The organism is Streptomyces swartbergensis (genome assembly GCF_002148965.1).
GTDB classification, from domain to species: domain Bacteria; phylum Actinomycetota; class Actinomycetes; order Streptomycetales; family Streptomycetaceae; genus Streptomyces; species Streptomyces swartbergensis.
In genome coordinates, this window is sequence record NZ_NGFN01000004.1 from 1 (window position 1) to 56,001 (window position 56,001).

Here is a 56,001-nt window from a genome sequence, read left to right on the forward strand (position 1 = left end):
GGCCAGGTGGGGGTAACGGGGCCGGGCTCGGGCACCGTACGTCCCGGCTCGGGAGTCAGAAGCGGCCAGGATGTTCGGTCAACCAGCCCTTCGCGGCCGTCAGCAGGGCCTGGTCAGCCGGTGGGGCCTCGTCGGGGTGGCGTTCGGACCACCTGGCGACGTAGGGGCAGAGCGGGGCGACGGCACAGTGCTCACGGCCGGCGATGCCGTAGAGCTCTCGTGCCAGCGCACCCGCGATGCCCTGGCCCTCGTGGGCCGGTTCGACGATCGTGTGCACGGGCACGAGCGCGCGTTCGGGGCTGTCGAGGACGAAGTACTCGATGCGGCCGACGACTTCACCGCCGGACACCGCCTCCAGGCGGCCCGCCGCCCGGTCGTCACGGATCTCCAGGTCCCTCATGGACACGCTCCTGTCCCCTGTACGCCGGTCAGGCCCGGACGGCCTGCGGGCTGCGCTGCTGGTCCGAACCCGGTACCGGCTCGGACGGGTCGGCGCCGAGGTCCACGATCCGGTTGTCGCGGTCCACGTGCACGACCCGGGGGGTGAGTGCCCGCGCCTCGGCGTCCGTCACCTGGGCGTAGCTGATGATGATCACCAGATCGCCGGGGTGGACGAGATGGGCGGCGGCCCCGTTGATCCCGACGACACCGGATCCGCGCTCGCCCTCGATGACGTAGGTCTCCAGCCGGGCGCCGTTGGTGATGTCCACGATGTGCACCAGCTCGCCGGGCAGCAGGTCGGCGGCGTCCAGCAGGTCGGCGTCGATGGTCACCGATCCCACGTAGTGCAGGTCGGCCTGGGTGACGGTGGCGCGATGGATCTTGGACTTGAACATGGTGCGCAGCATTTTGAACTCCTAGAGGACGGCTCCCTGCCAGATTTGTGCAGGTCAAGGGCGTTCTTCACTGTACACGGGCACGCTTCGGACTCGAAGATTGTGAGGAACATCGCTTCACTCTGGCGCGAAGGCTCCCTGCCTGCGTTTCCGTGCGAACCAGGCCGCCGCGAAGCGGTCGGCCAGGAGCTCCATCCCGGTCCAATGCTGACTGGATGCCGACTTACCTGATGGGTCACCAGGTAAGTCGAGGGATCGACGGTGTTCCGTTCCTTGTAGAGCTCGGTGTAGTGGCTGACGGGCCTGCCGCCCCTGTTGCCCTCAGTTGCACCTGCGTCACACGTAACGGTCTACCGGAACCCACCCTGCAGCAGGAGCAAAATCGCAGATTGATCACAACTGGATACGCACCCCAACTGGGGTGGCATTTTCCCTCTTCGCTACGCCCAAGGCGCATGACGAAGTCTCGGATGACGACGGTTGCGGGCGCCCGGTCGGCCAGGGACTTCCAGCCGATCGGAGCGGATCACGACGGCACAACCGGTCATCCGCGGCCAGGCGAGGTGGTAGGAGCTCCTCTCTCACTCGGTGCGCAACAGAAAAACGGGGCTTCGAAGTTGAGCGGTGCGCCGGTTTGGCTTGCTGACGCGGCCCTCCATGTTGGGCCGGGCGTCTTGGCCCTGGAAGCAAGGCGCCCTGGCTGACGGAACCCGGCGGGTCCACCTGGCACGGCCGATGAGAGGGCCCTGGCGTGCCCGGCCTGCGGGGTGTTCGCCACCCGGTGAAGGACTCGGCGGTGACCCGGCCCCGCGATCTGGCGAGAGCGGGCTGGAGTTCCGCTGGTGCAAGCACCGCCGGTGGTGCCGGGAGCCGGAGCCGCCTATCGACACAGCCACGCGCCGCTTCAGGACGGTGGCGCGCAGTATGGAGAACACTCCCCCTGGAATGAGACAGCAACGTCCCGTAAAGGAAATCCAGACTCTGAATCTGGGGCACCGACTGCTAAGGTGAGCTCATGTCCAGTGCTCCTCGGGAAACGGGAGCCCGCGCACGCACGCGTCGGGCGATCCTCAGCGCTGTGGCCAATGTGCTGTCCCGCCGGCGTGGTGCCACGCCGGCCGAGATAGCGGCGGGCGTCGGACGCAGTACTCTCCAGCGGTATTTCCTGGACCGGGAGGAGCTCGTCTCGGCGGTCGTCGAGGACTCGCTGCAGCGGCTCGAGCACTCATCGAAGGAGGCGCGGACCGACGAGGGCCCGCCGGTGGACGCGCTGCGCCGGCTGGTGACCGCCATGCTCGATGTCGGCGACCACGTGCTGTTCCTGTACGGCGACCCGCGCATCACAGATGCCCCCGCCACGCCGGACAGCCCTGATCCGGCGGCTGAGGAGATCGGCCGACTGATCAGACACGGCCAGACCGCCCGGACGTTGGACCCCGAAGTGAGCAGCGACTGGATCGAGCAGGTGCTGTGGGCCACGTGTCCTCCGGCTGCGTGGCCGTCAACAGGGGGAACTGCCACGTCACGGCACCTCCGCATGGGTCATGAGCACGCTGGAGAACGGCATCGGGGCATGCGGCATCTGACGGACGTGATGAGACGAAAGGTGATCCATGACCATTCTGGTGACCGGCGCTACCGGCAACGTCGGGCGCAATGTCGTCCGGCAACTCGCAGAGCGGGGCCACGACGTGCGGGCCCTGACCCGCAGGGCGAGGCCCGGGGCGGCCCCCGAGGGAGTCCGGGTCCAGGAGGGCGATCTCACGCATCCGAAGACGCTCAAGGACGCCCTGGAGGGAGTCGACGCACTTTTCCTCTTCCCGGTGGCGGCGACCGCCGAGGAGGTGGTCGGTATGGCGAAGTCGGCAGGTGTGCGGCGCATCGTGGTGCTCTCCTCCGGTGCGGTCACCGCCGGCTACGACACCGACTTCCACCTGCCGGTGGAGCGGGCGGTCGAGGCGTCGGGGCTGGAGTGGACGCATGTGCGCCCCGGTGAGTTCGCCATGAACAAGCTGGCTCTCTGGGGGCCACCGATCCGCGCCGAGCGCGTGGTGCGTGAGCCCGCCCCGGATGCCGGCTGGTTCCCGGTGCACGAGCAGGACATCGCCGACGTGGCCGTCCTCGCTCTGACCGAAGAGGGCCATGCCGGGCAGGCGTACACCCTCAATGGTCCCGAACTCCTCACCCACCGGCGGCAGGTGGAGCTCATCGCCGATGCGATGGGCGAGGAGATCCGGTTAGAAGTGGTCACGCCTCAGCAGGCCCGCGAGATCTATCTCGCGCAAGGCGGCTTCGCGGCGGAGAACGTGGACTTCCTCCTCGGGTTCGAGGATTACGGCGGCAACGAATCGGACCCTTCGGCGGAGGCGGAGGCTGAGGCGTTCGACCTGTCGTCCCTGGGCCCCATGCCGACGGCCGAAGCCGTCACCGGAAGGCCGGCGCGTACCTTCGCCCAGTGGGCACGGGACCATGCCGACGAGTTCCGCGCCTGACGAACGTCCCGCCCGCCGCCGGTGAACCGCCGGCGGCGGACCACCCAGTCCGGGACAAGCCCCGGGGGACCGGCCGTATCTCAGCGCGGTGGCGCCTGCGCCAGGGACGATGCGCCGGCGCCCGGACGGGGGAGGCGGATCTCCTACACCATCGGCGGGCGGCCCCGGCGGACGGATCGGCCGCAGCGTCTTCAAGTTCCACCGGGTCTCGAACGAATGACCAACGGCCGCGCCCAGAGTGCCCGGAACGCCCCGGACTCAAGGGGAGGCGCCGTCGAGTCGCCAGACCGAGAGTGCATCCGCACCGACCACCTCGATCCGGCCACACACGGACGCGGCATCGCACGGGCCCACGGCCCCTCGCTCAGCCTGTCGGCCGTCACGCACCCGCGGGGGGGGCGGGCAGCCCCGACGCGCCGAGTGCGCCGGCGCGCCACCAGGCGTCGAGTCCCTGTCGAGACCGCGAATCTAGCGTCGAGCCATGACTGACGCGACAGGTCACAGCCCGCAATCCCACCCCACCGGTAGCGGCCCCATGCCACGCACTGTGATCGTCACAGGCGGCGGTACGGGCATCGGCCGGGCCACCGCCCGCGCTTTCAGCACACAGGGCTGGAAGGTGCTGGTCGTCGGCCGTACCGAAGCCACACTCGCGCAGACCGCCGGAGGTTACGAGGGCGTGCGCGTCCTCACGGCGGACGTGACATCGGCCGAAGGGCCCGCCCTGGTCGTCGACACCGCCCTGCGGGAGTTCGGCAGGATCGACGCCCTGGTCAACAACGCTGCGGTCGCGGGAATGGAGGCCTTGGAGGACATCGACCGCGAAGCGGTGGAACGCCAGTTCGGCACCCATCTGGCAGCGCCCCTGTTTCTGGTGCAGCGAGCCCTCGGAGCCCTGGAGAAGTCACACGGTGTCGTGATCAACGTGGGGACCGCCGCGACTCTGGGATTGAGTGCCGCTCCGACCGGTGCCCTGTACGGAGCGAGCAAGGCGGCCCTCGACCACCTGACACGGACCTGGGCCGTCGAACTGGCACCACGCGGCATCCGCGTCGTCGGGGTGGCACCGGGTGTGATCGACACCGGCATCGGAATCCGCATGGGCATGTCCGCGGAGACCTACCGGCACTTCCTCACCGACATGGGGGCGCGTATCCCGGCAGGGCGTGTCGGACGTCCCGAGGACATCGCCTGGTGGATCACCCAGCTCGCCCGTCCCGAGGCCGGATACACCACCGGAATGGTGCTCCCGGTGGACGGCGGACTGTCGCTCGTCTGACGTCGTCACCCCGCCTCACCGGCCACGCGAAGGCCGCCATATCGCTCCCGCAGCAGAAGGAGAAACGCCGTGCAGGACATCGAGCCCCGCGCCACCGCGGGAGCTCCCGCCGAGAGTGAACCGGCGGCCATGGAACGGCTCGCGGCACGCTATCGCCGGGACGGGTTCGTCCACGTGCCAGGCGTACTGGACGCCGAGGAGACCGCTCAGTACCTGGCCGAAGCCCGTCGGCTCCTCGTCGACGACCAACCGGCCCGGTGGGGATCCGGTGACGAGACCGTCATGAACTACATCCCGGACGCCCAGCTCAGAAGTGAACCGATGCGTCGCCTCGCCACCCATCCGCGGATCGCCGATATCGCCGAGCGGCTGGCCGGCACCCCGCTGCGGCTGTTCAAACTGGAGGTGTTGCACAAGGAGAGGGAAGGCTCGGCCCCCACCGACCCGCACCACGACGTGTTCGCCTTTCCCTTCTCCACAGCCGGCACGGCACTGACGGCGTGGGTGGCCCTGGTCGACGTTCCCGTGGAACGCGGATGCATGACTTTCGTCCCGGGATCGCACTTGCTGCCGCCGCCGGACACCGGCGCCGACCCCTGGGCGAGCGCCTTCACCCGGCCCGGGGAGATGTGGATGCCGCGGATCACGGTGCCGCTACGGGCAGGTGACTGTACTTTCCACCACGCCCGCACCGTCCACAGCGCCGGAGCGAACACAACGCAGACGCCCCGGTTCTCGACGTCCGCCGTCTACATGGACGCCACGGCGTCCTACCTGCCGACCGGCATGCCCTTCCTGGACGACCTGCCCGAAGCCGGGGCGGAGACCTTGCGGGAGGGCGCCCCCCTCGCGGGCGACCGATTCCCGCTGCTGCGCTGAGGCGGCTGCTGATCACCGCCTCGTTCCTCCGAAGCAAGGAGACCGACTTGACCGACTTGACGGCCCATCAGACAGGCTCGGCGACTCCGGGGCGGGGGTCTCCCTCCGTTCCCGCGCTGTCGCCGGAGGCCTCCGAGCTCCTCGCCGAGATCGGCGGCTATCTGACGGAGGACCCGCCCGCCCTCAGCCTTCCGCCCCGCGCGTTCGCCTCTGACGAACTGTACGAACTGGAGCGGCACAAGGTGTTCGGCAGGTCGTGGGTGCTCATCGCCCACACCGACCAGCTCTCCACACCCGGCGACTACGTGTCCCTCACCATCGCGGATGAGCTCGTGCTTGTCACCCGCGGCAAGGACGGCGGGCTGCACGCGATGTCGCCGATCTGCCGGCACCGCATGATGCCGGTCGTCGACACGGGCGCCGGTCACACCGACCGCTTCACCTGCCCGTACCACCTGTGGCGTTACGGACTGGACGGCAAGCTGATCGGCGCCACCTACATGCGGCGCAACGAGGCGTTCGACCCCGCGGCCTGCCGGCTGCCGGCGTTCGCCGTCGAGGAGTGGCACGGCTTCGTCTTCGTCAATCTGGACGACACCGTGGAGGCGCTCGCCCCACACCTCTCCCGCATCGAGAACGACCTGGTCAACTACCGGCTGGACGAGATGGTCCTGGTCGGGGAGTGGGTCGAGGAGTGGCACTGCAACTGGAAGATCGCGGTGGAGAACGCACACGAGAACTACCATGTGATGGGCTTCCACCCGGAGACGCTGGAACCATCGACGCCGGGCCGCTCCGACACCGATCTGCGCGACGACACCCCCTGGGCGCTGCGCTTCCGCATCCGCCTCACCGAGCCGCAGCAGCCCACCGTCCTCCCCTTGGACGACGACGAGAAGGCGCACCTGTACGACTTCTTTGTCTTCCCCACCGGAAGCCTGGCCGCCGCCGGAGAAACGCTGATCTGGCTGAGCATGATCCCTCTGTCCATCGACCGCACACAGGTGCGCGGCGGCATGCTCGTGCCCGGTGCCCAGCTGCAGGGCATGAGTGAGGCCGAGCTCAAGGAGATGCGCGAGGGCGTGGAGTCGTACGCCGCGATGATCAATGCGGAGGACCGGCGAGGACTGGAAGCCGTGCAGCGGTCCGTGGGCTCCCGGTTCGCCGCACGCGGTCACCTCAGCCCCAAGGAACCGGCCGTCATCTCCTTCTACCAGAACCTGGCCCGTGCCCTGCTGCGCAGCGACGGCGAGTGGCCCGGTGCTCTCTGACCCGTCCCGCCACCGCGCCGGCGTGCTGTACCCGGCCCCTCAGGCCCCGCTCGGCGGAAAGCCGTAGAGCCCCCCGGTCGCGGACGCGCGTTCGCTCCGCCACCCCGGCGACACCGCGCCGTCCGGACCCGCATCCGAACGGCGCGGAGCTGGTCCGGGACGGCGTCCGGCCGCCCCACGGCTGGACGGCCGGACGTGGCGGTCCCCCGCGGAACTCAGCCGACCGGCCGGTCGTGCACGGCAGGTCGCCCGGCACGCGCAGTGGCCCACATGTCGGCCATCGCCCGGTCGAGACCGACCACCGGACGCCATCCCAGCACCCTTCGAGCGAGGGTGATGTCCGCCCGTGTCCAGCCGCCCCCCTTGCTCTCCACCTGCGCCGAACGCTCCCTCACCGCGTGGCGGGGGAATCCCGAGGCGGACACCAGCATGCGGACGAGTTCGCGTATGGGCAGCGCCTCGCCCCGCCCGATGTTGATCACCTGCCCGACCACGGGGGCACGGGCGGCACGAACAACGGCGTCGGCCAGATCCCGCACGTCGATGTAGTCGCGCCGGGCATCGGCGACCGTGAGGTCGAGTCCTTCCTCGGCGGACGCCGCTGCCAGCTTGGCGACAACCGCGCCGAGGAAGCTCGCCTCGGTGGTGTACGGCCCGCAGACGTTGACGGCGCGCAGCACCACCCCTTCGGCCTCACCGGCCCGGGTCGCGGTCAGCACCGCCTCCGAACCGGCGTACTTGGTGCGCGCGTACGAGGTCACCGGATCCGGTGTGACGTTCTCGTCGATGGAGAGGCCCTCGGGCACGAACCCGTACTCGTGGATCGTGCCGACCTGAACGATCCGGGGCCTGCGGGGCATCGGGGCGGTCGCGGCGAGGAGCCGGTGGACCAACTGGACATGGGCCAGATGCATGTCCTCCTCGGTGAGCGCCCACCCCCCGGTCGCGTTGACGACCACGTCCGCACGCGCGGAGCCGAGCAGCGCCGCGAGCGCGGCCGGGTCGGCGGTGGCCACATCGAGAGCGTGGAAGGCATGGCCGGTGACGTCAGGCCTGGCCCGGCGGGCGATGCCCAGGACCTCGTATCCGTCCCGGCGCAGGGCCGTGCACACCGCGCGGCCGACACAGCCGGTCGCGCCGAGGACAGCGGCCACGGGCCGGGGCTTGGCATGGGTCATCTGCTCTTCACTCCTTGGCTGGTGCGGTGTGCGGTGGTCAGGCGTTCCAGTACGGGGACGAGGTCGGCCGGGGGCGGGGTGGCGAGCGACGCGGCACGCAGCGCGGCGGCGGCCCTGGCGAAGGACGGCGTCCGAAGGACGCGCAGGAGCATGCCGCGCAGTTCGGCTGCGGAGAGTTCCTCGGCCTGCCGGCACAACCCGGCACCGAACTCGGCGACCCGCCGCGCCTCGGGGATGCCCAGCCCTCGTCGAGTGGGAAGCATGAGCTGCGGGACACCATGGGCGAGAGCGCCGGCGATGTCGTTCGGCCCGCCGTGGTGGATGAGGGTGACGCAACTGGGCAGCAGGAGGTCCAGGGGAACGCCGTCGGCCAGGCGGACGTTGTCCGGGAGGTCCCCCAGCGCGTCGGGCAGACCGGCCGGGAGGGGTACGACCACCTCGGCGTCCACGTCGCAGACGGCGTCGAGGAGGGCGGGGGCGGATGCCGGGAGGCCGTCGACGCCGAGGAAGAAGCGGTCGAGGGCGAGGCACACTCTGGGCCGGGTGGGCGGTTCACACAGCCAGTCGGGCATGTGCGAGAAGCCGTTGTACGGCACATGACGGACGGGGACCTGACGGTGGGACACCGGCAGGCGGAGCGGGGCGGGCAGCGAGTTCACGGTCCACTGGCCCAGGACGGCCTCCTCTGCGAACACACGGCCGTGTTCGGCGAGGATCGGGCCCAGCCATTCCCGGAACGCGTCCTCGCGCGGGGCATCCGGATGCGCCCGCGGTAGAGCGCGGTACCGCCCCCGCGTCCAGCCCACGAGGTCCAGACCGGTCACCAGGCGGGCGTGAGCGGCGCCGTCGGCCATGGCGGCGACGGCACCGGCGTGGTCGGTCGAGTCCCACACGACCAGATCGGGACGCCAGTCCCGGAGGAAGCCCACGAGTTCGGCGATCACCGGGCGGGAAGCGGTGGTCCGTCGGGCATGACGGGCCCGGGCGGTGAGCGCCGTGTGGACGCGGGCGTGGGCCGGCTCCTCAGCGAGGTCGCCGAAGGGGGAGTCGCCGAGCCAGGCCTCCTCCTCGGGCCCGGACGACGCGGGTGGCTCCTCGACGCGACCCGGACCGGTCGCCCCGTCCTGTCCGTTGACCTCTCCGAGCGGCACGGCTGCGAGGCCCGCGGCAAGGATGTCGTCGTGCACCTCGGGGCGGCTGGCCATGCGCACGTCGTGGCCGGCCGAGCGCAACGCCCAGGCCAGTGGTACCTGCGCGTTGACGTGAGGGGTGGCGGGAAAGGGGGTGAACAGGACCCGCATTGCGTCACCTCACCCGCCCCTACGGCTGAGGTACTCCCAGGCGGTGTATTCGCGCAGGCGTTCGCGCAGGCTCGCCACCACCTCGTCCCAGGCCCGGTCGCCGAGGACGATCCGGCGCGGCGGGCTGGCCATTCGGGAGACCTCCAGAACCACCTGCGCGGCCGCGGCCGGTGAGGCCGGCGGCGGGGACTCGGTCCAGGACGCCTCCAGCGCGGCACGGACGCCGTCGTAGGCGGGGTGGGGCGCGGTGACGGTGGTGCCGAGGTGGCCGAGGCCGGTGTCGTACGGGCCCGGCTCCAAGAGGGTGACATGAATGCCGAGAGGCCCGGCCTCGGCGGCGACGGCCTCGCCCATCGCGCCGAGCGCCGCCTTCCCCGCGCTGTAGATTCCACTGCCCGCGGAGCCCCCGCCGGCTCCCATCGCCGTCACCTGGACGAGGTGCCCGGCTCCCTGGGCCCGCAGCACCGGCAGGACCGCCTGGGTCACCCAGAGCGCACCGAAGAAGTTGACGTCGAGATGGTCGCGGACCTGCTCCTCGGTGGTCTCCTCCACCATGCCGAGGACGAGCTGGCCGGCGTTGTTGACGACGACGTCGAGCCGGCCGAAGGCCGCCACCGCACGGTCGACCGCCGCGAAGACGTCGGTCCGGCGGCTCACGTCGAGCGGGAGCACCACCAGCCGGCCCTCGTGTTCGTGGCCGTCCAGGCAGGAGACGTCGCGAGCCGTGGCGACCACCCGTTCCCCGGCCGCGAGCGCGGCCTCGGCGAACGCGCGGCCGAGGCCGCGGGAGGCTCCGGTGATGAACCAGACCCGGCCGGCCGAGGGGCCGCCAGGAGCGGGAAGTTGAGTCATCGCGCCACCATCGCCGAGGCTCATCGAGTTTGCGTTGAGCCACACTCGAACGGCGCCCTCCACGCTACGCACGTCATGCCCGGCGCAGCATATGCGCGCCCGCACCCGGCCCGCGGGTGCGACGGCCGGCCACCGAGCGAGGGAGACCCGTATGAACACCGCCGACGAAGTCCTGGACCGCCTCCTGGCGCCCGGGCAGGACGATCCGTACCCGCTCTACGCCGAGCTGCGCCGCCGTGCACCGGTGCACTTCAGCCCGCAGCTGGGCGGTTACGTCCTCACCCGGTTCGAGGACTGCTCCCACGTGATGAAGAACCCGGCGCTCTTCCCGGCGCCGGATGCGGCATCGGTGGCGTCCTTCCTGCCGGAACACAGCAAGTACGAGGCGTTCCGGGTGCTGGTCGGCTCGATCGTCAACGCCAACCCGCCGGAGCACACGAGGCTGCGCCGGCTGGTCAGCCGGGCGTTCACGGCGCGGCGGGTGGAGTCGCTGAAGCAGGGCGTGATGACGATCGCAACGGGCCACGTGGACAAGGTCGAGGCCCGCGCCCGTGACGGAGCGGTCATCGACTTCCATGCGGAGCTGTCCGTGCCCGTACCGCTTCAGGTGCTGGCCCGGCTGATCGGCCTGCCGCTCGAGGACGACCGGCTGCTCGCCGAGCTGATCCCGCGGATCATCAACGTGGTCGATCCGACCAGTGACACGGCGACCCTGCAGGACGCGGACAAAGCCCTGGACTCCCTGCTGGGGCGGCTGTGGGAGCTGGTCGAACGGCGCCGCCGGGAGCCGGCGGACGACCTGGTGTCGGGTCTCGTGGCGCTGGAGGCAGACGGTTCCGACGGCGCGGACCACCTGTCAGAGGACGATCTGAAAGCAGTCCTCGTGGCGCTGCTCACGGCCGGGTTCGAGACCTCGGCCACCGCGATCGACATCAGTGTGCACACCCTGCTCACCCGTCCCGAGCACCGGGCGTCGCTGCGCACCTACGAGGGGGCTCTGCGGTTCGTCGACGAGGTGCTGCGCTGGGACTCCCCGGCACCGATGTCGGCGGGATTCCGGTACGCGGCTCAGGACGCGGACTTCGGGGAGTACCGGGTGCCGGCCGGGTCGCCGGTGCGGGTGCTGCTCGGGGCGGCGAACCGGGATGCGCAGGCCAATGCGGACCCGGACCGTTTCGACCCGGACCGGCAGGCGCCCCGCACACTGGTCTTCGGCGGAGGAATACACCACTGCCTGGGCATGAACCTGGCCCGGATGGAGATCGCCGCCGTACTCATGGCGATCGCGGAACGGCTCCCCGGCCTGCGGTTCGCCGAGGAGCCGGTACGCCGACGGTCCGTACCGCTGCGGGACTTCGCCTCGTTCACCGTGCGGTTGGACGGCTGAGCGCCGGTCTCAGGGACGGTCGTCGCGGGTGACCCGGCGCTCCCGGACGAGCAGCCGGCCGTTTTCGCGGACCAGGACGTCCTCGCAGACGCACAGTAGGTGCAGCCTCGGTTCTCCTCCTCTGGGAGTGGCGAAGATCTGCGCGTAGCTGCGGACCGCAAGGGCGTCGTCGTCCAGCGGGTCGACGTGCACCATGGAGAGCACATGCCGGTGGACCTCGCCGGATTCGGCGAGGCCGGCGGCCGACTTGCGTACTCCTGCGGCGAGTGCCTCCCGGCCGCGGACGGGTTCGGGGAGGGACGGCGGGGCGAACACGCCGTCCTCGGTGAAGGTTCGGGCCCAGCCCTCGGCGTCCCCCTCGTCCAGCAGGTGCATGTGGCGGGCGTAGAACTGCTGTACTTCGGCGACCACTTGTGCGGACACGGCGTCTGACACGTGTTCTCCTCGGGTGTTCGAAGCCGGTGGAAGTGGGAGGACGATCCCCCACCGGCTTCGAGATCCGTTCAATGCACCGCCCCAGTCATCCTCCAACAGGGCTCGCTCCGCTGCGCCGAGGATCGGATCGCCCTCTCGTCCCGGCGGCCCGAAGGTGACGCATGCGCCTGATCGATCTGTCCTCCCCGGTGGATTCCTCCTTCGTCGAGCCCGACCCGGTGGTCCATGACGTACTGACCCCGCGCCAGGGCGCCGAACACATGAGCGCGGAGATGCGGGAGCACTTCGGCATCGACTTCGATCCGGACGAACTGCCGGACGGCGAGTTCCTGTCCCTGGACCGGATCTCCCTCACGACGCACACCGGTACCCACGTCGACGCGCCCTCGCACTACGGCTCCAAGGCGGCGTACGGCACGGGTGTTCCCCGGCACATCGACGAGATGCCACTGGACTGGTTCCACCGCCCGGGCATGGTCCTGGATCTGACCGACGCGGCGACCGGTGTGGTCGGCGCGGAGCGGCTGGAGAAGGAGTTCGCCCGGATCGGGCGGCGGCCGGAGCCGCTGGACATCGTGCTGCTGCACACCGGCGCGGACTCCCGGGTGGGGACACCCTCGTACTTCACCGACTTCGCGGGACTCGACGGACCGGCCGTGGAGCTGTTGCTCGACCTGGGGGTGCGGGTGATCGGGACGGACGCGTTCAGTTTGGACGCCCCGTTCGCCGACATCATCGCCCGCTACAGGGCCACCGGGGACCGTTCGGTGCTGTGGCCGGCCCACTTCACCGGGCGGCGGCGGGAGTACTGCCAGATCGAGCGGCTCGCCGGACTCGCCTCGTTGCCCGGCCCGTACGGCTTCCGGGTCTCCTGCTTCCCCGTGAAGATCACCGGCGCGGGGGCCGGCTGGGCGAGGGCCGTGGCCATCGTCGATGACTGACCGACCGATCCGATCCGACCTCCGGGAGAGCGATGTACGGACAGGAACTCGCCAAGGTCTACGAGATCTTCTACCGCAGCCGTGGCAAGAACTGGGCCGCGGAAGCGGAGGAGGTGACGCGGCTGATCCGTGAGCGGATGCCGCAGGCCGACACGCTGCTGGACGTCGCCTGCGGTACGGGCGCCCATCTGACCACGTTCCGCGAGTCGTTCTCGCAGGTCGAGGGGCTGGAGATCGCGCCGCCGATGCTGGAAACGGCGCGACAGCGGCTGCCCGGCGTCCCCCTCCACGAGGGGGACATGCGCGACTTCGCGCTGGAGTGCACCTTCGACGCGGTGGTCTGCATGTTCTGCGCCATCGGTTATGTCGGCACCGTCGAGGAGATGCGTGCCGCGGTACGTGCCATGGCGGACCACGTCTCCCCCGGTGGCGTGCTCGTCATCGAGCCGTGGTGGTTCCCCGAGGACCACATCGAGGGCTACGTCGCGGGCGACCTCGGGCACGAGGACGGGCTGACCGTCGCCCGGATCTCGCACTCGACGCTGCAGGGCAGGGCGACCCGGATGGAGGTGCGTTTCCTCGTCGGAGACGCCTCCGGCATACGGGAGTTCACCGAGATCGACGTGCTGTCACTGTTCACCAAGGACGAGTACACCCAGGCGTTCCTGGACGCCGACTGCTCCGTCGAGTACCTCCCCGGCGCACCAACCGGGCGGGGGCTGTTCGTCGGCATCCGCCGCTAGACAACCACGACCGACCGACCGATCGGAGGGGCCGACCGCCCATGACCACCTACGTGTGGGACTACCTGCCCGAGTACGAGAACGAACGCGACGACATCCACGACGCGGTGGAGACCGTGATGCGCTCCGGGCAACTGGTGCTCGGCCGCAGCGTCCGCGGCTTCGAGGAGGAGTTCGCCGCCTACCACGGGCTTGCGCACTGTGTCGGCGTGGACAACGGGACCAACGCCATCAAGCTGGGCCTCCAGGCCTGTGGCATCGGACCGGGCGACGAGGTGATCACGGTGTCGAACACCGCGGCACCGACCGTCGTCGCCATCGACGGCACCGGTGCGACGCCCGTCTTCGTGGACGTGGACCCCGACACGTACCTGATGCGCGTCGACCAGGTCGAAGCGGCCGTCACCAGCCGCACCCGAGCCGTGCTGCCGGTGCATCTGTACGGCCAGTGCGTCGACATGGCACCGCTGCAGGCGCTGGCCGAGCGGCACGGCCTGGTGCTCTTCGAGGACTGCGCACAGGCTCACGGCGCGCGTCACCACGGGCGACTCGCCGGCACGATGGGCCGGGCGGCGGCCTTCTCCTTCTACCCGACGAAGGTGCTGGGCGCGTACGGGGACGGCGGCGCAACCGTGACCTCCGACGACGAGGTGGAGCGCGATCTGCGCCGGTTGCGCTACTACGGCATGGAGGAGCGTTACTACGTGGTACGGACTCCCGGCCACAACAGCCGTCTGGACGAAATCCAGGCGGAGATCCTGCGCCGCAAGCTGACCCGGCTCGACTCCTATGCGCAGGGCCGGCGCGAGGTGGCCCTGCGGTACGCGGAGGGGCTGGGCGACACCGAGCTGGCGCTTCCCACGGTCGCGCCCGGCAACGAGCACGTCTACTACGTCTACGTGGTGCGCCACCCGCGGCGCGACGAGATCATCGAGGCGCTCAAGGCCTACGACATCTCACTCAACATCAGCTATCCCTGGCCGATCCACACCATGAGCGGGTTCGCGCACCTCGGGTACGAGCGGGGTTCGCTGCCGGTGACCGAGCGCGTCGCGGACGAGATCTTCTCCCTGCCGATGTACCCCTCCCTGGCCCCCGGCGTCCAGGACAAGGTGATCGGCGCGCTGCGCGACGTACTGGCCGCTCTGTGATGGACACCCGCCGCGGTCCGTTGAGGATGGGCGTGCTGGGGTGTGCCGACATCGCGCTGCGCCGGATGCTTCCGGTGCTGGTCGAGGAGCCGGGCACCGAGTTGGTGGCGGTGGCCAGCCGTGACACCCGCAAGGCGGCACAGACGGCGGATCGCTTCGGGTGCGACGGGACCGTCGGTTACGACACGCTGCTGCGGCGGGACGACATCGACGCGGTCTACATCCCGTTGCCGCCGGCCCTGCACCATCACTGGGTCACCGAGTCCATGGCGGCCGGGAAGCACGTGCTGTGCGAGAAGCCGTTGTCCACGTCCTACGCCGACACTCTGGATCTCATGAAGCGGGCTCACGAACACGGTCTCGTGCTTGCCGAGAACTTCATGTTCCTCCACCACTCGCAGCATGCCGAGATCCAACGGCTGCTGGAGGACGGTGCAGTGGGGACGGTGCAGGTCTTCAGCAGCTCCTTCGGGGTGCCGCCGCTCGACCCGGCGGGCTTCCGCTACCGCCCGGAGCTGGGCGGTGGCGCACTGCTGGACACCGGCGTCTATCCGCTGCGCGCGGCCCAGTTGTATCTCGGCACCGAACTGGAGGTGCTGGGAGCCACGCTGCGGATCGACGAGCGCACCGGGGTCGACGTCGCGGGCACGGCCCTGCTGTCCGCCGCCGACGGCACCGCTGCGCACCTGGCATTCGGATTCGACCACGCCTACCGGTCGCACTACGCCTTGTGGGGCCGGGCGGGCCGGATCACGGTCGAGCGGGCGTTCACCCCGCCGGAGCACCTGAGGCCCCCGGTGCTGATCCATCAGCAGGACCGGTACACGGAGCTGACGTTGACGGCTGACCACCAGGTACGCGGTGCGGTTCGGGCGTTCACCGCGGCGATCCGCTCGGGGGCCGAGGGCCCGCTGCACGAGGAGACCACCTTGCGTCAGGCGCAGTTGGTGGAGGAGGTGCGTCTGCGGGCCCGGCGGTTCCCGCACCAGCCCGGCCGGGCGTGAGCAAGGGCCATCAATCAGGACGGCGCGGCTACGAGGACGGGGAGCAACATGAAGGGCATCATTCTGGCCGGAGGCGCGGGAACCCGGCTGTACCCGATCACCCTCGCGGTGTCGAAGCAGCTCATACCGGTCGGTGACAAGCCGATGATCTACTATCCGCTGTCGGTGCTGATGCTGGCCGACGTCCGCGAGATCCTGATCATCGCCACTCCGGCGGACCTGCCGCAGTTCCGGCGGCTGCTCGGGGACGGATCACACCTCGGTCTGCAGATCGACTACGCGGAGCAGGCCCATCCGGGCGGGCTGGCCGAGGCGTTCATCATCGGCGCGGACCACATCGGTACGGACTCCGTGGCGCTGGTCCTCGGCGACAACATCTTCCACGGGCAGCGGTTCTCCGACGTGCTGGCGGAGCACGCGGGGGACATCCACGGCTGCGTGCTGTTCGGGTACGCGGTGCACGATCCCCACCGCTACGGCGTGGGGGTGACGGACGAGGAGGGGCGGCTGGTGTCCATCGAGGAGAAGCCGGCCCGGCCGAGGTCCAACCGGGCCATCACAGGGCTGTACTTCTACGACAACGACGTGGTCAACATCGCGAAGAACATCACCCCTTCGCCGCGCGGCGAGCTGGAGATCAGCGATGTGAACCGGGTCTATGTGGAGCGCGGCACGGCTTCACTGGTCGACCTGGGGCGCGGGTTCGCCTGGCTGGACACCGGTACCCCGGAGTCGTTGCGGGAGGCGGCCCAGTACGTGAGCATCCTGGAGCACCGTCAGGGCATCCGGATCGCCTGTGTGGAGGAGGTCGCCCTGCGGATGGGGTTCATCGACGCGGAGGCGTGCCACGCCCTGGGGGCCGCGATCGGCAAGTCCGAGTACGGCCAGTACGTGATGTCGATCGCGGGCGAGTTCGGCCGCTGACCCCTCGGCGACCGCTGTGGAGGGGGTCGGACCCTCCGGCACCCTCCATGCACGGCCTCACGGCTCCTGCACCGCCGGGCAGCTCGTCCGCCGCGCCACAGCGGTCCGCGGGTCGGCCAGATAGCCGTCGACCCGTGTGCGGACGCAGTCGCTGACCCCGTAGATTCCGTGGCCCCAGCCCTCATAGGTCAGCAACCGGGCCTTGGGGCCGGCCTGCCGGGCGACTCTCTCGGCCCACTGGTGGGGCGATGACGGGTCGTGCCGGCTGTTGGTCAGCAGGATCGTGGGGGCGTCGTCACCGAGCCGGAGGGGCCCCTGCGGGTTGTTGGCCGGACCGGTCATGCCGAGACAGTCGGTCACGCTGCTCCAGGCGACGGCGCCGAGCCGGGTGTGCGGGGCGGCGGCTGTGGCGAGGGCGCGCAGCCGCAGGACGTCGGCGGCGCCCCGCACCCGCATCCGGTAATCGGCGCAGAAGGCGGCGCTCTGCGGGTGATGGATCGTGGACGGCGTGGACGGCCCACTCGCCGAGGCGGCCACACCCTGGCCGTCGCCGAACAGACACCCGGTCCGGTCGGCCGCGACCTGGGCGAGGCAGGCGGACAGTTCCGCCCAGCGGCGCTGGAAGAAGAAGAACGAGACCTGGCTGCTCAGCAGATACCCGTCGAGGGTGAACGGGGGCGCACCGGGAACGGTGGCGGTCAGTTCACCCCGCTCGGCCCGGGCGTGCAGCCGGTCGTACCAAAGGGCGGTACCGTCGGCCCGCCCGGGGCAGGTGGGAGTGCGGTCGCACCAGTCGGCGAAGCCCCGGAAGGAGTCCTCGACGGCCGCCGACCGCTCGGCGACCCAGCGGGTGAGGTCCGCGGTGTGGTCCAGGTTGCTCTCCCACACCGCGGCGCGCAGCCGGGTGGGGAAGAGTTCGGCGTACGCCTGACCGGTGAGCGTGCCGAAGGAGTCGCCGTAGAAGGAAAGGTGCCGCTCGCCCAGCGCCGCCCGGACTGCGTCCATGTCGCGGGCGACGCTGCGGCTGTCCATGTGGTCGAAGACCGGTCCGGTGATGGCCCGGCAGCCGGCTGTGTAGGCCTGGTACGCCTCGACCGTACGCGTGTACTCGGTCTCGGTTGCCGGGACGACGGGCACGTCCGCCGGGTAGAGGGCGGCGTCACACAGGACGGGGTTGCTGCGTCCGGTGCCGCGCACGTCCATGGCGATGACGTCGAAGCGGCGGCGGGTCTCGGCCGAGAAGAGCCGGGGGTCGTGCGTGACGGCGTCGACGCCGGAGCCGCCGAGCGCGCCCTGGCCGTAGAACAGCACGCCGATGCGCTGCTCGGGCGCGGCAGCCGAGCGCCGGGCGAGCGCGACCTCGACCGTGGCGCCGCCGGGTTCGTCCCAGTCGACCGGAAGGGTGATGCGCCCGCAGTCCAGCGTGCGATCCTCCGGCGCCTCGGGGCACGGGGCCCAGACGATGCGCCCGGTCGACGGCCCGTCGGCCTGGGCGACGGCCGCAGAGGGGGCGACGAGGAGACCGGGCAGGGTGGCGGCGAGGGCGCCCACGGCGGTGAGCCGCCGACTCATCGGTCCGCTCCCGCCGTGGCCCAGCCGCCCTCGGCGACAGGGGCGCGGTCCAGCAGCGGTTCCCACCACGAGCGGTGCTCGGCGTACCAGCGGACGGTCTCCCGCAGCCCTTCGGCGAAGTCGATCCGGGGACGCCAGCCGAGCTCGTCGCGCAGGGTGCTCCAGTCGAGGACGTAGCGGCGGTCGTGGCCGGGCCGGTCGGGCACGATCTTCTTCAGGGAGGACGGCAGCCCCAGTTCGTCGAGGACGAGGTCCGCGATCTGCTCGACGGACGCCTCGACGCCGGTGCCCACGTGGTAGGTCCGGCCCACTTCGCCGCGTTCCAGTACGGCCTCGATGGCACGGCAGTGGTCCAGCACATGGATCCACTCGCGCCGGTTCTGGGTCTGTGCGTACATCTGGAGGCGTTTGCCGTCCAGGGCGGCGGTGGTGAAGGCGGGGACGACCTTCTCCGGGAACTGGTGAGAGCCGTAGTTGTTCGCGCAGTTGGAGATGGTGACCGGCAGGCCGAAGGTGTGGTGGTAGGCGCGGACGGCGTGGTCGGCGCCGGCCTTGCTGGCGTTGTACGGGGTGCGCGGACGGTAGGGGCTCGACTCGGTGAACAGGTCGGTGCTGTCCAGGTCCAGGTCTCCGTACACCTCACAGGTGGAGACGTGGTGGAAGCGTCCGACACCGACTCGTCGGGCGGCCTCCAGCAGCGTCTGCGTGCCCAGCACGTTCGTCCGGAAGAACCGCCCCGGCTCCAGCACGGCGTACGAGTTGTGGGACTCGGCCGCGAAGTTCACGACCGCATCCACCCGGTGGGTGCGCAGCACACGCTCCATGGCCACAAGGTCGTCGATGCTCGCATGCTCGAAGACGATGCCGTCGCGGACGTTGTCGAGGTTGGCCAGGTTTCCTGCATACGTCAGCGCGTCCACGACGACGACGCGGTCCTCGGGGTGGGTCCCGCGCCAGTGCCTGACGAAATGCGATCCGATGAATCCGGCCCCGCCGGTGATCATGAGGGTGCCCATGCCGGTCACGATAGGAACGCCGGTTGGTGAACCGGCCGGAGACGGCTGGAGGCCGAGGCGGCGGGGAGCCGGTGCCTCGGCCGCCGGTGGCCGGCCGTGCTGCGGCGGTTCTGACCACGATGCCCCGGCATCGCGGTCAGAACCTTCGGGCCTCTCAGGCCCCGACTAGGGTCGCCAGCCGCCCGCCTCCGGCCACGGGTCGCCCAACTGGCGCAGGGTGCCCTGGAACTCGGGCCAGTCCCGGTGGTCGCGGATCTTGCCGTCCACGAAGCGGAACAGGTGCACCTGCTCACCCGCGAACCGCCTGCCCGTGGGGGCGAAGCCCACCAGGTTGCCGACGTGACGGCCGTAGAGCACGAGGTAGGCGCGGACCCACTCGCCGTTCTCCTCGATCTTGACCTCCTCGAGCCGGGCCTCCTCCGAGAAGGTCGCCCGGACCCACTTGACGATCAGGGCGAAGCCGTCGGGGCCGGGCGGGATGCCGTGCTCGAGCGTGGCGGGGTTCAGGTACTCCGCGTGCAGGTACTCCGCGGCGTCGTCCGTCCTTCCGGTGTTGAAGGCCTCGATCACCCGGCGTACGGCGTCTGTCTGATGGCTCATCGTCTGCGCTCCCGGTCCCTGTCGTCGTCCAGCGGATCTGTGCAACGTGACATCCGGCAGTCGCCGAAGCGTCGACTTGCACTCGACGCCGTCCAACGCGCCCCCAGCCGAGCACGAGAGCCGTCGCCCATGCTGGCCCGGCCCAGTCGAATCCCTCAGAGAGGTGTGTGCGGCACATGAGCGGTCAGGAAACCGGTGACGGAATCACCTTCATCAACACCTTCACGCTGTCCGGCTCGCCGGAGGAGTTCGAGGAGGCGTTCGCGCGGACATCGCAGTACATGGCACGGCAGCCGGGATTCGTGGAGCACACGCTCGCCAGGCACACGAAGGACCCGCAGCGGTACGTCAACATCGCCCGCTGGCAGGACGCCGAGTCCCTGCAGCGAGCCGTTGCACAGCCCGAGTTCCAGGGACACGCGGCTGCGCTGCGGGCCCTTGCCACCAGCGACCCGCAGATGTACGCGCCTGTCCGCACGGCTCGCCGGGCGCCGTCCGACGAGGCCCCGGTGGTCGTGGTCACCGGAGGCGGCACCGGCATCGGGCGGGCCACCGCGCACGCCTTCGCCGAGCAGGGCGCGCGGGTCCTCGTCGTGGGCCGCACGCAGGACAGTCTGGTCGGGACGGCCAAGGGCTACGACACGATCCGGACGGCCGTCGCCGATCTGACCGCCGAAGGCTCGGCCGAGGAGGTGGTGGCGGAGGCCTTGCGCGTCTTCGGCCGGATCGACGTACTGGTGAACAACGCGGCCGTCTCCCTGCACGGCACTCTCGCTGATCACACCCGCGAGCAGGACCTGACCCAGATCGGCACCAATCTGCTGGCGCCGATCGCGCTGACCCGGGCCGCCCTGGACGCGCTGGAGGCCAGCGGCGGGACAGTGGTCAACATCAGCACGTCGGGATCACTGGGGTCGCGCACCTGGCCGGGGGCGAGCGTCTTCGGGGCCAGCAAGGTGGCCCTGGACTTCCTGACCCGGACCTGGGCGGTGGAACTCGCCCCCCGCGGCATCCGGGTGATCGGTCTCGCCCCGGGGGTCGTGGACAGCGGGATCGGAGTCCGGATGGGCATGTCCGGGGAACAGTACGACGGCTTCCTTGCGGAGATGAGTTCCCGGGCCCCGGCGGGCCGGGTGGGACGGCCGGAGGAGATCGGCTGGTGGATCACCCAACTGGCCCGGGACGAGGCCCGTTACGCCACCGGCGTGGTGGTGCCGGTGGACGGGGGGCTCTCGCTCACCTGAAGTCCGCGGCGCCGAGGCGCCGGTGCCGGGTCGTCAGGTGTTGCAGTGTCGGTACGAGGTCGCCGGGTGCGGGGGTGGCCAGCATCTCCTCGCGGAGGTCGGCCGCCCGCCGTGCGAACGAGGGGTCGTCGAGGACCCGGGCCAGCATGCCGCGCAGTTCCCCGGCGGAGAACCCGTCCACATCGGGGATCCGCATGCCGGCTCCGGCCGCCTGCAAGCGTTCGGCCTTGCGGGCGGTGTCCCAGATCATGTCCGGGACGAGCACCTGGGGGACACCGTGTGCGAGGGCGGTCTGGAAGGTGCCCGCTCCACCGTGACTGATCACGGCCGCGCAGGTGGGCAGCAAGGCGTCGAGCGGCACGAAGTCCACGACCCGCACATTCGCCGGGAGCCCGGCGCCCAGCGCGGCCACCTGCGCGGCATTGAGCGTGGCGACCACTTCGACATCGAGGGTGGCGACGGCGGCCACGATCTCGGCGACGGAGGCGCGATCCCTTCCGAACACCTCCTGCTGGGAGACGCCGAGCGTGATGCAGACACGTGGCCGGCCCGGCGGTTCGAGCACCCAGGAGGGGACGACCGCGGGGCCGTTGTAGGGGACGTACCGCATGGGGACGCGCACGACGTCGCTGGGCAGCGCGAGCGGGGAGGGGACCGGGTCGATGGTCCACTGCCCGGTGATCGCTTCCTCGGTGAAGTGGAGTCCGTACTCCCCCAGCGTCTGGCCCAGCCACTCGGCCATGGGGTCGTCCCGTACCTCAGGTGCCCGCTTCGCCAGCGCGGCGAGGTGGTGCCCACGCATCCAGCCGACCAGGTCGAGGCCGAACAGCAGGCGGGCGTGGGCGGCACCGGAGGCCAGCGCGGCGACCGGGCCCGCGAAGGTGAGGGGGTCCCACACGATCAGGTCCGGCCGCCACCAACGGGCGTACCGGACCAGGTCGTCGGTCATCTGCCAGGAGAAGTACCGGAAGATGAGCGGGCCGTAGGCCGCGAACACACCCTGGGTGTAGTCGTGGGTGAGCCGCTCGGGGTCGGTCTCGGAGATGTCCAGGACCTCCGGCCAGGTCGCCGTGTCGACGGCGTACGGGGAGGCCTCCGTCTCGTCCTCGCGCCCGGCCCACTCGTCGGCGGCGGCCGCGTCCTCGGCCTGGTTCAGCGGTTCGCCGACCGTGACGGCGGTCAGCCCCGTACGGGTGATCGTGTCGGCCAGGTCCGGCTGGCTCGCGACGCGCACGTCATGACCGGCCGTCCGCAGCGCCCAGGCGAGTGGCACCTGCGCGTAGAGATGCGACCGCGCGGCGAACGTCGTGAACAGAATCCGCATGCCAACTCCCGTGCCTCGTCCGTCGGTTCGGCGCACACCGTAGAGAGGCGGTGGCGGATTCCGCTCGCAAGGCGCTGGAACCGCGGGGGCCGGCCGGCAGCCGGCGGCATGGTGCCGCGGACTCCGCTCCGGCTGTCTCAGCTCTGCCCTCGGATGCCGTTCTCCAGCACACGGACGACCGCGTCTGCGACGCCGGGCCGTGGCAGCACCCCGCGCCGAGCCGACTCGCAGCCGGCGTAGACCAGGGCCCACAGGATGTCCCGGAGCCACTCCACGGCCGCGGTCGGGTCGAAGACTCCCTCCGCCTGACCGCGCTTGATCAGGCCGGTGACCATCCGGTCCACCGAGTCCGGGTCCTCACCGGGGTCGAACTCTCCGAGGGACCGGGGGTCGCCGTACAGAAACAGCAGCCGATCACCGGTACCGACCAGCGCCGTTGCCAGGCGCCGCACGGCCTCCGACGGCGTCCCCTCGTCCACGGCCGCGTCCTGGACCGCCTGCCGGATCACCAGGTGCGCATCGGCGACGGCCGCCCGCAGCAGGACGTCCCGGTCGGGGAAGTAGCGATGCAGCGTACTGCGCCCGATCTCGGCTGCCCTGGCGATGTCCGCCAGCGTCGCGGCCCTGTCCCGGGCCAGCACTTCGGCCGCCGCGCTCAGGATGGCCCGTCGGGTACGACCACGCGTCCCGGACTCTACCGATGAACTTCCCATGGCCTGAATCTAGCATACAGCAGACTGATTTAAGATATTGGTATGCTGTTTCGGGACATCAATGTTCCATTTCTAAACTTGGACGCACTGGAACGTGCGCCGCAAGAAAGGGGCCCCTATGGGCTTGGACGGCACGGTGTTAGCGGACACGCCACCCGGGACTCCCCCGGGACGGTTCCCCAACCTCCGCGTGCTCTGGTCCTTCGTGCGGCCGCACCGCTGGACGCTGGCGGCCGCCGCCGCCCTGACCGCCGTCACCACGGGAACCATGCTGGTCACCCCCATGGCGACCAAGAGCATCCTGGACGGCCTGGCCGACAAGGCGCCACTGGCCCGTCCCCTGTGGATACTGGTCGCTCTGCTGGTCGTGGGCGGGGTCGTGGGATGGGTACGACTGATCCTGCTCGGCCGGCTGGCCGAGCAGATCGTGCTGGATGCCCGCGTCACCATGGTGCGGCGCCTACTGCGCGTGCCCATCGGCCGACTCGGTCGGCGCTCACCGGGTGAACTCGTCACCAGGGTCACCTCCGACACACTGCTGCTGAGGGAGGCCGCGTCCTCCACCGCGCTGGATTTCTTCAGTGCGGTGATCACTCTCGTCGGCTCGCTCGCCCTGATGGCGACCCTCGACTGGGTGTTGCTGGCCGTCATGGTCGGGGCGATCATCGCGATCGCAGCTGTGATCGGCCTGGTCATGCGCCCGCTCGCGGCGGCCCAGCAGGAGGCTCAAGCGGCGATCGGCCGGCTGGGCGGCATCCTGGAAGGTGCTCTGAGGGCGATCCGTACTGTGAAGGCGAGCCGTTCCGAGACCTGGGAGAGCGACCGTGTCCTCACCGAGGCGCACAAGTCCTTCCGGCAGCGCATGCGCGCCGTGCGCATCGAGGCACTCGGCTGGACCCTGACGGGGGTCGGCTTCCAGGGCGCGATCCTGGTGATCCTCGGTGTGGGCGCCTGGCGGGTCAGCCTCGGGCAACTGACCGTCTCCGGGCTCGTCGCCTTCCTGCTCTACGCGTTCCTGGTGGTCGAGCCCGTCACCCAGCTCAGTCAGTCGGTCTCCACGCTCCAGTCCGGAGTCGCCGCATCCGCGCGCATAAAAGAGATCCAGGACCTTCCGGTGGAGGACATCCACGCGGTACCGCAACGGACGTCGGCTCCGGTGACGGGCGGTGCCACCCCGGTGCTGACCTTCCGTGACGTGACGGCCCGTTATTCCCCGGGTGTCAGGCGGGCGTTGAACGGGGTGAGCGCGGACATCCCCCGTCACGGACACACGGCGGTGGTAGGCCCGTCGGGCGCGGGAAAGACCACCTTGTTCTCCCTCATACTCCGCTTCCTGGAGCCGGAGCACGGTGCCGTGGTCCTGGACGGCGTCCCCCTGCAGCAGTACTCGCTCGACGAACTGCGCCGACGTGTGGTCTACGTCGAGCAGGACACCCCGCTGCTGCCGGGAACCCTGCGGGAGAACCTGTGCTACACCCACCGCGACGCGGATGATGAGGCGCTCTGGAACGTCCTTCGGGAGGTCCGGCTCGAGGAGAAGGTCCGCTCCCTGGAACACGGCCTCGACACCCCGCTCGACGGCACCGTGGTCTCCGGCGGCGAGCGCCAGCGCATCGCGCTGGCCCGTGCCCTGGTGAGCCGGCCGGAGGTGCTGCTGCTGGACGAAGCGACCGCCCAGCTGGACGGGCTGACCGAGTCGGCGATCCATGACGCCGTGGTCAAGGTCGCCGCCCGGGGCGCGGTGATCACCATCGCCCACCGGCTGTCCACGGTCGTCGACGCTGACCAGATCCTCGTCATGGAGGACGGCGTGTGCCGGGCCACCGGCACCCACGACGAACTCCTGGCCGTCGACGACCTGTACCGGGACCTGGTGGCGGCGCTGCGCATCGCGACGATCAACCAGAGCGCCCAGGACCGGGACGCGGCCGTGACCGGCTAGGGGTGTCGGGCGTTCGACGGCGGGGCCGCGGAACGCCGTCGAGCAACCGTCGCCCGGGGGAACATGCTGGGGAGCCGTTGGCGCGCTCCACGGCATGTCCCTGTTCCCCCGGTCGTCGGTTTCTCGGACGTCCAGCCGTCGTCGATCGGGCTGCGAGGGCCGACCGGAACGCTTCGGGGCGGAAGCAGAGGAGAGCCTTGATGCGGGTCCTGTTCACGACCTTCGCCGCCAAGTCGCATGTGCACATCCACATCCCGCTGGCCTGGGCATTGCGTTCGGCCGGCCACGACGTGTGCGTCGCAAGCCAGCCGGACCTCACCGAGTACGTCTCCCACACCGGGCTGACGGCAGTGGGGGTGGGCGAGCCCCTGGGACTGGACGTCAAGATGGCCGGGGCCAACCGGCGGCGGGACACGGAAGAGCCGGCCGACGACCCGGACTTCCTGGCCGACGCCGATCTGTCCGGGCTGCTGCCCGAGCGCCGTACCTACACCTACCTGCGCAACGCCTTCGAGCTGATGGCGTCCTACGTGTACCCGAGTCTGTCCTCCGAGTCCATGATCGAGGACCTGGTCGCATTCGCCCGGCGGTGGAAACCGGACCTGGTGATCTGGGACACGCACACGTTCGCCGGGGCGATCGCCGCCACTGTCACAGGCGCGGCCCACGCCCGGCTGTTGTTCGGCGCGGACCTGCTCGGCCACTCCCGTCAGCTCTTCCTGCGGGAACTCGACCGCCTGCCTGCCGGCGAGGGCTCCGATCCCCTGGCCGACTGGCTCGGGCAGGTCCTGGACGTGTACGGCGAACCGTTCACTCAGGACGTCGTCACGGGGCACTGGACCATGGACGGGCTTCCGTCCGGCATGCGACTGCCGGTGGCGGGCCAGCACCACGTGCCGGTGCGGTTCGTTCCGTACAACGGTCCCTCCGTGCTGCCCGACTGGCTTGGCGAGCCGCCGGACCGGCCCCGGGTGTGCCTGACCCTCGGGTCGACCGGCCGCGAGGTGCTGGGCGCGGACCGCGCCTCGGTGGCGGACCTGCTCGACGCGGTCGCCGACGTGGACGCGGAAGTGGTCGCCACGCTGTCGGCGGAGCAACTGGCCGGAGTGGGGAAGGTGCCCGAGAACGTCCGGGTGGTGGACTTCGTCCCGCTGGACGCCCTGCTGCCGAGTTGCTCGGTGATCGTGCACCAGGGCGGCGCCGGGACGTTCCAGAACTCGCATCTGCACGGGGTGCCTCAGATCATCGTCCCCGATCTGCTCTGGGACTCCGAGTACAAGATGCGCTACCTGCGGTCGACCGGCTCCGGGCTCGCCGTGCCCGACGTCGACCGGTTCGACGCCGCCCAGCTGCGGGACATGATCGTCCGCGTACTGACGGACCGCTCTTTCGAACGGAACGCGGCCGGTGTCCGCCGGGAGATGCAGAGCATGCCCACACCCCGCGACATCGTGCCGACCCTGGTCAGGCTGACCACCGAGTACCGCTGAATACCACTGAGTTGGGGAGACACGGACAAGATGACCCTCACCATGACATCACGCGCACTCGCCGTCGACGGCGCCTACGAATTCATTCCCCGGGTGTTCGACGACAAGCGCGGTTCCTTCACCTCTCCGTACCAGGAGAGTTCCTTCGTCGAGGCGACCGGCCACCGGCTGTTTCACGTGACACAGACCAACCACAGCACCTCGGGACGGGGCGTGGTGCGCGGGCTGCACTTCACGGTGTGCCCGCCCGGCACCGCGAAATACGTCTACTGCTCCCGTGGCCGGGTACTGGACATCGCCCTGGACATCCGCGTCGGCTCTCCGACCTTCGGCGCCTCGGACAGCGCGGTCCTCGATCCGACGAGCTGCCATGCCATGTACTTCCCCGTAGGTGTGGCACACGCCTTCGTGGCGCTGGAGGACGACACCGTGGTCTCGTACCTGCTGTCCGGCGAGTACGTGCAGGACGACGAGAAGGCCCTGTCCGTGATGGACCCCGCGCTCGGACTGCCGATCCCCGAGGACATCGACCCGATCATGTCCGAGCGGGACACCGAGGCGCCCACCCTGGCCGAGGCACAGGCGGCGGGGCTGCTCCCCGACTACGGGAAGTGCCTGGAGATCGACCGGGGGCTGCGGTCATGAGGATGCTCCCCGGTTCCGCCGAGACACCCCGGCGCCTCGCCGAGTCCCTGGCTCACGGGACCGACCCCGAGAACATCGCGGGGCGCGTGGCGCACATCCAGCAGTGGTTCACCGACTTCGGCCGCTACAGCTACACCGATGTGACACGGGTCCCGCTCAGCGGCCTCAAGGGCTGGCACCATGACCCGGCCACCGGTGACATCCGCCACGACAGCGGCAAGTTCTTCACCATCGAGGGGCTCGCGGCGCACCTGCCCGGCGGCCCGGTGCCCGAGTGGACGCAGCCGATCATCAACCAGCCGGAGATCGGGGTTCTGGGCCTGCTGGTCAAGGAGACCGACGGCGTCCTGCGGGCTCTGGTGCAGGCGAAGGTCGAGCCGGGCAACCGCAACGGCCTCCAGCTCTCCCCCACCGTGCAGGCCACCCGCTCCAACTACACGCGAGTCCACCGGGGCCGCGCGGTGCCCTACCTGGAGTTCTTCCGGGATCACCGGAACCATCACGTGATCGCGGATGTGCGCCAGTCGGAACAGGGAGCGTGGTTCTACCGCAAACGCAACCGGAACATGATCGTCGAAACCACCGACGACGTCGAACTCCGTGACGGCTTCATCTGGCTGACGCTCGGCGAGTTGTACGCGATGCTCGCCGAGGAGGACCGGATCAATATGGACCTGCGGAGCGTGCTGTCCTGTCTGCCGCTGTCCGTCCCCGACCTCGACACGGTGCTGCGCAGCGACGGCACGGGGTTCCGAGGTGCCCTCGTCCGCTCCTGCCACCCGTCGGCTCGTACCCGTCACTCGTTCGGTGAGCTGCTGCACTGGCTCACCGACGTCCGTACCGGAACGGACGGGTCCACCGACCGCATTCCGCTCAACTCGGTGCAGGGCTGGCGGCGCACCGCCGAGACCATCGCGCACGAGAGCGGGCAGTTCTTCTCCGTCATCGGCGTCGAGGTGACCGCGCGTGGGCGCGAGGTCTCCCACTGGACCCAGCCCATGCTCCAGCCACGGAGTCAAGGCGTGATCGCGCTGCTCGTGGCCCGGATCGACGGTGTGCTCCACGCCCTCATGCACGCGCGGGTGGAGCCGGGCTACCTGGACGTCGCCGAGCTGGCGCCGACGGTGCAGTGCATCCCGGACAGTGTGGCTGTTCTGCCGGCCGAGGCCCGGCCCCCGTTTCTCGACACCGTGCTGTCCGCAGCTCCCTCCCGGGTCCGCTACAACACCGTGCTGTCGGAGGAGGGCGGGCGCTTCTACCAGGCCCTGAGTCGCTACATGATCGTGGAGACCGACGCGGAGGAGACCGAGGAGCATCCGGAGTTCCGCTGGATCGCCGTCCACCAGTTGATGGAGCTGTTGCGGCACAGTCACTACCTGAACGTCCAGGCACGCAGTCTGGTGACCTGTCTGCACGGTCTCCTGTCAGCGCCGGAACCGGCCGTGCCGAGCACAGCGGGAGTCGAGGGAAGCTAGAGCGGCCGGGCCTACGTTCAGCGGCATGATTTCCACCAAGACCGACAGCGAGCTGGGCCCCGAGCTTATGACGCTCCGCGGCATGCAGTGGATCTACGGCATCAAGGGCGACCCGTACGCGCTGCTGCTGCGCGCGGAGAGCGACGACCCGCACGAACTCGGCCGACGGGCCAGGGACCACGGGGCGTTGATGTGGAGCACCGCCGAGAGCTGGGTGACGGCACGGTACTCCACCGCGGCAGCGGTCCTGAACGACCCTCGGTTCGGGGTCGGGTACCCGAAACCGGCGAACGGCGCAGCCGAGGCCGCTGCATGGCAGGTCCCCGCCATGCATGACATCCTGCCGCTGGACGATGTGTACCTGGCCGCGGACCGTGAGGTCTACCGGCGGCTGCGCGAGGTGACCGTGGCGGCCGTCGGCACGGACTTCGCCGCGCGCATCGCCGAGCGGCGCGAGACCGAACCCGACCGGCTGGGAACGGCCTTCGACCTGATGACCGACTTCGCTCATCCGCTCGCCGCAGGAGCCCTGGCCGGGGTGCTGGGGATGGCCGACGCGTCGCGACTGGCGGCGCTGTGTGCGGCAACGGCTCCCGCGCTGGATGCCACCGTGTGTCCGCCGCGGCTGGCCACGGCCCGGGAGCTGATCACGGCGGCCCGTGGACTTCGCAGTCTGCTGGCGGGGCCGGCGCCCGAGGATGTCGCCGCCGACGGGTTCGCGGCGCGGATGCTGCTCGCCGTCGTCGGGGTGCACCTGGCCGCCAATCTCACGACGAGGACGGTCTCGGCCCTGCTGGACCGTCCCGACGTGTGGGCCGCGGTCCGCGAGGACCCGGATCTGAGCGCCGCGGCCGTGCGGGAGACGGTGCGCCACACTCCTCCGGTGCGCCTGCAGAAGCTCTTCGCCCACGAGGACGCGGAGCTGGCCGGCACGCTCGTCCCCGCTGGTGCCGAGGTGACCGTTCTGGTGGAGGCCGCGCAGCGGGACCCGGACGCGTTCACGGACCCCGACCGCTTCGATCTCTCCAGGACGGATGCGCCGGAGCCGCTCGTCTTCACCGACGACCTCTACACCGGGGTGCTGGAGCCGTTTGCGGTGCCGGTGGCCACGGCCGCGGTGACGGCGGTCGCCACCCGGTGCCCCGGGCTGCGCCGGGCCGAGCCCGAACTGCGGCGCCTTCGTGCACCGGTGACCGGCGGTGTGCTGTTCCTTCCCGTCACGACGGTCGGCTGAGGGGTTCCGATGCGGATACTGATGACCTGTTTCGCGGAGGGCAGCCACTTCAGCGGCTCCGTGCCGCTGGCGTGGGCGCTGCGTACGGCCGGCCATGAGGTACGGGTGGCGAGCCAGCCGGCGCTGACCGGCACGATCACCGGGGCCGGGCTGACAGCGGTGCCGGTGGGCAGCGATCCGGCCCTGCACACCGTGCTTGGAGCGGTGGGCGGCGACATCATGGCGCTGCACGACGTCGCGGACTATCTGGAGAAGCGGCACGAGAAGCTGCCGACGGCGTTCCTGAAGGGCCATGAGACGGTCATGACGGCGCTCTTCTACTCGTGGATCAACAACGAGTCCATGGTCGACGACCTGGTGACGTTCGCCCGTGCCTGGCGACCCGACCTGGTGATCTGGGAACCGTTCACGTTCGCCGGGGCGGTGGCCGCCCGCGCGAGCGGGGCAGCCCACGCCCGGCTGCTGTCGTTCCCCGACATGTTCGGCAGCACGCGCGGTCTGTTCCTCGACAGGCTTGCGGCCGGCGCCGCCGAGCATCACGACGACACCCTCGGAGAATGGCTGAGCTGGACACTGGGCCGGTACGGCTGCACCTTCGACGAAGAAGCCGTCACCGGGCAGTGGTCGATCGACCAAATGCCCCCGAGTATCCGGCTGTCACTCGGGCATGCCGTCGTGCCCATGCGCTACATCCCCTACAACGGGCAGATCCCGACGGTAGTGCCCGACTGGCTGTGGGCGCAGCCCGAGCGGCCTCGGGTGTGTGTCACCGCGGGGATGACCGCCCGTGCCACCGGTGCGCCCAACGCGATCCTCGCCGACGAGGTCTTCGACGCGGTCGACGGCCTGGACGCGGAGGTGGTGGCGACCCTGAACGCGGCAGAGCAGGACTTGGTCGGCACCGTTCCGGACAACGTCCGGGTCGTGGAGCACGTGCCGCTGGAGGCGCTGCTGCCGACGTGCACGGCGATCGTGCACCACGGCGGGGCGGGCACCTGGGCGACGGCYACCGCGACGGGGGTGCCGCAGATCTCGCTCGGCGGCGTGTGGGACGTGGTCTACCGGGCGAGGCGGATCGAGCAGCTGGGGGCGGGGCTGTACCTGCCGCCCGGCGAAGTGTCGGCGAGTAACCTGCGGGCCACCCTGGTGAGGGTCCTGGAGGAACCCTCCTTCCGGCAACAGGCCGAACTGCTGCGCGACGAGGTGCGCTCGGAACCCCACCCGAACGAGGTGGTGGGAGTGCTTCAACGGCTGACGGCGCGCCACCACGGCCGGACGGCTACGGCGGCGCGCTGACCCGGCAGATCTCCCTCGCGCCGGGCCCCCGGAACCGACCACCCTCCAGGGAAGATCAACGCCGGTGGGCCTCGGTCAGCCTTTCCAGGGCGGGGATGATCTCGCGAGGCGTGGGCGCACCGGCCATCTCCCGGCGCAGCGCGTCCGCGCGGGCCGCGAAGGACGGTTCCTCCAGGACCCGGGCAAGCATGTCCCGCAGGCCGTCGGCGGTCAGTTCCCGTGCGTCCCGTATGTGGAGTCCGGCGCCGGACTCCGTGACGCGCTGCGCCTTGAGGAGGTTGTCCAGCATCGGCGCGGTCACCACGACTTGCGGAACCCCGTGGGCCAGCGCGGTCTGGGTCGTACCGGAGCCGCTGTGGTGGACGATCGCCGAGCAACTGGGCAGCAGGGCGTCCAGCGGAACGAAGTCCACGGCCCGGACATTCTCGGGGAGCCGTGGGACCTGGGCGAGCTGGTCGGCGTTGAGAGTGGCGACCACTTCGACGTCGAGCGTGGAGACGGCGTCGAGCAGTTCCGCGATCGGCGCGCGGTCACCGCCCAGGAGTTCGCGGAACGACCGGCCGAGGGTGAGGCAGACCCGGCGTCGGCGGGCAGGGGCGCGGAGCCAGGCGGGCAGGGTGACGTGTCCGTTGTACGGCACATACCGCATCGGCACGTACACATGGTCGACGTCCAGACGCAGCGAGGCCGGCACGGGATCGATGGTCCACTGTCCGACCACGGCCTCCTCGGCGAATGCGCATCCGTAGCGTTCGAGCAGCGGGCCCAGCCACTCCTCGAACGGGTCCTCCCGGTGCTCCGGCGGCCGCTCACGCAGGGCGGCACGGTAGCTCTGGCGCATCCGGCCGATGACGTCGAAGCCGAACATCAGCCGGGCGTGCGCGGCGCCCGTAGCCATGGCGGCGACCGCCCCGGCGAAGGTCGTCGGATCCCAGATCACCAGGTCGGGCCGCCACTGCCGGGCGAAGCGAACCAGGTCGTCGACCGTCCGGGGGGAGGAGTTCGGCCGGAAGCCGTGCGTGGCCCAGGCGGTGAGGACGCAGTGCATGTAGTCGTATGTCAGCTTCTCCGGGCGCAGCTCACACAGGTCGAACAGGTCCCACGCGATGCCGCCCTGAGCGGTCCAGATGTTCCCCTCGGCGCTCACCTCCTCCTCCGGCAGTGGGGCGACGTCGTCCCACTGGCCCGGGTCGAGGGCCTCGCCGACCCGGACCGCGGTGAGGCCGGAGCGGACGATGTCGTCGGCGATGTCGGGCTGGCTGGCCACGCACACCTCGTGCCCCGCGGCGCGCAGCGCCCAGGCCAGGGGAACCTGGTGGTGCAGGTGGGTGGTGGCGCCGATGGTGCTGAACAGTACGCGCATCAGCGGCCCTCGTGCGTCACAGGAAGTCCGCCCGGTGGTCGGCGGCCCATTGGGCGAGGTCGCGGGCCGGTGCGCCGGTGAGCCGCTCGACCGTGTCGTACACCGGGGCAGGCCGTTCCACCCAGGCCGCCTGGAAGGCGAGGATGTAGTCGGCGATGGGTTCCGGCAAGCCCTGCCGGATCATGTCCGCCCGGGCCTGGGCCGGGGCGACCTCTTCGAAACGCAGGTCGCGGCCGAGTCCGGCGGCGAGGACCCCGACCTGCTCGCGCACGGGCAGCGCCTCGGGCCCGGACACCCCGTACCGGGCGCCCTCGTGACCGTCCTCCACCAGGGCGGCGACCGCGACGGCAGCCACGTCCGCCTCGTGGACAGGGGCACCGGCGGACTCCGGGTAGGCGGCGCGCACGACGCCCTCCTTGCTGATGGAACGGCCCCACATGTTCAGCTTGTTGGCGGCGAACTCCCCCGCCCGGACGTGGGTCCAGTCGACGCCGGTCCGCTCCACAGCCTCTTCGACCGGGCGATGGTGGCCGGGATCGCTGCCATCGGTGACGGCGTCGGAGGAGAGCACCACGATTCGCCGTACGCCCGCTTCCGCGGCCAGGGCCGCGACGTGCGGGGCGGTGGACGGCTCGGGGAACAGATAGAGCCGTTCCACGCCGGTCAGGGCGGGGACCAGGCTTTCGGGCCGCAGCAGATCGCCCGCGAAGACCTCGACGGCGTCGGGCAGGGCCGCGGTTTCCGGCGTGCGGGTCAGGGCGCGGACGGGTAAGCCGGCGGCCACCAGGAGGTCGACCACGTGGCGGCCGACGCTCCCCGTGGCTCCGGTGATCAGGTAGGTCATGGTGAGGGGTCCGTTCGGTCGCGGAACAGGATCAGTCCTGGGCGGCCGGCAGGCTGAGCAGTCGGCCCCCGCCGCCCAGGATGCGCGCAGTGTCACGGCTTTCCCCCGCAATCCGCTGGAGCCGAAGGGCCGGTGGATCGACCGGTCGTCGGCCGTCACGCTAGAGCCCCCTGGGACGCTCGCCGGAGCACGCGCCCCGGCCGCCCGGATGCCCGGGCGCACTTCGTCGACCGTCGACAGGGGAATCATGCGCGCCTTGTTCGTCACATCACCTGTTCTCAGTCATGCCTTTCCGACAGTGCCGCTGGCACACGCCCTGCGAGCGGCGGGGCACGGCGTCCGTTATGCCATCGGCGACGCCCTGAACGCGGTCACCGAGGCGGGTCTGCACGCCGTCGACATCACGCCGGGCCTGGACTACACCCCCCTGTGGATGCCGGAAGGCACCGACGATCCGATGCACGTCAAGGACGCCGGGGTGGAGTTCCTGGCCGAGTTGTTCGGCAGGGTCTCCGGGGCCGAGGTCGACGGGACGCTGGAGCTGGCCCGGTCCTACCGGCCGGACCTCGTCGTGCACTCGGCCGCGCAGGGGGCGGGCGCGCTGGTCGCCGCCGCGCTCGACATCCCGTGTGTGGAACTGCCGTTGGGTCCGGCGGACAGCGACCCGCGGCTGGCCACGCTGCTCCGGGAGGCCATGAAGACCGACTACGAACGTCACGGGATCACCGGGACGCCGCGCACCACGGTGCGGCTGACCACCGTCCCGGAGCGGCTCGCCCCGCTGCTTCCGGGTGAGCGCCGGCCGGAGCACGAATGGCCGGTGCGGTTCGTCCCCTACAACGGCGGCGGGGTCCTTCCCGGCTGGCTGAGCCGGCCTCCGGCCGGACGGCCCCGGATCGCGGTCACACTGGGGTCGATCGGCGCCCAGTGGGGCGGGATCACCGTGCTGGCATCATTGATGGCGGCGGCGAGCAAGATCGACGCGGAGTTCGTGCTCACCTTGGGGGGCGGTGATGCCGAACTGCTCGGCGAACTGCCGGACAACGTCCGGACCATCGAGTGGGTGCCGCTCGCACCGTTGCTGGAGACCTGTGCCGGAATCGTGCACCACGCAGGGTCGGGAACGCTGCTGACCGCGATGACCCTCGGAGTGCCGCAGTGTGTCATTCCCGACGGTTCCTACCAGCAGGCCAACAGCGATCTGCTGGAGGGAAGCGGAGCGGGCTTCGCGACGGACGCGGCGACGCTGGGCGCAGCGGAGTGCCGGCGGTTGCTGGAGGACACGGCGCTGCGCACGGCGGCCCGGGGTCTGCGGGAGGAACTGCGCGCGATGCCGAGTCCGGCCGCGCTCGTACCCGCGCTGGAGAAGCTGGCAGCCTGAGACGACCGTGCCGGGTTCCCGTTCCGTGCGGGAACCCGGCACGGTCGTCCGGGGCGTCGGGTCAGAGGCCTTCGGGAACCCGGCCCAGTGCGCGGTAGAGGGGCGAGAAGTTCATGACGTCCCAGTGTTCGGCCACCTCGCCACGGTCGTTGAACCGCAGCTCTTCCAGGTAGTGCCAGGTGACGCGCTCCCCCGTGGCGGGTACCCCCATGAAGTCGCCTCGGTGGGTGGCGGTGACGGTGATCCGCAGCATCACCCGGTCGCCTTCGGCGACGATGCTCTTCGCCTCCAGGTGCAGGTCGGGGAAGGACTTCAGGGAGCCTCGCATGATGTCCGCGATCAGGTCGGCGGGCATCGGGCGTCCGTCCTCGTCGTAATGGACCGCGTCGGGTGCCCAGAAGGCGATGACCCCGTCGGGTTCCCCCCGGTTCCACGCGGCGACCATCTCCAGGGCGCGGCGCTTGTTCTCGGCAGGTGACATGGCTAGTGGCCTCCTCGGGACCGGATGGTCAGGGCGTGCCCCGCGATGGCTTCGGCGAGCGGGGTGTGCACGGCGCCGGGCAGGGCATGGCCCATGCCGGGGATCTCGACGAGCCTGGCGCCGGGTATCTGTTCGGCCAGGTGGCGGCCGTGCGGGGGCGGGGCGATGGGATCGTTGAGGGCCTGGATCACCTGCGTGGGTACGCGAACCCGGGCGAGTTCGGCAGCGCGTTCCCGGGGGTGGGAGGGGAGCATGTGGTGGGCTACGGGCTCGGTGGTGGTGCCCGCATGGTCGGCGGCCTCCTGCTCCCATCGGCGGAACTCGTCCGAGTCGAAGGGGATCTGGTCGCCGGAGAAGATCCGGGAGCGTTCGACTCGGCGGTCGATCTCGGCGGCGGGTCCGTCGACCGGCTCGGACATCAGGGCGAGGGCGTCCAGCAGGTCCGGCTTCGGCAGGGGCAGGCCGTCGATGGACGCCTCGCCCTTGAAGAGGCGTTCGATGTTGCCGTCGAAGTCGACGTCCAGGCCGCCGCCCAGCATCAGCGTGAGGCTGAGCAGCCTCTCCGGGTGGTCCAGGGCGAGAAGCTGAGCCATGATCGTGCCCATGGACATGGCCACCACATGGGCGGCGGCGATGTCGTGGGCGTCGAGGACGGCGATCGCGTCCCGGGCCATGTCGGTGTACGTGTAGGGGTGCGCGTCGAAGTCCCGGGCGGTGGAACGGCCGGTGTCCCGGTGGTCGTAGCGGACCACCCGCAGTCCGCGCGAGGTCAGCTGGTCGACGAACTCCCGCGGCCAGGCCCGGGAGGACTGGTTGCCTCCGGCGATCAGGAGCACGGGCGGCCGGGCCGGGGCCCCGATCTCTTCGCTCCACAGCTGTACGTCGGAGGACAGGGCGATGCGCTCGGTCATGCGGGGCTCATTTCGATCAGGCAGAAGTCGAAGGGCACGACGGGGGAACTGAGCGGCGAGATCACGGAGGTGACGGTCAGTCCGGCCGACTCGGCGAGGGCGTACCACTCCTGCGTGGTGCGCACCCGGCCGCCGAGGAAGACCAGCATGCGCAGGTCCAGGACGCTGAAGTAGCGGTCGGACGTGGAGACGTCGGGCCCCTGGGCAGGCTCGGCGCGCTCCCGGAGCAGGATGCGGCCGCCCGGCTCCAGGGCGTCGCGACAGCGCTTGAGTATGCGCGCGGCCTCGTCGTCCTGCCAGTTGAGCAGAATCATCGAGAGCAGCACCAGATCAGCACGGACCGGGAGTTCGTCGAAGAAGTCGCCGGCGAGCACGTCGATACGGTCCGCCAACCCGGCGGCGGCGATCCGCTCGCGGGTTCGGCGCGCGGGGCCCGGTAGGTCGAGGACGGTACCGCGCACCTGAGGTGCGGCTCGTGCCACGGACTGGAGGAATCCGCCCGGGGCACCGCCGACGTCGAACACATGGCGCACCCCGCTCCAGTCGTACGCGGCGATCGGGACGGCGTGCACCGCCTCCTCCTCGGTGGCCATCAGCCGGTCGAATGCCTCGCCCAGTGCCGGGTCGGCCGACAGGTCCTCCCAGAACGGGCGTCCGTAGAGCGCCTCGTAGGTCGGCAGGCCGGTGCCGACGGCGTCCAGCAGACGGGTGAAGGCCAGGTCGGCACGGCCGACGGGCTGGTCGAGGGAGAGCCAGTGGCGCTGCCGTACGGGGTGGTCGTCGGCGAGCAGCAGGCCGACCTCGGTGGGCTCGAACCTGCCGGGAGCGCTTTCCCGGTACACGCCGACTGCGGCGAGGTGGCGGATCAGGCGGTGCAGAGCGCCCGGGTCCGTGTCGGTCACCGTGGCGAGAGCCGGGGCGTCGGTGGCGCCGGAGAGCATGTGGTCGGTGAGCCGCAGGGTCGCCGCGACCCTCAGCGCCATGGGGGTCACCAGGTCGCACATGCTGATCAGGGTGTCCATGGGGGTGCCGTCATGCTGCCTGCTGGAACTCGTCACGTGGGCGTCTCCCGAAGTCGCCGGCCGGCTCCGCCCCGGCTCGTTGCCCGCGAGTGTGCCGACTGCCTCTCGCAAGCCTCTCGACGACCGCTGGGTGCGCGCCGGACCACTGGAGCGGTCCAGTCCAGTGGGGTACGAGGGGCCGCTGGCAGCCTGGGCCGTCACGATCACCGGTCTGGTGAGGGGATGGCATGACGAGTAAGGATCCAGGCGTCGCCGTGGTGACCGGCGCGACCAGTGGTATCGGCGCGGCGGTCGCATCCCTGCTGGCCGAGCGCGGCCATCAGGTCTTCCTGTGCGCCCGCGACGCGACACAGGTGGACGCGGCTGTCGAGCGACTGCGCAAAGAGGGGCACGAAGTGGACGGGCGTACCTGCGACGTGCGCTCCACGGAACAGATCCACGCGTTGGTCGAGACCGCGGTCGAGCGCTTCGGGCCGATCGGTGTGCTGGTGAACAACGCGGGTCGCAGCGGCGGCGGGAGCACCGCCCAGATCTCCGACGAGCTGTGGCGGGACGTGATGGAGACCAACCTGGACAGCGTGTTCCGCATGACCCGGGAGGTCCTCACGACGGGCCGGATGCTGGAGCGGGGCGCCGGCCGGATCGTGAACATCGCGTCCACCGGCGGCAAGCAGGGGGTGATGTTCGGTGCTCCCTATTCAGCCTCCAAACACGGTGTTGTCGGCTTCACCAAGGCGCTGGGCCTGGAGCTGGCCAAGACGGGAGTGACCGTGAACGCCGTCTGCCCCGGTTACGTCGAGACCCCGATGGCGCAGCGGGTTCGCCAGGGTTACGCGGAGTTCTGGAAGACCTCTGAGGAGGATGTGCTGAACCGGTTCCAGGGGAAGATCCCGCTCGGTCGGTACTCCACTGCGGAGGAGGTCGCGGGGCTGGTCGGCTACCTCGTCACCGACACGGCCGCCTCGATCACCGCGCAGGCGCTCAACGTCTGCGGCGGCCTCGGCAACTACTGAACACGGACGCAGGGAGAGGGGACCCATGACAGAGCCGGTGACGCACGAGACCGAGCACCGCATCACCGTGGCGGCAGCCCCCGACGTGGTGTACGGACTGATCGACGACGTCCGCGACTGGCCGGTGACGTTCCCGCCCACCGTCCACGCCGAACGGATCGAACGGTCCGGGGACAGTGAGCGCATCCGGATCTGGGCAACGGCCAACGGCGAGGTGAAAGGCTGGGTGTCCCGGCGGGAACTGGACCGTGCTGGCCTGCGGATACGGTTTCGACAGGAGGTGTCCCGGCATCCGGTGGCCGCGATGGGCGGCGCCTGGGTGCTGGAGCCCCGGCCGGGGGGCGGCACCCTGGTCCGGCTGCTGCACGACTTCCGCGCGGTCGGCGACGACCCGGCGCGGGTCCAGTGGATCCGGCAGGCCGTGGACCGCAACAGCGACAAGGAACTGGCGGCCCTGCGTGAGGCGGCCGAGACGCGGGAGCGGCGCGCCGGGCTGCTGTTGTCGTTCTCCGACAGCGTGCGGACCGCCGGCGCCGCCAAGGACGTGTACGACTTCCTCGACCGGGCCGACCGCTGGCCCGACCGGCTGCCTCACGTGGCCCGGGTGCAGCTCACCGAGGACGTCCCCCAGCAGCAGGTACTGGAGATGGACACCCGCACCACGGACGGGTCCACTCACACCACCCGCTCCGTTCGCATCTGCTTCCCGTACGACCGGATCGTCTACAAGCAGCTGCTGACCCCGGCCCTGATGACCGCGCACACGGGTGAGTGGACGGTCCGGGAGGACGGCGAGGAGACGGTGATCAGCAGCAGGCACACGGTGGTCGTCAACCACGAGGCGATCGGCTCGGTTCTGGGCGCGGGCGCCGGGATCGCCGAGGCTCGGGCCTTCATCCGCGACGCACTCGGCCGCAACAGCACCGCCACCATGGTGCGTGCGAAGGAATACGCGGAGGACGGCGCCCGCAGCTGAACCGGAAGGGCAACCGCCATGCGTGTCCTGTTCACGACGTTCGTCGCAAGGTCCCACGTGTGCGGGTGGGTTCCGCCGGCGTGGGCGTTGCGGGTCGCCGGGCACAGGGTGCGCATGGCGCGCCAGCGACGCGTCACGGCTCGACTGATGTCAGGGTGAACTCCCTTTCGACGTGCGGCCGGGGCCTCGTCACCCTCGACGCGCCGCTGCTCCCGTGCGATGCGGTCGTCATCCACGACGCAGCCGGGACGGTCGGCACCGCGCCGGCACCCGGGCTCCGCAAACCATTGCGCCCCATGTGCTCCGGGCACCGCGCAAAGCCGCACGCCTCGCTCGGAGTGGCGCGTGCCTGCCCTCCTCCTCGGGAACGCCCCGGGCCGAATATGGACAGTGGCCTTGCCATTTACTTCGACTTTACACAGGGCGCGTCGGACGGAACACCACAGCAGCGTCCCGTCAATCAATTTTTCGCGTCCATGGCCAAAATTTGCACTACCATTGACAGAGGCATATTAGGAACCTACGCTTCCAATCACTTGCATCAGCAACTCGACCAGCTGCTGACAAACTGGGGGAACGCCACATGGACTTCCGGGTTCTCGGACCCTTAGAGATGCTCGACAAAGGCCGCAACATAGCGCCGACAGCGCCCAAGCCCCGCCAGGTCATCGCCCTGCTGATCATGCGGCGCAACGCGGTCGTGCAGACCAGCGAGTTGATTGACGAGCTTTGGGAGAACGGCCCTCCGGCGAGCGCCCTGACCACACTCCAAACCTACGTATACAAGCTCCGTAAAATACTTTTACGGCATGGCGGGAAAGATCTTCTCCATACCCGCCCGGGCGGCTACGTATTCGAAATACCAAACTCCTCCATCGATATTTACCGAGTGGAGCGCGCGGCAGCCGAAGGACAGGCCGCGCTCGAAGCGGGAAATGCCACGCGCGCTCATGGCATCCTGCACGAAGCCCTTTCCATGTGGCAGGCACCGGCCCTGGTGGACGTGGACCAGGGCACACTGCTTTCCTCGTACGCCACTCGGCTCGAGGAGTTCCGGTCCCGGATCCTGGAGCTGCGCATCGAGGCCGATCTCCAGCTCGGCCATCACCGGGAGCTGGTGAGCGAGCTGAAGTCCCTGGTGCTCACGCATCCCCTGCACGAGCATCTGCACGCCTCCCTCATGATCGCCTTGCACCGTTCCGGACGGCGCCACGAGGCGCTGGAGGCGTTCCGGGTCCTGCGACGCAACATGATCGAGGACCTCGGACTCGAACCCGGCGAGGAACTGCGGCAGTTGCACCAGGCGCTGCTCGAGGACTCCCCGATCGGACCGCCGTTTGAAAACCGGCAGACCATCCGGCCGGCCGATGCCGCGGCGGGGACGGCGCTCCCGCAGCCCGCGGCGGACCGGGGCGGTGATCAGGAGCCCCGCTCCGTGCACGAAGCCACCACCCCGGCACCTCGCGAAACGCCCCTGGCCGGGGACCGTGCGGGGGCTCCCCCGACCCGCGACCTGCCGGCCGACCCCCCGGTGACCGTCCCTTTGTCGCCCGTGACCGTGCCGGCCGAACTCCCGGCGGACGTCGCCGACTTCACCGGGCGGGCGACCACCCTCACCGAGATCACCACGCATCTGGCCCCCGACGAGCCGCACGGCACCGCGACGCGGGTGGTGGTGATCGCCGGCATGCCCGGGGTGGGCAAGACGGCGCTCGCCATACACCTCGCCCACCTGCTGCGCCACCGGTTCGAGGACGGGCAGCTCCATGTCGAGCTGGCCGGATCGTCCGACACTCCCCGGGACATCAGGGACGTCTTCCACGAGGTACTGCGCTCTCTGGGGGTCCGGGACTCGCACATTCCGGAGGGCTTGGAGGAGTGCAGCAAACTGCTCAGATCGATCACCGTGTCCCGTAGGCTGCTGCTGGTGCTCGACGACGCCTCGTCGCTCACCGACCTTCGCCCGTTGCTGCCCGGTGGCCCACGCTGCGGGGTGATCCTGACGAGCCGCCGGCGGCTGCACGGCCTGGCCGGGGCTCAGAGCGTCGATCTGCAGGTACTGGCCCTGCCCGAGGGCCTGGACCTGCTCGCCGCGCTGATCGGGCGCCGGCGGATCGAGCGGGAGCCTGAGGCCGCCGACCGGCTGGTGGCACTGAGCGGAGGACTGCCGCTGGCACTGCGCTGCATCGGAGGGCGGCTGGCGGCCATGCCCGGGCTGCCGCTGACCCGGGTCGCGGACCAGATCGGCAGATCTCAGGATGTTCTGGCCGAACTCAGGCTCGGCGACCTCAACGTGAAGGCCGGTTTCGACGCCGTCTACGGTCGGCTCAACTCCGCGGAGCAGGCCATGTTCCGGCTGCTGAGCATGCTGCCCGCCGACGCCTTCACCGCCTCCGCCGCGGCCGAGCTGCTCGGCTGTGACGTCCCCACGGTCGAACGGGTGCTGCAACGTTTCGTCAACAACTACCTGTTGCGGGTCGTCCGCTACGACCATGACGGCATCCACTATGCTTACCCGCCGCTGACCTGGCGTTACGCCCGGTCGAGGCTGGACTCCACCATCGCCCGCGCCGCACTGGACACGCGCGGCGCACCTCGCGAGCGGGCCGAGGGTGCCCGGCCCGCCGTCGCGGCGGGTGCCGCCGTGTGCGACGGCGGCGGCCACCTGGCCGTCTTCTGACAGCATCCCCTGCGCATGGTGTGTGGCGGGGGCTCGTCCCCCGCCACACACCTGTGGTCACACCACTTGGACATGCGGGACGTACAGGATCCACTTCCCGCCCGCCTCCCGGAAGCGGATCTCCTTCGCGATGATCTCCTCGGCGTGGTTCCACGCGAAGAGCAGCGCGTAGTCGGGATACGGGTTCTCGAAAGCGGACCGTGGACGCACCGGGATGTGCGAACCAGGGGTCAGCCGGCCCTGCTTGTTCGGGGTCGTGTCGGAGACGAACGACACCAGTTCGCGGCCGATGCCACAGTAGTTGGCCACGGTGGCACTCTTCGCGGTGGCCCCGTACCCGACCACCCTGCGCCCCTCCGCCTTCAGCTGCCGGAGCAGCTCAACCAGGTCGTCGCGGGACTTCTCGACGTTCCGGAAGAAGGCGTTCAGCGTGTCCAGGTCGGCCAGACGCCTGACCTTCTCCTCGGCGAGCAGCGCCGCCACCGAGGAGTCGGGGGTTCGCCGCCCCTGGCGCGCGATCGTGTAGCGGACCTCCCCGCCGTGCACCGGCAGACGCTCGGCCTTGACCAGTTCGAACCCGAACCGCTGCGCCATGGCGGAGACCGAGGTGACGCTGAAGAAGTAGAAGTGCTCGTCGTAGATCTGGTCGTAGGCGGTCTTGTCGACGATGTCGGCGAGGTAGGGGTCCTCGAAGACGAAGACGCCGTCGTCGGCGAGCAGGGCGTCGACCCCGCGGAAGATCGAGTCCACGTACGGGATGTGGCAGATGGTGTTGGCGGCGTAGACCAACTGCGCGGGCCGTCCCTCGGCTTCGCGGATCTCGGTCGCCGTGGACTCCTGGAAGAACTCGGTCGTCACCCGAATGCCATTCCTCCGGGCGATGTCGGCCACGCTCTCCGACGGCTCCACCCCCAGATGCCGTACGCCTGCGTCGGCGAGGGCCCGGAGCATGATGCCGTCGTTGCAGCCGAGTTCGACCGCGAACGCATCGGGGGACGTCAGCTCGGTTCGGAGGAAGTGCTGAGCGGTCTGCTCGAAGTGCTTCCTCATCACCGACGACCCGGACGACAGATACGGGTAGTGCCCATTGAACATCAGGTGCCGTGGCACTTCCTCCATCAGCTGGACCATGCTGCACGAGGCGCACACGCCCAGCGCGAGCCGGAAGAAGTACTCGTCCCCGATGTAGTCGGGCTCGAGGAACCCGCTGGACAGCGGCTGCGTACCGAAATCACCGAACTCGTGAAGTCGGCCGCCGCAGATACGGCAGCTCGTCATGGTGAACAGCCTGCCGCCCCGCTCTCGCAGCCATGTCGACGACAGCTCGACGCCCCCCGGCTCCAGCGGGTCTCGGCGTGCCTTCTAGGCGGCGTTCGGAGGATGGCGGAACGCGAGGGTTCGGGCGAGCAGGTGGGAGTTGCTTTGTACGGCGCTGAGGCCAGCGAGGTCTACGAGCTGATGCACGAGAGCAGGGGCAAGGACTACGCCGCGGAGGCGTCGGACATCGCCCGCCGGATCCGGGCCCTGCTGCCGGGCGCCCGGTCGCTGCTGGACATCGCTTGCGGTACGGGGGCGCACCTGCGGCACTTCCGCACGGCGTTCGAGCGGGTCGAAGGGCTGGAGCTGTCGGCAACGATGGCCGCGGCCGCGCGGCGCCGGCTTCCCGGGGTGACCGTGCACACCGGGGACATGCGCGACTTCGCGCTGGAGTCCACCTTCTCTGCGATCACCTGCATGTTCGGCTCGATCGGCTATCTCTCGTCAACGGCTCAACTCGACGCCACGCTGGCCCGGTTCGCCCGCCATCTGGACCCCGGCGGAGTCGTGGCGATCGATCCGTGGTGGTTCCCCGAGACGTTCCTGGACGGCCACGTCGCCGGCGGTGCGACCACGGTGGCGGGCCGGACGCTGGCTCGAGTCTCCCATTCGGTGCGCCGGGGGAACGCGTCGCGGATGGATGTGCACTATCTCGTCGCGGATCCGGAGGCGGGCGTACGGCACTTCAACGAGACGCATCTGATCACCCTGTTCACCCGGGCACAGTACGAGGCGGCGTTCACCGCCGCCGGCCTGACCGTCGACTACGTGGACGGACTGCACGGTGGCCGCGGACTGTTCATCGGTGCGCTCACCCGGCCCTCTGCCCCCTGAAACGTGCTCCCCACGGGAGCGAAACTCGAAGGAGACCGTCACGTGCCGCCCCTGAGCGAGCTGACCACCGCCGAGAATCTGTCCGAGGACACCGTTCGCCGCTACCGCGACGACGGTTTTGTGCACATCCCCCAGGTGCTCTCCGTCGAGGAGGTGGCGACCTACCGCGCCGCGTCGGAGGCCCTCCTGGAACGGGACATGGAGATCTGGGCGGGCGGGGAGGACGGCGGCCAGGTCGAGGTCAACTACGTGACCCAGGCCTGGCGCAAGGACGAGACGCTGCGCGTCCTGGCGCTCCATCCCGGCCTGTCCGGTATCGCCGCCCGGCTGGCCGGCGGCCCACTGCGGCTCTACAGCAGCGAGGTGCTGGTCAAGGAGCCGCGCAAGGCACTGCCGACCCTGGTCCACGACGACGAGGCAGGGTTGCCCATGGCCGGTCTGTCGCTGACGTTGACCGCCTGGGTAGCGCTCGTCGACGTGCCCGTCGAGCGTGGGTGCCTGAGTTATGTGCCCGGCTCCCATCTGCGCAAGGAGTCGGAGCGGCTGGTGCACATGACCAGCTTCGAACACTTCAGGCCGCCGGAGGACATCTGGCCCGACTACCCCTGGCAGCCCCGGGTGACCGTGCCACTGCGCGCCGGTGACGTGGCCTTTCACCACTGCCGCACGGTGCACATGGCGGGTGCCAACAACACCGACGAACGCCGGGTCGGTCACGGCGTGATCTTCATGGACGACGGCACCACCTATCTGCCCGGCGTCACGGACGAGTACCTGTCCCACATGCGTCCGGGACAGCGCCTGGACGACGACAAGCTGTTCCCGGTCGTCGGCGGCTGAGCAGCGCTGTACGCGCCGGGGCCCCGGGAGGAGATCCGTCCTCCCGGGGCCCCGGCGTCGTACTGCCTGCTCAGTGCTCCATGTCCAGCGCCTGAGTACTCAGGTGGTCGATGGCGTCCGCGTAGGTGAACGGCTGCATGAACCAGCCGGCCCGTACGTCCCGGTAGCACCGGGACAGCGGGTGTCCTGCGGTGAAGGAGGCGCCGCCGGCGAGCGTCATGCAGTCCTCGACGATGGCTGCGGCATTGCGGTTGACGACGAGCTTGGCGTACTGGAAGGGGGCGATCATCCGCAGGCCCCGCTCGGCGGGGTCGTCGGAGGTCCGCCCGGAGTGGTGGTCGGTGTGCAGCAGGGCGGCACCGAGCGCGGTGCGCAGGGAATACAGCTTGACGTCCATCTCGGCGACGAGGGTGCGTACGGCGGCGGCCGGGACGCCCCCGCGGCGCCTGACCCCTGCGACGGCCAGGTCCCGGGCAGACTGCGCGATGCCCGCGTACACGCCGAGCAGCCCGATGGAACTGACCGTCTGCCCGGCCATCGCGGCGTGGCTGACCTCGCCGACCGGCCCGCGCAGGAAGAGGTCCGCCTCCGGCACCGGACAGTCGTCGAAGACCACCTCGGAACTGGCCGAGGCTCGCATGCCCATGCCGTCCCAGTCGTCCGGGACGGTCAGCCCCGGTGTGTCGGCCGCGAGGAAGGCGGAGGCCAGCCGGGCCGGGCCGGACTCCGGCCGGGTGCGCGTGGCCACCACGAAGTGGGTGGCGAACGGGGCCATGGAGACGAGGATCTTCCGGCCGTGGAGCAGCCAGCCGCCCTCCTCGCCCGGGCGCAGCTCGGTGGCCCGGCCCGCGTCCTTCAGGGCGCCGCCGATGACCGCGCCGCCGGTGCCCATCAGCGACAGGATCCGTTCGGCGAGGGCCTTTCCGGCGGGGTCGGCGTGGCGGAGCTCGTAGGCCATGGTGATGCCCCGGCACAGCTGCATGTGCAGGCAGAGCGCGACGGCGGCGTCGGCCTCGGCGACCCGCATGACGGCCAGTGCCACGTCGTGGACGCTGCTGAGTCCCAGGCCGCCGAAACTGCGCGGCACGGTGGCGGACAGCACCGAGTCGGCGGCCAGCGCCCGGAACGCCTCGACGGGGAAGGTGCCGTCCCGGTCGTGGTCGGCGGAGGCCTCTGCGATGCGTGGCAGGTGCGGGTCGAGGATGTCGAGGAGCTGCTGTCCCTCGGGGGTCATCGGGGCACTGAGATCGGCCAGGCACGGGAGCGTGACGCCGGCTTCGCTGGTCATGGGTCTGTCTCCTCAGGGGGTCGGCCCGGCCGAGAGGCCGGCTCGGTGCGGTTCGGCGGCGACGTATCGGTCGATGGCGGTGCGGAAGTAGCCGGGGCCGAACGCGCGGACCGCCGCCGCGGGCACCAGCCGGTGGAGCTTGGTCACCGAGGGACAGTGGGAGACGCTGTGCCCGGCGGTGTGCCGCTCGGCGCGGGTGCCGAGCCGCAGTTCGAGATGGTCGAGGATGTCGGCTACCGGCACGCAGTCCCCGGACGCCACGTTGACGGTCTCGTCCTCGACACCGGCGCTCAGCAACTGGTCGAAGAGCGCGACGAAGTCGTCGACGTGGAGCAGGTCGCGGCGGGCTCCCCGCTGGACGGTGACCCGCCCGGCCAGCAGGTGGCGGATCAGCACGGACAGCAGGCGGTACTCCGGCTCGCCCGAGCCGAGGACATAGCCGAGCCGCAGGATCAGATGGCGCACTCCGGCGTCCCTGATGAGGTTCTCCAGGTCGAGCTTGTGCTGTCCGTAGCGAAGCGCCGGGGCGACCGGCTCGTCCTCGAGGCCCCGGCAGCCGGGCGCTCCGTACATGGAGACCGTGGAGAAGAAGACGAGTCGGCGGCCGCCGGCGACACAGCGCGCCACCGTGTCGGCGACGAGCCGGCGCTCCCGCTCGTGGGCGGCTTCCGGCAGCGGATGGCGCGGTACTCCGGCAGCCAGCACGGTCACCTCGGGGTGCCGGTCGCTCAGGGGGCGCAGATGGCGGGCGAGGAACCCGCTGCCGATGAGTTCCACGTAGGGGGTTCCCTCCTCAGGCCGGGGGGCGGACGGACAGGGCGTGGCGGAAGACGTCCCGGGGGTCCCAGCGGGCTTTGACCCGTTGCAGCCTGGGGTAGTTGTCGCGGTAGTACAGGGTGTGCCAGGGGACGCCGGAGGTGTTCCACTTCGGATCGGCGAGGTCGGCGTCGGGGTAGTTGACGTAACACCCACCGTTGACGTCGCCCGGGACGGGCACCCCACCGGTCTCCGCGTGGACCTCCTGGTAGAAGCGGCGGATCCACTCGATCTCCGCGTGGTCCTCCGGGTCGGTCCAGTAGTGGCCGTAGGTCACGCTGAACAGCGCGTCACGGTGCGGGAAGGCCGTGGCGTCCGGCGCCACGGCGTTGATCTCGCCGCCGAACGAGGTGACATGGACGGAAGTGCCCCAGCGGGTGTCGCCGTCCGTGAGGTACTGGTGGACGACGCCGATCTGCCGGTCGGTCCACCTCCTGCGCAGGAAGGCGGCCTTGGACTTGAACGGGGTGCCGCCGGCATAGGTGGCGGCGCCGAGCGTGGCGGTGAGCCAGGGCTGATCACTGCGGGTCGTCTCGGGGGGTGCTCCCACGCCGGCGGTGACCTGCCCGAGGTAGTCCTCCATGAGCCGGCCGGCGTCCTGCTGTTCGCCGTTCACCCCGACGAGGAGCTGGAGGGTTCCGGTGGCCCGGTGGGTGAGCGCGAGGGAGCTGAAGAGCTCGGTGTGCGGATGGCGCTCGTGCCAGCCGCCGTGGTTGCGCACGAGCGTGATGAAGGCGCGTTCGTCGGTCTGCGCCCACTGCCACGTCGCGACCAGGCCCGGGGCGGTGGCCGGTGGCCTGGGCAGCAGGTCGCCCGGCTGCCTCCCGCGAGCCTGCGGGGAGCGCAGCAGATAGCGCAGTACGACACCGAAATTACCGCCGCCACCCCCGGTGTGCGCCCACCACAGGTCCCGGTGCGGGTCATCGGAGCGGCGGGTGGCGACCACTCGGCGGGCTTTCCCCATCCGGTCGACGACGATCACCTCCACGCCGTACAGGTGGTCGACCACCATGCCGTGCCGCCGCGAGAGGTTGCCGTAGCCGCCGCCGGCGATGTGCCCGCCGACACCGACGCTGGGGCAGCTGCCGCCCGGGATGGTGACGCCCCAGCCGTAGTAGAGGTCCTTGTAGACCTTGCCGAGGGTGGCGCCCGCCTCGACGGAGAAGGCCTGGTGCTCGGAGTCGAAGGACACCTGGTCGAGCTGCGAGACGTCGAGGACGATCCGGACGTCGGCCGAGGTGACGAAGTCCTCGTAGCAGTGGCCCCCGCTTCGGACGGCGATCCGTTTGCCGACCCGTACGGCATCCTCGACGGCCCGGACGGCCTGTTCGGGCGAGTACACGGCGATGATGGCGTCGGGGCGGGGCGTGAACCGTCCGTTGTGGCTCTTGTTCAGGCTCGGGTACCGAAAGTCGTCCGGGCTCACAGTGACGGCACCCGGTACCGGACGGCAGTCCGGCCCGGGCTGTCCGGCGGCTGCCTCGACGGCGCTGTCGCCGAGGCCGGTCAGTGCCGCGGCTCCGCCCGTTACGGCCGCACTTCTCAAGATATGACGACGCGTCGGCTCTCCCACGTGAACGTCGTTCCTTCCCCCGTGACGTGTCTGCCAGGTGACGGGCGCCCACGCTAGGCGTGGCGGCTGTCGCCTGCCTCGGCTTCCGCTGTAGGGGCGGTGGAGCGGCTTTCCAGCCGGGCGCGACGCGGGTACGAGAGGCCATCAGCACGCTGCGCCCTATGGCAGCGAACACTGACGGCAAGGTAGACGACACGGCGTACAAGGCTGAGGTCGCCCAGGCGTTCGACCGGGCAGCCACCCACTACGACAGGATGGGCGTCGAGTTCTTCACCCCGATGGGACGGCGACTGGTCGAACGCGCCGCGCCGCGGTCCGGCGACCGGGTGCTCGACGTGGGCTGCGGCCGGGGCGCGGCTCTCTTTCCGGCGGCCTCGATGGCCGGGCCCACCGGTTCCGTGCTGGGCATCGACATCGCGCCGGCGATGGTGGAGGAGGCACGGCGCGAGGCGGAGCGGCTGGGCGCCGCACAGGTGGAGCTGCGGGTGATGGACGGTGAGCGGCCTCAGTTGCCGCCGCGCTCCTTCGATCTGGTGCTGGGCAGCTACAGCCTGATCTTCCTGCCGGACGCCCCGACGGCGCTGGCCCGTTACGCACGTCTGCTGGCTGACGGCGGCCGGATCGCGTTCACGAGCCCCGTATTCACGGACGACACGTTCCCGTTCCTGCCCCCGGTGTTCACCGAGCTGATCCCTCGGTCACTGCTGGCGAACCTGCCGGCCGAGTGGCAGCCGGAGGCGCTGCAGCGCCGGTTCAACAGCTGGCTGGGGCAGGCCACGGATCTACGGCGCACCATGGAGAAAGCGGGGTTCACCGACGTCGAGGTGGTCGACGAACCGGTCGAGCTGGTCGCCGTCTCCGGCGAGGCGTGGGTGGACTGGTCCCACACCCAGGGCATGCGGCTGCTGTGGACGCATCTGCCCGAGCAGGAGAGCGCACGACTGCGGGAACGCCTCATCACCGCCCTCGACGCCATGCGGGACGGTGACGGGCCGCTGACCATCAGCACCCCGGTGCGCTACGTCATCGCGACTGTGCGCCGATGAGGTCGTGCTCGGCGAGGCTCTCCCGGGCGGCCGCGACGAAGGCGCGGTCCTGCTCGGGAGGGCCGGGACGGGCCGGGAGCATCGGCACGACCGTGCTGCGGCCGGCCCGTACGGCCGGGTGACGCCGGGCCAGCTGGGCGAGCGTCTGCCCCGGGCCGGCGTCCACCACGACGGTGTCCCGCCCCGCGAGCAGGGCGTCGAGCGCGGGCCAGAAGAGCACCGGGGCGACGGGCTGCCGCGCCCAGTAGCCGGGGTCGGAGACATCCTCGTACCGCAGGGGCCGGGCGGTGTAGCAGGACTGCAGGACGAGCTCCGGCGGCGCGATGGGCAGGGCGGCGATCACCCGCTCGCTTCCGGCGACGGCCGGAGCCAGTGCGGGGCTGTGGAAGGGGCTGAGGGACGGCAGCCGCCGGCAGGTGAACGCGTGCTCCGCCAGCTCCTTCCGGGTGACTTCCAGCGCGGGATCGGGGCCTGCCAGGACGGTCTGCCGCGGTGCGTTGACTGCGCCCACGACGACGTCACCGCCGAGGAACGGTTTGACCTCCTCCTGTGTGGCGGCGACGGCGAGCATGCCGCCCGGCGGACCGGCGGCGAGCGACCTGATCCGGTCGCACACGAGCCGGGTCGCGCCCCGCAGAGTGAAGACCCCGGCCAGTACGGCCGCGGCCAGTTCGCCGATGCTGTGGCCGAGCAGGGCGTCGGGGCGCCCGCCCCAGCTCAGCACCAGCCGGCCCAGCGCGAGGTCGACGGCGAAGAGGAGCGGCTGGGAGCGGGTGACGTGGTCGAGGTCCACGGACGGGCGGTCGGTCAGCCAGTCGGCTCTGAGCCGCTTGCCTTCGCCCGCCGCGAAGGTGTCGATGGCATCGAGGACTTCGTCCATGGCCGCGGTGAACACAGGTTCGCTGCCATACAGCCCCGCAGCCATCCGTACGTGCTGTGCCCCCTGCCCCGGCAGGAGTAGCACCATCTCCCGACGGTTCGCCACTGTCCCCACCCTCCGTATCCGTTCGGTCCTTGGTTCACGGCCGCTCCACCCACTCCGGGCGTTCCAGTACGTCAAGCACGGCGCAGGACCAGGTGAACCCGGCTCCCACGCTGACCAGCAGACAGGTGTCGCCGGGGCCCAGGGCCCCCGAGACGGTCAGATGGTCGAGTCCGGCGAAGGGGTCACCGGCGCCCAGGTGCCCGACCTGTCGGCTCCAGGGCCAGGTCGTGCGCTGCGGATCGATACCCAGAGGGCCGAAGTAGGCGGCCTGGAGCCGGCGCCGTCCCAGGTGGGGCAGGGCGATCCGGTCGATGTCGGCGAGTTCGAGCTCCGCCTCGGCCAGGGCCTGCTTGACGACGGCCTCCTGGGCGGCGGCGACCTTGGAGACCGCGTAGGAGACCCCCGTGGTGGTCAGGAAGGCCCGCTTGCAGGCCTCCAGGTCCACCTGCGGGCGATGGCCGAACGGCATGTCCTGGAAGGGATCGTCGCCCCGGTGCATCCCTTCCAGCTCTGGCACGGAGACGGTCGCAAGGCTGCGGATGCGGGCGAAGCCGCGGTGGCGGGACAGGACGAGGGCGGTGGCGCCGTCTCCGTAGACCGTGCCGGGGTCGCTGTGCCAGCGGTCGAAGCCGGGCGGGCAGAACTTGTCCGCCGTGGTGATCAGAGCCGCCGAGCGCCCAGCGTCCGCGGCAAGGTAGGCGGAGGCCAGCTCGAGTGCGGCCATGCCGCCGTTGGATACCTGCCGGACCTCCATGGCGGGACAGCTGTTGCCGAGGGCTGCCCGCTGGACGTAGGAGGCGGGAGCCCACAGATCATGCCCCTGGTGGAAGAAGCTGGCGTGCAGCACGAGGCTGATGTCGTCGGGAGCCGCCCCCGCCCTCTGCAGCGCCCTGCGGGCAGCGCCGACGGCCATCTGCGGAGCGGACTCCTCCCCCGCGACGACGACCGAGACACTGCCGGTGCTCCGCGCGAGGGACGCGGAGCACCGGCCGTCGGCGACGGCATCCTCGGTGCGGACCCGGGAAGGAAACCAGCTGCCGGTGGCGGCGATGAAGAGCCGGTCCATCGAATCCACCGGCTCAGGCGGACCGCTGTGCCGCGGCAGACGCCAGGGCCTCGTTGACGGCGCCCACGAACCGGTTGAGGGTACGAATCTCCGCCAGGGCGTCGTCCGGCAGTTCGACGCCGTACTCGCGCTTGACGCGGCTCGCGGCCTCCATTACCGCCAGCGAGTCGTAGCCGAGGTACTCCAGTTCGACGTCACCGATATCCTGGCCTTCGGCGGCGACGGCTTCGTCCTCGCCCGCGCACTCGCGCAGGATGTCGACCAGGCGGGACAGGGTGAGCTCGCTCACTTGAGGTCCTTTCCTCGCCCGCGCAGTACGAGGGCGCTGTTGAATCCGTTGTTTCCGCGGGCCAGTACCAGAGCGGTGGTGCCGTCGAAGGGCCTGGGCCGATCACGGACCAGGTCGAGCGGATGGCCCGGGGTGACCCCGGTGGTCGGGGGAATCACGCCCTCGCGCAGGGCCAGCAGCGCGAGGACGACGTCGAGGGGGGCGCCGCCCGAGCAGAGGCGGCCGATCATGGTTTTGGGCGCGGTGACCGGCACGCCGTACGGGCCGAAGAGCCGGACGAGGGTTTCCGCCTCGGCGCTGTCCCGTTCGGCGGAGCCGTCGGCGTCGGCGAAGACGACGTCGACGTCGTCGGTCGTGAGTCCGGCGTCGGTGAGGGCGAGTTCGGCGGCGCGGCCGAGGTTTCCGGGCCGTCCGGAGTTCGGCGGCGGGTCGAAAGCGGTTCCGTACCCGGCGATCTCACCGAGCACGGTCGCTCCGCGCGCCCGGGCCCGGCTCTCGTCCTCCAGCACCAGCACCGCTCCACCCTCGCCCGGCACATGGCCGTCGGCGTCCGGATCGAAGGGCAGATAGGCGCGCCGGGGGTCGTCGCGGGTGGAAAGACGGCCGGCGGCGATGCGGGCGGCCATCCCGTACGGGCAGAGGGACGATTCCATGCCGCCGGTGAGGACCGCCCTGGCCCCGCCGCGCAGGGCACGCCGGGCCTGGGCGATGGCGTCGACGCCACCGGCCTGTTCGGCCACCAGTACCCCGGTGGGACCGCGCAGATCATGCCGGATCGAGATCTGGCCCGTGTTGACCGCGTAGAACCAGGCGAAGGACATGTACGCGCTGACATGGTCAGGCCCCTTGCCCCAAAGGTTCTGCAGTTCCTTCTGGCCGAAGTCGAAGCCGCCGGCCCCGGCGGCCATGACGACGCCGAGGCCGGTCCGGTCCGCCTCCCCGGTGTCCAGGGCCGCGTCGGCGAGCGCCCAGTCGGCCGCGGTGAGCGCGAACCGGGTCATGCGGTCGGTCTGCGGGAGGAGCCTCGACGGCAGATGTCCGGCCGCTTCGAAGTCCCGCACCTGGCCGGCCAGCCGGCTGGGGAAGAGCGCCGTGTCGTACCGGTCGATCGGCGTGATGGCGTTCTCGCCCCGCAGCGTCGCCGACCAGAATTCCTCGGTCCCCAGGCCGTTGGGCGCCACGACCCCGGTTCCGGTCACTACGGCGGTGGTCACGCGGCCCTCCTGTCCTGGGGGTTGAGCACCATCGCGCTCTGGAACCCGCCGAACCCGCTGCCGACCGTGAGGACGGTGTCCAGCCGTTGCTCACGGGCGGTCAGCGGTACGTAGTCCAGGTCGAGTTCGGGGTCGGGCCGGTGCAGGTTCGCGGTCGGCGGTACGACCCCGTGCTCCATGGCCAACGCGCAGGCGGCGATCTCTATCGCGCCGATGGCGCCCAGTGAGTGGCCGATCATGGACTTGATGGACGAGACGGGCACGGCGTACGCGTGGGCGCCCAGGCTGCGCTTGAGGGCGGCGGTCTCGTGCCGGTCGTTCTGCTGGGTCGCCGTGCCGTGGGCGTTGACGTAGTCAACGGCGGTCGGATCGAGCCGGGCGCGGTCGAGCGCGGAGGTGATGGCCGCAGCCATCTCCCGCCCGTCGGAACGCAGCCCGGTCATGTGGTGGGCGTTGCCGTGCGAGGCGTATCCGGAGATCTCGGCGTAGATGTGGGCGCCACGGCGCCGGGCCCGGCTGAACTCCTCCAGGACCAGGACGGCCGCGCCTTCGCCGAGTACGAAGCCGTTGCGGGTGCTGTCGAAGGGGCGCGAGGCGGACTCGGGTTCGTCGTTGCGCGACGAGGTGGCCTTGATCGCGTCGAAGCAGGCCACAGTGATGGGTGCGACGGGGGCGTCGGCTCCTCCTGCGATCATGATGTCGGCGCTGCCCTCGCGGATGAGTTCCCAGGCGTGACCGGTGGCGTCGATGCCCGAGGTGCAGCCTGCCGACACGACCGAAGCGGGACCTTCGGCACCGGCGAACCAGGCGACTTCGGCGGCGAGGGAGCTGGGCACGAAGTAGTCGTAGAGGTACTCGGAGGCCGCGGCGGGGTCGACCGTCCATTCTCGGCCCCCGTCGCTGACGGCGAGGTACTCCCGTTCCAGCTTCTGGGTGAGGCCGACGGCGTTGCCGATGCTGACCCCGGTCCGGTGGGCCGTGTCGTGGGTGATGCCCGGCTCGCTGTCGGCGAGCGCTTCCCGAGCGGCGATCATCAGCATCTGCGCGGCCCGGTCGAGGCGCCGGACGTCCTGCTCGCTCAGCCCGGCGACGATCGGATCGAAGTCGCACTCAGCGGCGATCCTCGAACGGAACGGGGCCGGGTCGAAGGCAGTGATCGCACGGGTCGCCGCTCTGCCGGACGTGATGCGCTCCCAGAACGCCTTGGTTCCGGTGCCTCCCGGTGCCACGACACCGATTCCGGTGACGACAACTCTGCGTTGCGCCATGACGACCCCCTGTCCCACCAGAACGTGTACTTACCGGCTTCGACCATGCGGTGCTCTGGTCGCAGAGGCGTCGAGGACGACTGGACGCAGGGCCGGGCCGGCCTCGACCGGCTCGGTGGCAAGCACAGCGGACTGCACATCCGGTCGATGGCGGCTCACTCCGACGGTCGCTGCCTCCGTCTGTGAACGGGGTATTCCGCGCACATGCGGCCGGTGACATGTCGAGGCGTTCGTCGCCGACCTGAAGCAGCGCATGACCGCGGGCCTGGACCGCTCTCTGCTGCGCTCGCGAACGGCAGCGCGGGCGGGGTGAGGATCACCACGCGTCAGGGCGAGCCGGGGATCGCCGTGCCGAAGCTGCAGAAGCTGGACGTGCTGAAGAACGCCGACTTCCTGACCGGCTGCCGGGGAACTGGGCACCGGCGCGATGACGCTCTACCGGTATCTGCCGAACAAAGAAGACCTGTACGCCGTGGTGATCGATCAGGCCCTCGGCTTTGAAGCGCAGGAGCCGACCGGGGACGCCCGTGCGGATCTGGCCACGTTCGCCCGCCGGTACCGGGAGACGCTGCGTAGGCACCCCTGGCTTGCGCACGCCGCCGCCAGGCCGGTCATGGGCCCCAACATGCTGCGTGCCGACGAGCGCGACCTCGCCCTGGTCGACGGCCGCGGACTGAGCATCGACGACATGGCCCACGTCGTAAACCTGATCCGGCACTGGGTCACTCCCGTTTCCCGGCCCTGTCCTCCGGGGAACGAGCCGCCGGAGCGCTCCTGAGAACGGACGCCGCCGCGCCCGCGCTGCGCGCGTACGACGCGGTCAGCCACCTGTGCGCCACCCTCTGATCGGCAGCGCGGGTGGGTGTGGCTCGCGAAAAGTCGCTGAAGACTTATCACCGCGGATCAGCCACCGGGATAGCCGCTCAGCGCATGTCCGCTCCATTAGGCGGACAACTCCAAGAAGATCCACGTATCAAGCCTTCCGAGCAGGGCGCCGGGCGGCGCAGCAGGCCCCTGCAACATGATCAGGACCATGGACGTCTGCTGACTGTTGACATTTGACAAGTGGCCACGCCTCGGCGTTACCATGATCGGACAGGGCCTGGATGTGAAGAAGAGCCGACGCGAGCGCGCAGACACAGCAAAGACCGCGGAGACAGTTGCGAGCGCTCCGGGCACTGCGCGACGGAACGTGACCGACGAGAGGGAAGCCTTGTGAGTTCAGAGTCTGCAAGGCCGACCCGACTGCCTCGCGAGACCTTCGCCTCGATGGTGACCGAGCGCCTTCGAGAGGACATCATCGAAGGCGCCCTTGCGCCCGGTACACAGCTCAGCGAGGTGGAACTGGCCAAGAGCTTCGGGGTGAGCCGTGGGCCGATCCGTGAGGCGCTCCAGCGGCTGATCCAGGAGGGGCTGCTCCGCGGCGAACCTCATCGGAGGGTCTCGGTCCCGGTGCTCACCAAGGAAGACGTCGCTGACATCTACCTGGCTCGTACGGCGTTGGAGTCCGCGGCCGCCCAGTCCGTCATCGCCTCCGGCAAGTCGGAGGAGACCTTCAGGCAACTGGACA

The 56,001-nt window shown here is 70.4% G+C and carries 51 protein-coding genes (1 of these 51 only partly in view); 26 read left to right on the forward strand and 25 right to left on the reverse strand.

Features of this window, described 5'->3' with window-relative positions; translation table 11 throughout:
• Positions 1–55: 55 nt before the first annotated feature.
• Positions 56–400: a GNAT family N-acetyltransferase gene (locus CA983_RS01300; protein ID WP_086598997.1), complete on the reverse strand. Its 345-nt coding sequence runs from the start codon at positions 398–400 to the stop codon at positions 56–58.
• Positions 401–428: 28 nt separating this feature from the next.
• Positions 429–848, reverse strand: a complete 420-nt coding sequence (gene panD, locus CA983_RS01305) for an aspartate 1-decarboxylase (RefSeq protein ID WP_086598998.1) — start codon at positions 846–848, stop codon at positions 429–431.
• 1,601 nt (positions 849–2,449) lie between these two features.
• Between panD and CA983_RS01315 the strand changes: the two genes are divergently transcribed.
• The 4 genes from CA983_RS01315 to CA983_RS01330 all read left to right on the forward strand — a co-directional run bounded on the left by CA983_RS01315 (position 2,450) and on the right by CA983_RS01330 (position 6,757).
• Positions 2,450–3,328: an SDR family oxidoreductase gene (locus tag CA983_RS01315; RefSeq protein ID WP_086598999.1), complete on the forward strand. Its 879-nt coding sequence runs from the start codon at positions 2,450–2,452 to the stop codon at positions 3,326–3,328.
• A 535-nt stretch (positions 3,329–3,863) separates the two neighbouring features.
• Positions 3,864–4,607, forward strand: coding sequence for an SDR family NAD(P)-dependent oxidoreductase (locus CA983_RS01320; protein ID WP_208636859.1), 744 nt, complete (start codon positions 3,864–3,866; stop codon positions 4,605–4,607).
• A 69-nt stretch (positions 4,608–4,676) separates the two neighbouring features.
• Complete coding sequence (locus CA983_RS01325; protein ID WP_086599000.1) at positions 4,677–5,486, forward strand: phytanoyl-CoA dioxygenase family protein; 810 nt, start codon at positions 4,677–4,679, stop codon at positions 5,484–5,486.
• 47 nt (positions 5,487–5,533) lie between these two features.
• Entirely contained in the window at positions 5,534–6,757 is a 1,224-nt protein-coding gene (locus CA983_RS01330; protein WP_208636860.1) for an aromatic ring-hydroxylating oxygenase subunit alpha, read from the forward strand.
• Positions 6,758–6,972: 215 nt separating this feature from the next.
• Here CA983_RS01330 and CA983_RS01335 read toward each other — a convergent pair whose 3' ends face one another.
• The 3 genes from CA983_RS01335 to CA983_RS01345 are packed head-to-tail and all read right to left on the reverse strand — an operon-like array spanning position 6,973 to position 10,088.
• Positions 6,973–7,935 (reverse strand): NAD-dependent epimerase/dehydratase family protein, encoded by a 963-nt coding sequence (locus CA983_RS01335; RefSeq protein ID WP_086599001.1) that lies wholly within the window; start codon positions 7,933–7,935, stop codon positions 6,973–6,975.
• Positions 7,932–9,236, reverse strand: coding sequence for a nucleotide disphospho-sugar-binding domain-containing protein (locus CA983_RS01340; protein ID WP_086599002.1), 1,305 nt, complete (start codon positions 9,234–9,236; stop codon positions 7,932–7,934). Before CA983_RS01340 ends, CA983_RS01335 begins: the two co-directional genes overlap by 4 nt.
• Before the next feature lie 9 nt (positions 9,237–9,245).
• Positions 9,246–10,088 carry an SDR family NAD(P)-dependent oxidoreductase gene (locus tag CA983_RS01345; RefSeq protein WP_086599003.1) on the reverse strand — a complete coding sequence of 281 codons (843 nt, stop codon included), beginning with the start codon at positions 10,086–10,088 and terminating at the stop codon, positions 9,246–9,248.
• Positions 10,089–10,239: 151 nt separating this feature from the next.
• On the opposite strand from CA983_RS01345, the gene CA983_RS01350 reads away from it, so the two are divergent.
• A complete protein-coding gene (locus CA983_RS01350) occupies positions 10,240–11,475 on the forward strand; it encodes a cytochrome P450 (RefSeq protein WP_158101816.1) in 1,236 nt (411 codons plus the stop codon).
• A gap of 9 nt (positions 11,476–11,484) precedes the next feature.
• On the opposite strand, the gene CA983_RS01355 is transcribed toward CA983_RS01350, so the two are convergent.
• Positions 11,485–11,850 carry a nuclear transport factor 2 family protein gene (locus tag CA983_RS01355; RefSeq protein WP_086599054.1) on the reverse strand — a complete coding sequence of 122 codons (366 nt, stop codon included), beginning with the start codon at positions 11,848–11,850 and terminating at the stop codon, positions 11,485–11,487.
• Between the two features lie 221 nt (positions 11,851–12,071).
• Here CA983_RS01355 and CA983_RS01360 point away from each other — a divergent pair, with 221 nt between their 5' ends.
• Genes CA983_RS01360 through rfbA form a run of 5 tightly spaced genes read left to right on the forward strand, consistent with a single transcriptional unit; the run spans position 12,072 to position 16,673 of the window.
• Complete coding sequence (locus CA983_RS01360; RefSeq protein ID WP_086599005.1) at positions 12,072–12,851, forward strand: cyclase family protein; 780 nt, start codon at positions 12,072–12,074, stop codon at positions 12,849–12,851.
• A gap of 32 nt (positions 12,852–12,883) precedes the next feature.
• Positions 12,884–13,594: a class I SAM-dependent methyltransferase gene (locus tag CA983_RS01365; protein ID WP_086599006.1), complete on the forward strand. Its 711-nt coding sequence runs from the start codon at positions 12,884–12,886 to the stop codon at positions 13,592–13,594.
• 41 nt (positions 13,595–13,635) lie between these two features.
• Positions 13,636–14,745, forward strand: a complete 1,110-nt coding sequence (locus CA983_RS01370; RefSeq protein ID WP_086599007.1) for a DegT/DnrJ/EryC1/StrS family aminotransferase — start codon at positions 13,636–13,638, stop codon at positions 14,743–14,745.
• A gap of 26 nt (positions 14,746–14,771) precedes the next feature.
• Positions 14,772–15,749, forward strand: a complete 978-nt coding sequence (locus CA983_RS01375; RefSeq protein ID WP_086599008.1) for a Gfo/Idh/MocA family protein — start codon at positions 14,772–14,774, stop codon at positions 15,747–15,749.
• Positions 15,750–15,797: 48 nt separating this feature from the next.
• Positions 15,798–16,673 carry a glucose-1-phosphate thymidylyltransferase RfbA gene (gene rfbA, locus CA983_RS01380; protein ID WP_086599009.1) on the forward strand — a complete coding sequence of 292 codons (876 nt, stop codon included), beginning with the start codon at positions 15,798–15,800 and terminating at the stop codon, positions 16,671–16,673.
• Between the two features lie 57 nt (positions 16,674–16,730).
• Here the strand turns inward: rfbA and CA983_RS01385 are convergent, their stop codons facing one another.
• The 3 genes from CA983_RS01385 to CA983_RS01395 all read right to left on the reverse strand — a co-directional run bounded on the left by CA983_RS01385 (position 16,731) and on the right by CA983_RS01395 (position 19,861).
• Positions 16,731–18,245 (reverse strand): alpha/beta fold hydrolase, encoded by a 1,515-nt coding sequence (locus CA983_RS01385; protein ID WP_086599010.1) that lies wholly within the window; start codon positions 18,243–18,245, stop codon positions 16,731–16,733.
• Positions 18,242–19,261 (reverse strand): dTDP-glucose 4,6-dehydratase, encoded by a 1,020-nt coding sequence (gene rfbB, locus CA983_RS01390; protein ID WP_086599011.1) that lies wholly within the window; start codon positions 19,259–19,261, stop codon positions 18,242–18,244. Before rfbB ends, CA983_RS01385 begins: the two co-directional genes overlap by 4 nt.
• A 165-nt stretch (positions 19,262–19,426) precedes the next feature.
• Positions 19,427–19,861, reverse strand: a complete 435-nt coding sequence (locus tag CA983_RS01395; protein WP_086599012.1) for an ester cyclase — start codon at positions 19,859–19,861, stop codon at positions 19,427–19,429.
• 176 nt (positions 19,862–20,037) lie between these two features.
• Between CA983_RS01395 and CA983_RS01400 the strand changes: the two genes are divergently transcribed.
• Positions 20,038–21,105, forward strand: a complete 1,068-nt coding sequence (locus tag CA983_RS01400) for an SDR family oxidoreductase (RefSeq protein WP_086599013.1) — start codon at positions 20,038–20,040, stop codon at positions 21,103–21,105.
• On the opposite strand, the gene CA983_RS01405 is transcribed toward CA983_RS01400, so the two are convergent.
• Together CA983_RS01405 and CA983_RS01410 are read right to left on the reverse strand one after the other, a co-directional pair.
• Entirely contained in the window at positions 21,098–22,429 is a 1,332-nt protein-coding gene (locus CA983_RS01405; protein WP_086599014.1) for an activator-dependent family glycosyltransferase, read from the reverse strand. The two genes, CA983_RS01400 and CA983_RS01405, sit on opposite strands and share 8 nt — an antisense overlap.
• Before the next feature lie 137 nt (positions 22,430–22,566).
• Positions 22,567–23,142, reverse strand: coding sequence for a TetR/AcrR family transcriptional regulator (locus tag CA983_RS01410; RefSeq protein ID WP_086599015.1), 576 nt, complete (start codon positions 23,140–23,142; stop codon positions 22,567–22,569).
• Between the two features lie 190 nt (positions 23,143–23,332).
• On the opposite strand from CA983_RS01410, the gene CA983_RS01415 reads away from it, so the two are divergent.
• The 6 genes from CA983_RS01415 to CA983_RS01440 all read left to right on the forward strand — a co-directional run bounded on the left by CA983_RS01415 (position 23,333) and on the right by CA983_RS01440 (position 31,224).
• Positions 23,333–25,084: an ABC transporter ATP-binding protein gene (locus CA983_RS01415; RefSeq protein WP_244206557.1), complete on the forward strand. Its 1,752-nt coding sequence runs from the start codon at positions 23,333–23,335 to the stop codon at positions 25,082–25,084.
• A 200-nt stretch (positions 25,085–25,284) separates the two neighbouring features.
• Entirely contained in the window at positions 25,285–26,574 is a 1,290-nt protein-coding gene (locus CA983_RS01420) for an activator-dependent family glycosyltransferase (protein ID WP_086599017.1), read from the forward strand.
• 30 nt (positions 26,575–26,604) lie between these two features.
• Entirely contained in the window at positions 26,605–27,219 is a 615-nt protein-coding gene (locus CA983_RS01425; protein WP_086599018.1) for a dTDP-4-dehydrorhamnose 3,5-epimerase family protein, read from the forward strand.
• Complete coding sequence (locus CA983_RS01430) at positions 27,216–28,694, forward strand: NDP-hexose 2,3-dehydratase family protein (protein ID WP_086599019.1); 1,479 nt, start codon at positions 27,216–27,218, stop codon at positions 28,692–28,694. The genes CA983_RS01425 and CA983_RS01430 overlap by 4 nt, the downstream gene beginning before the upstream one ends.
• 25 nt (positions 28,695–28,719) lie before the next feature.
• Positions 28,720–29,928, forward strand: coding sequence for a cytochrome P450 family protein (locus tag CA983_RS01435; RefSeq protein WP_086599020.1), 1,209 nt, complete (start codon positions 28,720–28,722; stop codon positions 29,926–29,928).
• Between the two features lie 9 nt (positions 29,929–29,937).
• Positions 29,938–31,224: an activator-dependent family glycosyltransferase gene (locus tag CA983_RS01440; protein ID WP_086599021.1), complete on the forward strand. Its 1,287-nt coding sequence runs from the start codon at positions 29,938–29,940 to the stop codon at positions 31,222–31,224.
• 55 nt (positions 31,225–31,279) lie between these two features.
• On the opposite strand, the gene CA983_RS01445 is transcribed toward CA983_RS01440, so the two are convergent.
• Entirely contained in the window at positions 31,280–32,587 is a 1,308-nt protein-coding gene (locus tag CA983_RS01445) for an activator-dependent family glycosyltransferase (RefSeq protein WP_086599022.1), read from the reverse strand.
• Between the two features lie 16 nt (positions 32,588–32,603).
• Positions 32,604–33,431, reverse strand: a complete 828-nt coding sequence (locus CA983_RS01450; protein WP_086599023.1) for an NAD(P)H-binding protein — start codon at positions 33,429–33,431, stop codon at positions 32,604–32,606.
• Between the two features lie 298 nt (positions 33,432–33,729).
• Between CA983_RS01450 and CA983_RS01455 the strand changes: the two genes are divergently transcribed.
• A complete protein-coding gene (locus CA983_RS01455) occupies positions 33,730–34,812 on the forward strand; it encodes a glycosyltransferase (protein ID WP_244206559.1) in 1,083 nt (360 codons plus the stop codon).
• 61 nt (positions 34,813–34,873) lie between these two features.
• Here CA983_RS01455 and CA983_RS01460 read toward each other — a convergent pair whose 3' ends face one another.
• Genes CA983_RS01460 through CA983_RS01470 form a run of 3 tightly spaced genes read right to left on the reverse strand, consistent with a single transcriptional unit; the run spans position 34,874 to position 37,262 of the window.
• Positions 34,874–35,293: an ester cyclase gene (locus CA983_RS01460; protein ID WP_086599024.1), complete on the reverse strand. Its 420-nt coding sequence runs from the start codon at positions 35,291–35,293 to the stop codon at positions 34,874–34,876.
• A 2-nt stretch (positions 35,294–35,295) separates the two neighbouring features.
• Entirely contained in the window at positions 35,296–36,204 is a 909-nt protein-coding gene (locus CA983_RS01465) for an alpha/beta fold hydrolase (protein ID WP_086599025.1), read from the reverse strand.
• Positions 36,201–37,262 carry a methyltransferase gene (locus CA983_RS01470; RefSeq protein WP_086599026.1) on the reverse strand — a complete coding sequence of 354 codons (1,062 nt, stop codon included), beginning with the start codon at positions 37,260–37,262 and terminating at the stop codon, positions 36,201–36,203. Before CA983_RS01470 ends, CA983_RS01465 begins: the two co-directional genes overlap by 4 nt.
• Positions 37,263–37,453: 191 nt before the next feature.
• Here CA983_RS01470 and fabG point away from each other — a divergent pair, with 191 nt between their 5' ends.
• From fabG to CA983_RS01485, 3 genes are all read left to right on the forward strand, one after another.
• A complete protein-coding gene (fabG, locus tag CA983_RS01475) occupies positions 37,454–38,239 on the forward strand; it encodes a 3-oxoacyl-ACP reductase FabG (protein ID WP_086599027.1) in 786 nt (261 codons plus the stop codon).
• A gap of 25 nt (positions 38,240–38,264) precedes the next feature.
• A complete protein-coding gene (locus CA983_RS01480; protein WP_086599028.1) occupies positions 38,265–39,215 on the forward strand; it encodes an aromatase/cyclase in 951 nt (316 codons plus the stop codon).
• Positions 39,216–39,798: 583 nt separating this feature from the next.
• Complete coding sequence (locus CA983_RS01485) at positions 39,799–41,895, forward strand: AfsR/SARP family transcriptional regulator (RefSeq protein WP_086599029.1); 2,097 nt, start codon at positions 39,799–39,801, stop codon at positions 41,893–41,895.
• A 57-nt stretch (positions 41,896–41,952) separates the two neighbouring features.
• Here the strand turns inward: CA983_RS01485 and CA983_RS01490 are convergent, their stop codons facing one another.
• Entirely contained in the window at positions 41,953–43,173 is a 1,221-nt protein-coding gene (locus CA983_RS01490; protein WP_086599030.1) for a class I SAM-dependent methyltransferase, read from the reverse strand.
• Positions 43,174–43,275: 102 nt separating this feature from the next.
• On the opposite strand from CA983_RS01490, the gene CA983_RS01495 reads away from it, so the two are divergent.
• Both CA983_RS01495 and CA983_RS01500 read left to right on the forward strand, forming a co-directional pair.
• On the forward strand, positions 43,276–44,046 hold the full coding sequence (locus tag CA983_RS01495) for a class I SAM-dependent methyltransferase (RefSeq protein WP_086599031.1): 771 nt from the start codon (positions 43,276–43,278) through the stop codon (positions 44,044–44,046).
• Positions 44,047–44,088: 42 nt separating this feature from the next.
• Positions 44,089–44,886: a phytanoyl-CoA dioxygenase family protein gene (locus CA983_RS01500; protein ID WP_086599032.1), complete on the forward strand. Its 798-nt coding sequence runs from the start codon at positions 44,089–44,091 to the stop codon at positions 44,884–44,886.
• A 70-nt stretch (positions 44,887–44,956) separates the two neighbouring features.
• Here CA983_RS01500 and CA983_RS01505 read toward each other — a convergent pair whose 3' ends face one another.
• Genes CA983_RS01505 through CA983_RS01515 form a run of 3 tightly spaced genes read right to left on the reverse strand, consistent with a single transcriptional unit; the run spans position 44,957 to position 48,536 of the window.
• The gene (locus CA983_RS01505; protein WP_086599033.1) at positions 44,957–46,174 is read right to left on the reverse strand and encodes an acyl-CoA dehydrogenase family protein; all 1,218 of its coding nucleotides are present in this window, start codon (positions 46,172–46,174) and stop codon (positions 44,957–44,959) included.
• Between the two features lie 12 nt (positions 46,175–46,186).
• Positions 46,187–46,951: an NAD-dependent epimerase/dehydratase family protein gene (locus CA983_RS01510; protein ID WP_086599034.1), complete on the reverse strand. Its 765-nt coding sequence runs from the start codon at positions 46,949–46,951 to the stop codon at positions 46,187–46,189.
• Between the two features lie 16 nt (positions 46,952–46,967).
• Positions 46,968–48,536 carry an FAD-binding oxidoreductase gene (locus CA983_RS01515; protein ID WP_244206561.1) on the reverse strand — a complete coding sequence of 523 codons (1,569 nt, stop codon included), beginning with the start codon at positions 48,534–48,536 and terminating at the stop codon, positions 46,968–46,970.
• Positions 48,537–48,724: 188 nt separating this feature from the next.
• Between CA983_RS01515 and CA983_RS01520 the strand changes: the two genes are divergently transcribed.
• Entirely contained in the window at positions 48,725–49,609 is an 885-nt protein-coding gene (locus CA983_RS01520; protein ID WP_086599036.1) for a class I SAM-dependent methyltransferase, read from the forward strand.
• Here the strand turns inward: CA983_RS01520 and CA983_RS01525 are convergent.
• From CA983_RS01525 to CA983_RS01545, 5 genes are read right to left on the reverse strand one after another with little or no spacing between them, the layout of a single operon-like run.
• Positions 49,587–50,576, reverse strand: a complete 990-nt coding sequence (locus CA983_RS01525) for an acyltransferase domain-containing protein (protein WP_086599037.1) — start codon at positions 50,574–50,576, stop codon at positions 49,587–49,589. The genes CA983_RS01520 and CA983_RS01525 overlap by 23 nt on opposite strands.
• 52 nt (positions 50,577–50,628) lie before the next feature.
• Positions 50,629–51,660 (reverse strand): ketoacyl-ACP synthase III family protein, encoded by a 1,032-nt coding sequence (locus tag CA983_RS01530; RefSeq protein ID WP_086599038.1) that lies wholly within the window; start codon positions 51,658–51,660, stop codon positions 50,629–50,631.
• Between the two features lie 13 nt (positions 51,661–51,673).
• A complete protein-coding gene (locus CA983_RS01535) occupies positions 51,674–51,949 on the reverse strand; it encodes an acyl carrier protein (RefSeq protein ID WP_086599039.1) in 276 nt (91 codons plus the stop codon).
• On the reverse strand, positions 51,946–53,163 hold the full coding sequence (locus tag CA983_RS01540; RefSeq protein ID WP_086599040.1) for a ketosynthase chain-length factor: 1,218 nt from the start codon (positions 53,161–53,163) through the stop codon (positions 51,946–51,948). Before CA983_RS01540 ends, CA983_RS01535 begins: the two co-directional genes overlap by 4 nt.
• A complete protein-coding gene (locus CA983_RS01545) occupies positions 53,160–54,431 on the reverse strand; it encodes a beta-ketoacyl-[acyl-carrier-protein] synthase family protein (protein WP_086599041.1) in 1,272 nt (423 codons plus the stop codon). The genes CA983_RS01540 and CA983_RS01545 overlap by 4 nt, the downstream gene beginning before the upstream one ends.
• A 427-nt stretch (positions 54,432–54,858) precedes the next feature.
• Between CA983_RS01545 and CA983_RS01550 the strand changes: the two genes are divergently transcribed.
• Entirely contained in the window at positions 54,859–55,209 is a 351-nt protein-coding gene (locus CA983_RS01550) for a TetR/AcrR family transcriptional regulator C-terminal domain-containing protein (protein WP_086599042.1), read from the forward strand.
• A gap of 491 nt (positions 55,210–55,700) precedes the next feature.
• On the forward strand, positions 55,701–56,001 hold the 5' portion of the coding sequence (locus CA983_RS01555; RefSeq protein WP_086599043.1) for a GntR family transcriptional regulator. The gene runs 362 nt beyond the window's last position; only the first 301 of its 663 coding nucleotides appear in the window; it begins with the start codon at positions 55,701–55,703; its stop codon lies beyond the right edge, outside the window.

What these genes read in the sequence shown, in the direction of transcription:
- CA983_RS01300 (WP_086598997.1), bottom strand. Translation starts at nt 400, where the DNA reads ATGAGGGACCTGGAGATCCGTGACGACCGGGCGGCGGGCCGCCTGGAG.
- panD (WP_086598998.1), bottom strand. Translation starts at nt 848, where the DNA reads ATGCTGCGCACCATGTTCAAGTCCAAGATCCATCGCGCCACCGTCACC.
- CA983_RS01315 (WP_086598999.1), top strand. Translation starts at nt 2,450, where the DNA reads ATGACCATTCTGGTGACCGGCGCTACCGGCAACGTCGGGCGCAATGTC.
- CA983_RS01320 (WP_208636859.1), top strand. Translation starts at nt 3,864, where the DNA reads ATGCCACGCACTGTGATCGTCACAGGCGGCGGTACGGGCATCGGCCGG.
- CA983_RS01335 (WP_086599001.1), bottom strand. Translation starts at nt 7,935, where the DNA reads ATGACCCATGCCAAGCCCCGGCCCGTGGCCGCTGTCCTCGGCGCGACC.
- CA983_RS01340 (WP_086599002.1), bottom strand. Translation starts at nt 9,236, where the DNA reads ATGCGGGTCCTGTTCACCCCCTTTCCCGCCACCCCTCACGTCAACGCG.
- CA983_RS01345 (WP_086599003.1), bottom strand. Translation starts at nt 10,088, where the DNA reads ATGACTCAACTTCCCGCTCCTGGCGGCCCCTCGGCCGGCCGGGTCTGG.
- CA983_RS01350 (WP_158101816.1), top strand. Translation starts at nt 10,240, where the DNA reads ATGAACACCGCCGACGAAGTCCTGGACCGCCTCCTGGCGCCCGGGCAG.
- CA983_RS01355 (WP_086599054.1), bottom strand. Translation starts at nt 11,850, where the DNA reads ATGCACCTGCTGGACGAGGGGGACGCCGAGGGCTGGGCCCGAACCTTC.
- CA983_RS01360 (WP_086599005.1), top strand. Translation starts at nt 12,072, where the DNA reads ATGCGCCTGATCGATCTGTCCTCCCCGGTGGATTCCTCCTTCGTCGAG.
- CA983_RS01365 (WP_086599006.1), top strand. Translation starts at nt 12,884, where the DNA reads ATGTACGGACAGGAACTCGCCAAGGTCTACGAGATCTTCTACCGCAGC.
- CA983_RS01370 (WP_086599007.1), top strand. Translation starts at nt 13,636, where the DNA reads ATGACCACCTACGTGTGGGACTACCTGCCCGAGTACGAGAACGAACGC.
- CA983_RS01375 (WP_086599008.1), top strand. Translation starts at nt 14,772, where the DNA reads ATGGGCGTGCTGGGGTGTGCCGACATCGCGCTGCGCCGGATGCTTCCG.
- rfbA (WP_086599009.1), top strand. Translation starts at nt 15,798, where the DNA reads ATGAAGGGCATCATTCTGGCCGGAGGCGCGGGAACCCGGCTGTACCCG.
- CA983_RS01385 (WP_086599010.1), bottom strand. Translation starts at nt 18,245, where the DNA reads ATGAGTCGGCGGCTCACCGCCGTGGGCGCCCTCGCCGCCACCCTGCCC.
- rfbB (WP_086599011.1), bottom strand. Translation starts at nt 19,261, where the DNA reads ATGGGCACCCTCATGATCACCGGCGGGGCCGGATTCATCGGATCGCAT.
- CA983_RS01395 (WP_086599012.1), bottom strand. Translation starts at nt 19,861, where the DNA reads ATGAGCCATCAGACAGACGCCGTACGCCGGGTGATCGAGGCCTTCAAC.
- CA983_RS01400 (WP_086599013.1), top strand. Translation starts at nt 20,038, where the DNA reads ATGAGCGGTCAGGAAACCGGTGACGGAATCACCTTCATCAACACCTTC.
- CA983_RS01405 (WP_086599014.1), bottom strand. Translation starts at nt 22,429, where the DNA reads ATGCGGATTCTGTTCACGACGTTCGCCGCGCGGTCGCATCTCTACGCG.
- CA983_RS01410 (WP_086599015.1), bottom strand. Translation starts at nt 23,142, where the DNA reads ATGGGAAGTTCATCGGTAGAGTCCGGGACGCGTGGTCGTACCCGACGG.
- CA983_RS01420 (WP_086599017.1), top strand. Translation starts at nt 25,285, where the DNA reads ATGCGGGTCCTGTTCACGACCTTCGCCGCCAAGTCGCATGTGCACATC.
- CA983_RS01425 (WP_086599018.1), top strand. Translation starts at nt 26,605, where the DNA reads ATGACCCTCACCATGACATCACGCGCACTCGCCGTCGACGGCGCCTAC.
- CA983_RS01430 (WP_086599019.1), top strand. Translation starts at nt 27,216, where the DNA reads ATGAGGATGCTCCCCGGTTCCGCCGAGACACCCCGGCGCCTCGCCGAG.
- CA983_RS01435 (WP_086599020.1), top strand. Translation starts at nt 28,720, where the DNA reads ATGATTTCCACCAAGACCGACAGCGAGCTGGGCCCCGAGCTTATGACG.
- CA983_RS01445 (WP_086599022.1), bottom strand. Translation starts at nt 32,587, where the DNA reads ATGCGCGTACTGTTCAGCACCATCGGCGCCACCACCCACCTGCACCAC.
- CA983_RS01450 (WP_086599023.1), bottom strand. Translation starts at nt 33,431, where the DNA reads ATGACCTACCTGATCACCGGAGCCACGGGGAGCGTCGGCCGCCACGTG.
- CA983_RS01460 (WP_086599024.1), bottom strand. Translation starts at nt 35,293, where the DNA reads ATGTCACCTGCCGAGAACAAGCGCCGCGCCCTGGAGATGGTCGCCGCG.
- CA983_RS01465 (WP_086599025.1), bottom strand. Translation starts at nt 36,204, where the DNA reads ATGACCGAGCGCATCGCCCTGTCCTCCGACGTACAGCTGTGGAGCGAA.
- fabG (WP_086599027.1), top strand. Translation starts at nt 37,454, where the DNA reads ATGACGAGTAAGGATCCAGGCGTCGCCGTGGTGACCGGCGCGACCAGT.
- CA983_RS01480 (WP_086599028.1), top strand. Translation starts at nt 38,265, where the DNA reads ATGACAGAGCCGGTGACGCACGAGACCGAGCACCGCATCACCGTGGCG.
- CA983_RS01485 (WP_086599029.1), top strand. Translation starts at nt 39,799, where the DNA reads ATGGACTTCCGGGTTCTCGGACCCTTAGAGATGCTCGACAAAGGCCGC.
- CA983_RS01490 (WP_086599030.1), bottom strand. Translation starts at nt 43,173, where the DNA reads ATGACGAGCTGCCGTATCTGCGGCGGCCGACTTCACGAGTTCGGTGAT.
- CA983_RS01495 (WP_086599031.1), top strand. Translation starts at nt 43,276, where the DNA reads ATGGCGGAACGCGAGGGTTCGGGCGAGCAGGTGGGAGTTGCTTTGTAC.
- CA983_RS01505 (WP_086599033.1), bottom strand. Translation starts at nt 46,174, where the DNA reads ATGACCAGCGAAGCCGGCGTCACGCTCCCGTGCCTGGCCGATCTCAGT.
- CA983_RS01520 (WP_086599036.1), top strand. Translation starts at nt 48,725, where the DNA reads ATGGCAGCGAACACTGACGGCAAGGTAGACGACACGGCGTACAAGGCT.
- CA983_RS01525 (WP_086599037.1), bottom strand. Translation starts at nt 50,576, where the DNA reads ATGGTGCTACTCCTGCCGGGGCAGGGGGCACAGCACGTACGGATGGCT.
- CA983_RS01530 (WP_086599038.1), bottom strand. Translation starts at nt 51,660, where the DNA reads ATGGACCGGCTCTTCATCGCCGCCACCGGCAGCTGGTTTCCTTCCCGG.
- CA983_RS01545 (WP_086599041.1), bottom strand. Translation starts at nt 54,431, where the DNA reads ATGGCGCAACGCAGAGTTGTCGTCACCGGAATCGGTGTCGTGGCACCG.
- CA983_RS01550 (WP_086599042.1), top strand. Translation starts at nt 54,859, where the DNA reads ATGACGCTCTACCGGTATCTGCCGAACAAAGAAGACCTGTACGCCGTG.